The following is a 56,011-nucleotide window of genomic DNA, read 5'->3' on the forward strand; positions in this document are numbered from 1 at the left end:
GCCGCACCATCGCGCTGCTCGCCGACGGCGACCACCGGATCTTCTCCCTCGGCCGCCGCGAGCGGGCCGCCGGCGAGTGGACGGTGCTGTGGCAGAGCATCCCGGAGAGCCGCCGGCAGGCCAGGGAACGCCTGGTCCGGAGGCTGCGGTTCCTCGGGTTCGGGCCCTACTCCGACGGCACCTGGATCGCCCCGCACGACCGCGAGGCCGAGGTCGTCGCCCTGCTCGGCGAGCTGGCCGTCACCGAGCACGCCGGGTTGCTGCTCGGCAGGCCGTCGGCCGCGCTGGACGTCCGCCGGTTCGCCGGCCGGGCTTGGGACCTCGACGACCTGGCCGCCCGGTACACCGCGTTCGTCGACCAGTTCGGCGGGTACGCGGGGAAGGACCTGTCCGACGCCGAAGCGTTCGACGTCCGGACGCGCCTGGTGCACACGTTCCGGGCGTTCCCGTCGCTCGACCCGGAGCTGCCCGCCGACCTGGTGCCCGCCCCGGACCGCCGGGCGGCGGCGGTCGAGCTGTTCCACGACCTGTACACCGCGCTCGCGGACTCCGCTCAGCGCCATTTCGACGAGGTGACCAAGGGATGACCGAACACAGCCAAGCCACACAGGAAGCCTTGAGCTACACCTCGTACCTCGCGCTGGACGAGGTGCTGAACGCGCAGCGCATGCGGTCCGACGAGCACGACGAGCTGCTGTTCATCGTGATCCACCAGGTGTACGAGCTGTGGTTCAAGCAGATCCTGCACGAATTGACATTCCTGCAGGAAAACCTCGAAGCGGGCAATACCGCCCACTCGATCCGCACGCTGCGCCGGATCCTCACGATCCTCAAGGTCGCCGTCGCGCAGATCGACGTGCTGGAAACCATGACGCCCAGCCAGTTCACCAGTTTCCGCACCCGTTTGGACGCTTCGAGCGGCTTCCAGTCGGCCCAGTTCCGCGAGCTGGAAGCCGTGCTGGGGCGGCGTGACGAGCGCGTGTTCGCGCACTACCCCGAAGGCGGCGAGCAGCGGAAACGCATTGCCGAAGCGATGGCGCGGCCGTCGTTGTTCGACTCTTTTCTCGCGTATCTCAAGGCTTCTGGCTATTCCGTCGAATGTGACCGAGACGTCACTCGACCGGTGGAGCCGTCCCCGGCCCTGCAGGCGATATTGCTGGACGTGTACAGCGACGACGGCGGACCGTCGGTCGTCGCGGAATGTCTGGTCGATCTCGACGAAGGGATGCAGGAGTGGCGCTACCGGCACGTGAAGATGGTCGAACGCACCATCGGCGACAAGACCGGGACGGGAGGATCATCCGGCGCGACCTACCTGCGTACCACGCTTTTCCAGCCGATGTTCCCGGATCTCTGGGCCGTACGGAGCCGACTGTGACCACTTTGGACGACCTGCGCGGCGACGACAACGCGCTCGCCCCGCACTACTCCCGGTTCGGGGTGGCCGAGCGACTGCTGCTGTCCGGGCACTCGCACCAGGCGTGGCCGGACGTCGCGGAGGAGGGGCTCCTGGAGTCCTTCGCGGACGCCGCCCGCGACGTCGACGAGAAATGGGAGCGCGCGTTCGCCAAGGCCGACCGGCTGCGCGCGGGGTTCCGGCTGCTGCTGGGCGATCCGCACGGCGAGTACGCGCTCGGCGCCAGCACGCACGACCTGGTGCTGCGGTTCCTTTCGGCGGTGGAGCTGCCGCGAAGACCGCGCCTGGTCACCACCGACGGCGAGTTCCACACGCTGCGCCGCCAGCTCGCCCGGCTCGAGGAAGAAGGTGTCGAGGTCGTCCGGGTGCCGCTGGACCCGGTGACCACGCTGGCCGAGCGGGTCGCCGCGGAGGTGACCGACGGCACCGCGGCGGTGCTCGTGTCGGCCGTGCTCTTCGAGACGTCGAGGCTGGTGCCGGGGCTCGCGCACCTGGCCGACGTCTGCCGCGGCCGCTCGATCGAGCTGGTCGTCGACGCCTACCACGCGCTCGGCGTGGTGCCGTTCCCGCTGCACGACCTCGGGCTCACCAACGCCTGGGTGCTCGGCGGCGGCTACAAGTACCTGCAGCTCGGCGAGGGCAACTGCTTCCTGCGGCTGCCTGCGCACGCGCAGGAGCTGCGGCCGGTGATCACCGGCTGGTACGCCGAGTTCGGCGCGCTCGCCGACGAGCGCCACCCCGGGGCTGTCCCGTACGCGATCGGCGGCGACCGGTTCGCCGGCGCGACCTACGACCCGGCGAGCCACTACCGCGGCGTCCGGGTCCAGCGGTTCTTCGCCGAGCAGGGCCTCACGCCGGAGTTCCTGCGCGAGGTGTCCCAGCACCAGGTGGGCTTGCTGGCGTCGGTGTTCGACTCGCTGGGGCTGCCCGACGACGTCGTCACGCGGGACCGCTCGATCCCGCTGGAGCGGCTCGGCGGGTTCCTCTCGCTGCGCTGCGCCGACGCCGCCGGGCTGCGGGCCGCGCTGGCCGCCGAAGGCGTGAGCACCGACAGCCGCGGGCCGTACCTGCGCTTCGGCCCGGCGCCGTACCTGTCGGACACGCAGCTCGAGACGGCGATGACCACCCTGGGCAAGGTGGTCAGGGGCTGATCCCGCCGGTTACCGGCCCGTATCGCGGGACCTCCACTGGTCCGGCGGGCGGAAGGGATCTAGGTTGGTGCCGGGCACCCGGGCGGACGACCTCCGCGGCGGGTTCCCGCAAACCCCGTGAAGCGCGTCCCGGCCACGAAACCGGGCGCGGGAGACAAAGGAGTCACCACCGTGACCGAAGGAGTGTTCGCCCGGGGCACCGGGCACGAACAGGTCGTGTACTGCCACGACGAGGCCAGTGGCCTGAAGGCCATCATCGGCATCTACTCCACCGCGCTCGGGCCCGCCTTGGGCGGGACGCGCTTCCACCCGTACGCCACCGAAGCGGACGCGCTCGACGACGTGCTCGCGCTGTCCAAGGGCATGGCGTACAAGAACGCGCTGGCCGGGCTCGACCTCGGCGGCGGCAAGGCCGTGATCATCGGCGACCCGAAGACGCTCAAGTCCGAAGCGCTGCTGCGCGCGTACGGGCGTTTCGTGCAGTCCCTGGGCGGCCGCTACATCACGGCGTGCGACGTGGGCACGTACGTGCAGGACATGGACGTCGTGGCCCGCGAGTGCCAGTACGTCACCGGCCGCTCGCCCGAGGACGGCGGGGCCGGCGACTCGTCCGTGCTCACCGCGTACGGCGTCTTCCAGGGCATGCGCGCGTCGGCCGAGCACGTGTTCGGCAGCCCGGACCTGGCCGGCAAGCGCGTCGGCGTGGCCGGCGTCGGCAAGGTCGGGCACATCCTCGTCGGCCACCTCGTGGAGGCGGGCGCGCAGGTGACCATCACCGACGTCTACGCCCCGGCCATCGAGCGGACCCGCTCGGTGTACCCGCACGTCCAGGTGGCGTCCGATGTGGACACCCTGCTGCGATCCGAACTGGACGTGTTCGCGCCGTGCGCGCTGGGTGGTGTGCTGAACGACGAGACCGTGCCGGTGCTCGGCGCCCGGATCGTCTGCGGCGCGGCGAACAACCAGCTCGCGCACGCGGGCGTCGACAAGCAGCTCGCCGACCGCGGCATCCTGTACGCGCCGGACTACCTGGTCAACGCCGGCGGCGTGATCCAGGTCGACGACGAGCGGCACGGGTTCGACTTCGAGCGCGCGAAGCGCAAGACGACGGCCATCTTCGACACGACGAAGGCGGTGTTCGCGCTGGCGGACACCGAGGGTGTGCCCCCGGCGACGGCGGCCGACCGGCTCGCGGAGCGGCGGATGGCGGAGATCGGGCGGCTGCGGTCCATCATGACGGTGTGAGTCCGTCTCCCGAAGAAATCTTCGCGGCGGCGGGCGTGCGGGGTTTCCTGCACGCCCGCCGTCTCGGTTCCGAGGCGTCGGTGGAGGTCGGCGCCGACACGCCGGTCGTGCTGGCGTCGGTGGTGAAGGTGCCGCTGGCGCTGGAGTTCGCCCGGCAGGTGGCGGCGGGCCTGCTCGACCCCGCGGACCGGGTGCACGCCACGGCGGCGGATCGCCTGGGCGGCACCGGTTCGGCGGGCTTCGCGGACGACGTCTCGTACAGCCTGCGCGACGCGGCGCTGCTGGCCCTGTCGGTCTCGGACAACACGGCGGCGGACCTGCTGTTCGACCGGGTGGGCGTGGAGAACGTCCGGTCGTTGCTGGCGGAGCTGGGCCTGTCGCGGACGTCGATCATCGGCGCACCACGCGACGTGCTGCGCACGATCATGGCGGACAAGGCGGCGGGACGGCCGTTGCGGGCACTGGACCCGTCACGGACTTCGTCGACGACCCCGCGCGACATGACGCGTCTGCTGGCGGCGATCTGGGCGGACCCCGGCCCGGGCGCCCGGGTCCGCGGCTGGATGGCGGCGCAGGTCAGCTGGCACCGCCTGACGGCGGGCTTCCCGCCGGAGGTGGCGGTGGCGGGCAAGACGGGCACGATGCCCGGAATCCGCAACGAGATCGGCATAGCGACGTACCCGGACGGCGCGGCGTACGCGGTCGCGGTGTTCACGGTGGGCGGAGCGGAAACGCTGCGACGCCCGGACATCGACCGGGCGATCGGCGACGCCGCCCGCGCGGCGGTGGATCAGCTGCGTTCGTAGAACACGTCCCACGGCCGGGTCTCCTTCGGCTCCGGCACGATCCTCGAGACACCGTCGTCCTTCAGGACGTCGGCCGCGATCCCGGCCAGGGTCGCCGCCTGCGGGTGCGGGCTCGTCGACGGCCACGCGAACGCCGTGCGCGCCCGCAGCACGTCGCCCGCCAGCGGCCGCCACACCACCCGGGGCTCCTTGCGCGCGGCCGGCTCGAACGCCACGCCGTGCCCCGCCAGCACGAGGCCCAGCACGAACTCGGGATTGCGCGCGTGCCGGATCGAGGCCGGGCGGAAGCCGTGGTCCCAGCACGTGCGCAGCAGGGCGTCGTAACTGCCGGGCGCCGCCGCGCGCGGCGAGTGGACCAGCCCTTCGCCGGCCAGGTCCTCGAGCCGCAGCGACGCGCGCCGGGCCAGCGGCGAGTCGCGGGGCAGGAGCACGCCCAGCGGCGTGTCGATCGCGGGTCCGAGGTCGAGCCCGACCACGTCCGCCGGCAGCTGCAGCAGCCCGGCGTCGAGCGCGCGGTCGGCGAGCAGCCGGGCCTGTTCCGCGGTCGTCAGCTCCTGCAGGTCCAGCCGGACGGCGGGGCACTCCTCGGCGAACCGCGTCAGGATCGCGGCCAGCATCCGGCCGGGCAGCTCCGGCGGGACCCCCGCGCGCAGGGCGTCCATCTCGCCGCGTTCGGCCTTCGCGACGAGCGCCGTCATGCGGTCCCAGCGCGAGAGCAGATCCCGCGCTTCGGCGCGTAGCACCTCGCCTGCTTCGGTGAGCGTGACGCGGCGGCCGCGGTCGAACAGCTTCGCGCCCAGCTCGGCTTCGAGCCGCTTCACGCGCTGGCTCAGCGGTGGCTGCGCGATGCCGAGCCGGTCGGCAGCGCGGCCGAAGTGCAGTTCTTCGGCGACGACCAGGAAGTACCGCAGCGAACGGAGATGGTCCACGCTGCGACGATAGCCGGTCACCTATCGACATGCCGCCGTGCCGATCTTGGACAGCGCGGCCCGGTTCGTGGTCTCGTGCCCGGCATGGACACAGGACTCAGCAGACGCGGGCTGTTCGGCGTCGGCGCGGTGGCGGCTTCGGTTCTCGCCGGGGTCACCCCCGCTTCGGCGGCGACGGGCACTTCGCGGATGACGTTGCGGTGGTGGGGGAACAACAGCTGGGAGATCGTCCTGCCGGGCGTGACGATCCTCATCGACCCGTGGCTGACGCGCTTCAAGACGGGCACGTACACGCCGGCGGGCGCGGACCCGCGCACGCCGTTGACGGTCAACCGCGCGCTGATCGACGGTTACCTCGATCGCGGATTCCTGCGGGCGAAGCACATCCTCGTCACCCACGGCCATTACGACCACCTGACGGACGTCCCTTACCTGGCAAAACGCACGGGCGCGACGGTCATCGGTACTGAGACGCATTTGAGTCTCATGGCCGCGCTGGGCACCCCGGAGGACCAGCTGGCGATCGCGAGCGGCGGCGAGGACCTGACGTTCGACGGCTACGCGGTCCGGGTGCTGCGCTCGTTGCACTCGGCGGTGGGCGCCCGGGCACAGGTGCCGTTCCCGGGTTCGCGGCCACTGTCCCGCCGAGACCGCCCGCGCGTGATCGCGGACCTGGTGGAGGGCGGCACGCTGGCGTACGCGGTGTCGGGCGGCGGCGCGAGCGTGCTGAACTTCGGCGGCTCGAACTACGTCGAGTCCGAGCTGGCGGGCTTGCGCCCGGACGTGCTGCTGCTGCCCGTGGGCGGCGCGAAGGTGACGCAGTACGTGCCGAGGCTGCTGCGCGTGCTGGGCAACCCCCGCTACGTCGCGGCGACCCATTGGGATGATTTCGATCTGCCGCTGGGCCAGGCGCACGATCCCAACGGCGGGCTGGAGGTGCTGCGCAAAGCCGTGGCGGCGGCGAGCCCGGCAAGCGAGTTCGTGGTCCTGGACCACCTGGGTTCGTTCACGCCGTAGCGGGTCGTCGTGATGAAGAGACGCGAAACCGCCCGGAGCCTTCCGGGCGGTTTCGCCGGGGCCGGCGGCGGACGGAACCGGCTCAGCCGCTCTTGCGGCGGAACGTGCGCTTGTTGGCCGCCGGGCCGTGGGCGTGCTGGTTCTTGCCGCCGCCGTTCTCGTGGGTCGCTCCCGAGCGCGCGTGGGCCTGCTTGCGCTCCAGCGCTTCCCGGAACTTGCGCTTGACGTCGTCCTCCTCGCCGGCCGGCGACGGGTTGGGTTCACTCATGCTTACCTCCGGAACAGACGACGTGTACCGCCCCAGCCTGGCAGCCGGGACCGTGCTTGGCGAGCCAATTCAGCGTTTGGGGGACCGCACCCCGCCGGAGCGCACCGGCCGGCCGGCGACCTGCCGCGCGAAACTCCCTCCGGCCGCGTGTCGATCCGCCGCTTCCCCGTTCGACGCGTGGGCATGAGCGAACCCACCAGCACCAAGAACCTCGACCGGTCCGGATCCGCGGAGCTGCCGTGGAGCCGGGCGCGCGACCTGCTCGCCACCCAGACACCGAAGGAGAACCTGACGTTCTTCGTCGGCACCGTCCGGCCCGACGGGCGGCCGCACGCCGCGGGCGTCGGTGCCATCTGGGTGGACGGCGTCCTGTACTTCAAGAGCGGACCCGGCACGCGCCGGGCCCGCAACCTGGCGGCCAACCCGGCGTGCACCGTTTCGGTCCGCCTGAACGGCATCGACCTCACCATGGAGGGCGAGGCCCGGCGCGTCACCGATCCCGCGATCCTGGAACGGGTGGCGGCCGTCTACCGCGACGGCGGCTGGCCCGCGACCGTGGACGGCGACGCGCTGACGGCCCCGTACAGCGCGCCGAGCGCCGGGCCGCCGCCCTGGCCGCTGTACCGGCTCGTGCTCGAGCGGGCCATCGGGGTCGCCTCCGCCGAGCCGTACGGCGCCACCCGCTGGGACTTCACCCCCTGACCGCCGCCGCGACGGCCGCGCCGATGCCGCGCATGCCGTCGGCGTTCGGGTGCATCGGCGCCGCGACCGACGTCGGCACCACGCTCTCGAACCATTTGACGCCGGGCAGCTTGCACACGTCGTGCCCGATCGACGCCGTCCGGATGTCGACGTAACGGGCGTTGTGCGCGGCCGCCTGCCGGGCCAGCGCGGCGTTCGTCTTGTCGATGCTGCCCTGGATGTAGTCGGCGTCCCGCGGGGTGAGCGGCGCGATCGGCCAGCACCCGCCGGGCGGCAGGTAGGTGCCGTAGCCGGCGACGAACACGGCCGCGTTCGGCGCGTGCGCGTGGATGGCGTCCAGCAGCGCGCCCCACGTCGGCTCGAACGCGGCGATCTTCTCGGCCAGCTGGTCGTGCCCGCCCGCGGTGTAGCGGTCGACGCAGTCCGGGTTGATGCCGGGCAGCAGGTTGATGCAGCTGGTCGCGGCCCCGACCAGGCCGACGTCGTTGCCGCCGATGGTCACGGTGACCGTCCGCGTGCTCGCGTCGAGCGCGTCCAGCTGCGGGGGCACCGCGCCGGCCTGCGTCTGCTGCGGCGCGTACATGTCCGCGGTCGTCGCGCCGGAGCACGTGACGTCGTCGAGCGGCACGCCGAGGCTCTTCGCGGCGACGTGCGGGTAGTCGGCCAGTGACCGGAGACAGCCGGGGGAGGAGAGGTCCGGGGGCAGGATCAGCGGCCCGGCCGCCGCGGAATCGCCCAGTGCCACGTATTCGCCGCTGTCCGCGGCCGCGGTGCCCGCGGTCGTGACGGCCAGCGCGCTGACCATGATCGCGATGAACGCCGTCGTCCTCACTCGCACGCCGTCCTCCTTGACGTTGTGCTGATGGTTGGCTTCCGTGACACCATCGGCACCGGAGGGCGCCGGATTGACTGGGAATCCGGGCAGAGAACGGGGGCATCGGTTGTGACGGAGCACAAATCCGGCGCCGACCTGGCCCTCGGCGGGCAGCGCGTGCACGAGCGGCTGGCGCTGCGGGAGCCCGAGCTGGTCACCCGCGTGCTGACCCGCATCCAGGCCGAGGTCGCGGACTACCGGCGGCTGCCGGTGGAGGAGCTGGCCGGCGACATCGCGCGGATCACCCGGCAGGCGGTGCGCGCGTTCGCACGCAGCCTGCGTGAGGATCGCCTGCTCAACGAGGCCGAGCTGCGGCAGATCGGCGCGTCCGCGGTGCGCCGCGCCGAGGAGGGGTTTCCGCTGGAGGCCGTGCTGACGGCGTACCACGTCGGCGCGCGGGAGATCCTCGCCGTCGGCTCGGCCGACGCGGGCCGTGCGGACGTCGCCGACCTGCTCGACGTCGCCGACCGCGTGCTCGGGTTCGTCGGCACGGTCACCGGCGCGGTCACGCGGGCGTACCTGGAAGAGCTGCGCACCAAGGTCGGGCAGGAGCACACCGCGCGCCGGACGCTGCTGTCGGTGCTCGTCGACGGCGGTCCCGTCGACGTCGTCGCCCGCAGCGCCGGGATCACGCTGCCGACGCGGTACCTGGTGCTCAGCGTCGAGCTCGGCCCGCACGCCGACGAGGCGTCGCCGGGTGTCGACACCGAGATCGCGGTCCGCCGCAAGCTGCGCCGGTTCCTCGCCGCGTTCGAGCGGTGCTGCGGCGACGGCGTCCTGGCTTCCCTGGACGGCACGGGCGGGCTGGTGCTGCTGCCGCTGACCGGGCGGCTGTCGGCGGTTCCGGAGTGGCACGCGCTGGCCGAAGCGGCCGGGCGCGCGGCGGGCGTGGACGTGCTGGCGGCGGCCGAACCCGCGGAGCCGCCGGAGGTCCGCGAGGTGGCCGCGCGGACCGGCGAGGTGCTCGACGTGCTGCGGTGGTTCGGCAGGCCGCCGGGCCTGTACCGCCTCGACGACGTCCTGGTCGAGTACCAGCTGACCCGCCCGGGCGCGGCCCGCGACCGGCTCGCGGCGGTGCTCGCGCCGCTGGACGCGCACCCCGAGCTGACCGAGACGCTCTCGACGTACCTGGAACTGGACACGAACCGCCGCCGGACGGCGGCCACGCTGCACGTCCACCCGAACACCGTCGACTACCGGCTGCGCCGGGTCCGGGACCTGACGGGCATCGACCCGCTCCACCCGGCCGGCCTGCCGCGCATCGTCGCGGCCCTGGCGGCCCGGCGCGCGAACGTCCCGCGCGGCTGAAGGCCCTCAGCCGGCCGTGCCCACCGCGTGCCGGGCCGGGACCTCCGCGGGGCGGCGCGGGGCCGGGATGCGGACCGGACGCACCACCCGGCTGAGCGCGGCGGCGAGCACGCCCACCAGCAGGGCCGAGGCCAGCACCGAAGCCGCGATCGCCGAAGCCGTGTCGAACCGCAGCTGCCCGGCGCGGCCCAGGACGAACCCGGAGTCGAGCGCCCACGCCACCACCGCGACCCCGAGCGCGGCCGGGACGGACGTCCGGAACGCCGTCACGGCGACCACCGGACCGAGCGCGACCAGCGCGTACCACGGCCGGCCCGTCGCCCCGGCCAGATCCGCCACGATCACCGCGCCGACCGCGCTCACGCAGCCGACCGGGAACCCGAAGCCACCACTCATGCGTCCAGCAGAACCCGCCGGCTGCTCTCGGCGGTGAGCCAGGACACGTTCCCTACGCCCGGCGCCGGGGTCTTGACGCGCTATTGACCCGTCACGCGCTCGATCGCGTCGGCCAGCTCCGGCCAGACCGCGCGCGGCAGGTTGTGGCCCATCCCCGGGATGACCAGCAGCTCGGCGCCGGGGATCGCCTCCGCCGTCGCCTTGCCGCCGCTGACGTTGATCAGCGGGTCGGCGTCGCCGTGCACGACCAGAGCCGGCAGCCGGACCGACCGCAGGGCCGCCGTCCGGTCGCCGGAGGCCACCACCGCCGCCGCGTGGCGCAGCGTGCCGGCCGGGTGGCGGGCGCGGTCGTAGTGCAGTTCCGCCTTGGCCAGCAGGAACGCTTCGTCGTCCGGGTAGCCGGGGGAGCCCAGCCGCCGGTAGCCCTCGACGCTGTCGGCGATGGCCTGCTCGCGCGTGTTCGCCGGCGGCCGCGTCAGCAGCGCCAGCGCCCACGGCTCGGCCCGGCCGACCGCCGGGTCGCCGGTGGTCGACATGATCGACGTGACCGACAGCAGCCGGTCCGGGTGGTCGATCGCCAGCTGCTGCACGATCATCCCGCCCATCGACGCGCCGACGACGTGCGCCTTGGCGATGCCGAGCGCGTCGAACAGCCCGACGGCGTCGTCGGCCAGGTCCGACAGCAGGTACGGCGCCGTCGCCAGGTCCCCGGCGGCCAGTGCGGCCAGGTCCGGCGCGGGCAGGTCGTCCAGCCACGTCGAGAGCCCGACGTCCCGGTTGTCGTAGCGCACGACGAAGAACCCGCGGCCGGCGAGCAGCGCGCAGAAGTCCTCCTCCCAGGTGATCATCTGGGCGCCGAGGCCCATCACCAGCACCAGCGGCGGGTCGCCCGGGTCGCCGAAGGTGTCGTATTCGAGCTCGAGACCGTTGGCCTGTGCACGTGCCATACCCCGATCCTGCCGCACCCGTGCGGACCTGGCACCGGCACGGCCCGTGCCGTTACCGTTACGCCCCATGCCGACCTCATCCTCGGGCACCGGGCAGCGTCCCCGGTCGCGGGCCGCGGCGGGACTGCCGGCGCTCACGGCCGACCGGATCATCGGCGCCGCGACGGCGCTGACCGGCGAGCGCGGCCTCGACAACTGGACGCTGCGGGAGCTGGCCCGCGCGGTCGAGGCCTACCCGGCGGTGATCTACCACCACGTCGGCGACCGGGACGCGGTGGTCAACGCCGTCGTCGACCGCGTGGTCGGCCTGCTGGAGCTGCCCGGCCAGGACCTGCCGTGGCAGGAGTGGTTCACCGAGCTGCTCGCGGGGCTGCGCGCGCTGCTGCGGTCCTACCCGGGCTGCGCCCGGCGGCTCGCGCTGTTCGGCCCGTCCGTCCAAGCCGCCTCGCGCAGCATCGACGCGGGCATCGGTGTCCTGCTCCGCGCCGGTTTCGGCCGCGAGAGCGTGCTGGCCTACAACCTGCTGCTGATGACGGCGTGCCAGTTCGTCGCGATGGAGGACGACCGCGACGGCGCGCTCGCCCGGCGCCTGGACAACACCGAGGAGTACGCGAGTTACCGCGAGCGGGCCGACCTGCCGGGGATGGCCGAGCTGGGCGCGGCGATGCACGACCTGATGGGCGATCCCGACCTCGCGGCGGGCTACTACGCGCAGCTGTACGACTACGCCGTCCAACGCTGTCTCGACGGGCTCGCCCACCGGCTGGACGAGCTTCGCGAGCCGGGCGACGTGGGCTGACAGCGACTTGACAGCGCCGCGGCGTACCGTGGGCGTGCGTCGGTGGTCCGTCCACCGGCCCGGAGCCCCTGGCGCCCTCCTCCCCCTCGTGGCGCCAGGGGCTTCGGTCTGCCCGGGAGCTACTCGCGATCGCCGTGGCGCGGTTCCGGTGGCTCGGCGCGCGGCGGTTCCGCCTGGATGGCCGGGAAGATCTCCCCGACGAGCGTGACGAGCGACTTGGACAGCAGCAGGTGCACCTGGGCGCGGGTCAGCGAACCGCGCACGAGCCATTCCCGGCCGGCGGACTTCACCATCCCGCCGAACGCGCGCACGAGCGCGTTGAGCTCGGGGCCGTGCTCGCTGTCGCTCGACAGCCCGACGGCTTCCAGGACGCGGTCGGCGGATTCGCGGTCGGCCTCCTCGAGGATGCGCTCCACCTCGAGGTCACGCCCGATGCCCTCGGGCGCGATCGCGGCCAGCCACATCCGCTCTTGGCTGGTGACCATGTCGAGGAACCATTCGATGGCGACGTCGGCCCGTAGTTCCAGCGGCCCGTCCGGGAGGATCTCGACGGCCAGCCGCGGCACGGTCAGCGCCCGGCGGATGATTTCCAGGTACAGCTCGCGTTTCGTGCCGAAGTAGTGGTTGATCAGCCCCCGCGCGACACCGGCCGCCGCGGCGATGTCCGAAGTGGACACTTCGGAGTAGGGACGTTCACCGAACAGCCGCGCCGCGCAAGCGTAGATCTGTTCCTTCCGCTCGTCCGGTTCCAGTCTTCGCCATCTCGGCGCCGGCTCGGTGTTCATGGCCCCATCGTCGCATGACCGGTGGCGCCGGGCAGCCGGAGTGCGCACGGTGCCGGACGCGTGCCACGATCGGGGCACGCCCGGTCCGCCGGCGTGATCGGCACGCGGTCCGTGGTGGCTCGCTTGCGCGACAGCCGCCACGACGCCGGGTGAACGTGCGGACCACCGCGGGTTCAGTCCGGCAGCGCGATCGGCGCGATGTCGTCGAAGAGGTCGCCGGGTCCCGGGTTGCCCGGATCGGTCTGCCCGCCGAAGTGGTGCAGCACGCCCCACACCGCGTTCAACGCGGTCTGGACCGCGCCTTCGGCCCAGCCCGCCGTCCACGACACGTCGTCGCCCGCCAGGAAGAGGCCGCGGTAGCGCTCCGGCAGCCGGTCCTGCATGAAGTGGGTGAACAGCCGGTGCTGGTAGCGGTAGTGGCCGGGCAGGTTCGCCTTGAACGCGCCCATGAAATGCGGCTCCGCCTCCCACGACACCGTCACCGGGTCGCCGATGATGTGCCGGCGCACGTCCACGCCCGGGTAGATTTCGCGCAGCGAGCCCAGCATCACCTCCACCCGCTCGCCCACGGTCAGCGGCAGCCACTTCAGCGAGTCGTCGGCCCACGTGTAGGACAGGCAGATCACCGCCGGCGACGCCGGGTCCGAGCCCAGCAGGTACGTCCCGCGCGGCATGCGGTCGGTGAGGGTCATGCTCATCGTGTCGCGGCCAGTCACCGGGTCGCGGTCCAGCCAGAACGGCCGGTCGACCGGCACGAACACCTTCGAGGACTCCATGTAGTGCGTGCGCTCGATCGCCGTCCAGTGGTCGATCGGGAACAGCGCCTCGTCGCATTCGATCTTCGACAGCAGCAGCCAGCTCTGCGCGGTGAACACCGCCGCTCCGAACGTGCGGATGTGCCCCGACGCGTCGGTCACCGTGATGTTGTGCGGTGCCGTCCGGTGCAGCCTGGTCACGCCGGGGCGGGGCGCGCCACCGTGCAGCGCGGCCAGTGTCGTTCCGGCGGGCCAGAAAGCGAGGTCCGACGGCGCGTGCTCCCACAGCCGCAGCGGCAGCTGCCTGCTGCCGCCGACGATGCTGCGGTGCTCGTCGTCGGCGCCGGTGTAGACGACGCGCAGGATTTCGAGGATGGAGTTGGGGAAGTCGGTGTCCCAGCCGCCGGTGCCGAAGCCGACCTGGCCGAAGATCTCGCGGTGGCGGAAGGAGGCGAAGGCGGGTGAGTCGCAGAGGAACCCGTAGAACGTCTGGTTGTCCAGCCGCGGCACCAGCTCGTTCCACAGCCGCTTGATCGTCTTCGCGTCGCGGTCGCGGATGGCGGTCTGCATCTCGGCGAAGGCCGCGTGCTCGGCGAGCGTGCGGTCCCAGGCCGCCGCGACGTCGCGGAAGACCGGCGGCAGGTCCTCCGGCGTGCGCGCGTAGTGGCTCTCCCCCTTGAGGTCGACGACCGTGCTCCGGGTCGCCGGCGCCAGCGGGTTGGGGAACGGCGTGGTTTCCAGGCCGACCTTGCCGATGTAGTGGTAGAGCGCGGTCGACGCGGGCGGGAAGCGCATCGCGCCCATCTCGGCGACGACGTCGTCCGGGCAGCCGGGGAACCGCACGGTGCGCAGCCGCCCGCCGATCTCGGCGATCTCGTAGACGACCGGCCGCAGGCCCAGCTTCATCAGCTCGTACGCGGTGACGATGCCGGAGAGGCCGCCGCCGATCACCGCGACTTCGGTGCCGTGCCACGCGGCGGGGATCGCGCCGAGGCCGGCCGGGTGCGCGAGGTAGTCGTCGTAGGCGAACGGGAAGTCGGGGCCGAACATCGTGATCGGGCGGTCCGCGGGCTCGTCGTGGTGGATCGCGGTCGGGACAGCGGAGGTCATGCGGTGGTTCCTCGGTACAGTTCGGGCCGCCGGTCGGCCAGGTGGGTGTTCTCCAGCCGGGAGGCGACGAGCGCGTCCCGGGTGACGTCGGCGGTGACCAGCGCGGGCCCGGCGCCCGCCCGGGCGAGTACCTCGCCGGTCGGGGCGGCCACGCACGACCGCCCGCAGTAGGTCAGCTCCTGTTCGACGTCGCAACGGTTGGCGTAGGCAACGAACAGCTGGCTTTCGTAGGCCCGTGCGGGCACGAGCGTGTCGGCGACCAGCTCGTACGGGCTCATCAGCGCGGTCGGCACGACGAGCAGCTCGGTGCCGGCCAGCGCGTGCGCCCGCACCAGCTCGGGGAACTCGACGTCGTAGCAGATCAGCAGCCCGACCCGGATACCCGCGACGGCGGCCTGCACCACCGGCTCGTCGCCCGGGGTGAACCACGCCTTGTCGAGGTCGCCGAACAGGTGCGTCTTGCGGTAGTTGGCGAGCCGCCGGCCGGCCGCGTCGACGAGCTGGACGCTGTTGTAGACGCTTCGGCCGTCGGTCTCGGGGTAGCCGTAGGCGAGCGCGACGCCGGTTTCCCGGGCCAGCGCGGACATCCGCCGCGCGGTCGGGCCGTCGGCGGGCTCGGCCAGCTCGTGCGTGCGCGCGCCGATGTGGTAGCCGGTGGTGCTCATCTCGGCCGTGGCGACGAGGTCGGCGCCGGACGCGGCGACCGCGTCCGGCAGCTCGGCGAACGGGCCCTGGTGGATCGCGACCTTCATGCCAGCCTCGACCTCCGGATCCCGTAGCCGAAGTAGATCAGCAGGCCCAGCAGCATCCAGGCGCCGAAGACCACCCAGGTGGCGCCGTCGAGGCTGAACATCATGTACGCGCAGCAGAGCACGCCCAGGATCGGCGTCACCGGGGAGAACGGCACGCGGAACGAGCGCGGCCGCTCGGGCTGGCGCCGCCGCAGCAGCAGGACGGCGATGTTGACCAGCAGGAACGCGAACAGCGTCCCGATGCTGGTGGCGTCGGCGAGCTTGCCGAGCGGGATGAACGCGGCGAGCACGGCGACGAAGCCGGAGACCACCAGCGTGTTGATCCGCGGCGAGCCGGTCTTCGCGTCCACCCGGGACAGCGCCTTCGGCACGAGCCCGTCGCGGGACATCGCGAACAGGATGCGCGTCTGTCCGTAAAGGACGGTCAGCACGACGCTGGAGATGGCCACGATGGCACCGACGGCGAGCAGCCCGGCCCAGAACGGGTTGCCCGAGACGACGCTGAGGACGTGCGACAGCGCGGCTTCCTGGCCGTCGAACCGCTGCCACGGCAGCGCGCCGACCGCGGCCACGGCCACCAGGCAGTAGAGCACGGTGACGATGCCGAGCGAGAGCAGGATGGCCCGCGGCAGGTCGCGCTGCGGGTTCTTCGCCTCCTCGCCGGCGGTCGACGCGGCGTCGAACCCGATGTAGGAGAAGAACAGCTTGGCGCCGCCCGCGCTCATCCCGGCCAGCCCGAGCGGCAGGAACGGCGTGAAGTTCCGCGCCCGCACGGCCGTGAAGGCGATCGCGCAGAACAGCACCAGCGTCCCGATCTTGACGGCGACCATGACGGCGTTGGCGCGGGCGCTCTCCTTGGCCCCGGCGAGCAGGAGGAGCATCGCGAGGACCACGACGACGATGGCGGGCACGTTGACGACCCCGCCGGAGCCGGGCGGCTGGCTGAGCGCGTCCGGGATGGTGAAACCGAAGGCGAGCCGCAGCAGCTCGTTGAGGTACTGCCCCCACCCGACGGCGACCGATGCCACCGAGACGCCGTACTCGAGCACCAGGCACCAGCCGCAGACCCACGCCACCAGCTCACCAAGCGTGGCGTAGGCGTAGGAGTAGGACGAACCGGACAGCGGGATCATCCCGGCGAGTTCGGCGTAGGACAGGGCCGAGAACAGCGCGGTGACCCCGGCGAGCACGAACGAGAGGACGACGGCGGGACCGGCGACGGGGACGGCTTCCCCGAGCACGACGAAGATCCCGCTGCCGAGCGTCGCGCCGATGCTGAGGGTGGTCAGCTGCCCGAGGCCGAGCGACCGCTTCAACGTGCCGTGCTCGGTTTCGGCGATCAGGTCGGCGACCGGTTTCCGCCGCCCCGTCGCGGCTCGCAGATTCATGCCGACGACGGTATCGGCCGTCTCCGGCTTCCAAAACAGGGCAACGTTGCGCGTACAGATGAATCACAGGTGATTCATTGCACATGGCTTGCGAACTATGGCGAATCGTTCCGTTGCGTAAAGACGTCTCAGGCCGATGCGGGCGGTTCGGCCGCCGGGAGCAGGAGCGTGAACGTCGGCGGGGCGGGACGGCTCAGCCGGAGCCGTCCGCCTTCCGCTTCGGCGAGGCCGCGCGCGAGCCGCAGGCCGATCCCGTGCCCGCTCGGCGCCGTCGCGAACGGGTCGGTTTCGCCGAGGTCCGGGCCCTCGTCTTCGACGTCGATGGCCAGCGCGTCGCCGGCGTCGCGGGCGGTGACCGTGACCGTGCCGCGGCCGTGCGTCGCCGCGTTGTCCAGCAGCACCCCGAGCACCTGCCGGACCGCCGCGGCCGCCACCCGCGCCGGTGGCGGGTCCTCGCGGATGATCCGCAGCGCCCGGCCCTGCGGTGCCAGCAGCGCCTCACCGGCCTGCCGCATCTCCTCCAGCAGGGCGCCGAGATCCAGCTCCGCTCGCGGCGCCCGGCGTTCGCGGCCCAGCGCGAGGAGGTCTTCGATGGTGCGTTCCAGCCGGTCGGCCGACGCGATGCCGGCGCGGATCGCCGCGTACGGGTCCGCGTCGGGGGTCTCCAATGCCGCCTCGAGCTGCAGCCGGAGCCCGGTCAGCGGGTTGCGCAGCTGGTGCGACGCCTCGGCGGAGAACGCGCGCTCGCGCTCCAGCGTCGCGCCGATCCGGGCCGCGGTCGCCTCCAGCGCCTCGCCGACGCGGTCGATCTCGGGGATCCCGGCGCGCGGGCCGCGGGCGGTGAAGTCGCCGTCGCCGAGCCGCCCGGCCGCGGCGGCCAGCTCCTCCAGCGGCCGGACCAGCCGGGTCGTGAACCGGCGGGCCAGCAGCCAGCTCACCCCGATCGCCGCGACCGCGAGCCCGGCCATGCCGAGCCAGGTCAGCCACACCCGCAGCCGCAGCTGCGCCATCGGGACCGCGGCGCGGACCACGCCGGTCACCTTCGACCCGCTGATCACCGGCACGGCCAGCGCCACCTCGTCGCCTTCGCGGCCGAGGACGACGTCCACCGTCGCGCGCGCCGCCTCCCGCTCGACCGAGCCGGCGACGGCGGGGCCCTGCCCGGCCAGCAGCCTGCCGTCCGGGCTGTAGATCGCCACCACGCCTTCGACGTCGTCGTCGGCTTCGAGCGGCGGCACGAGCGGTGTCCGGCCGGCGCTCAGCTCGTCCGACACGGCGAGCGCGGCGGCGTCGGCAGCGCGTTCCAGGTCCGCTTTCGTGTCATCGCGGTAGTACTGCATGACCGCGATGAACAGCGGCAGCGCGAACAGCACGGTCGCGACCAGCGCGGCCAGCACCGTGAGGGCGATGATCCGGCGGCGCACGGCTACCCTTCGGCGACCGTGCGGGCGGGGTCCTCCAGCCGGTAGCCGTGCCCGCGCAGGGTGGCGATCCGCGGGACCTCGTCACCCGGCCCGGCCGCCGCCGCGAGCTTGCGGCGCACCGCGGCGATGTGCACGTCGAGTGTCTTCGTCGAGCCGTACCAGTGGGCGTCCCAGACCTCGGCCATCAGCGTCTCGCGGCTGACCGCGACGCCGGGCTGCTCGGCCAGCCGCGCCAGCAGGTCGAACTCCTTGGCGCGCAGCACCACCTCGCGGCCGTGCAGCGTGGCGCGGCGGCCGGCGATGTCGACGGTCAGCCCGCCGACGGTCACCGGTGGCCGGGCGCCGGCCGGCGCCCCGCGCCGCAGGTGCGCCCGCACCCTGGCCAGCAGCTCGCCCAGCCGGATCGGCTTGGTGAGGTAGTCGTCGGCACCGGCGTCGAGGCCGACGACGACGTCCATCTCCTCCTGCCGCGCGGTGAGGATCACCAGCACCGACGCGGGCAGCGCGGTCCGCAGCCGGCGGCACACCTCGACGCCGTCCAGGTCGGGCAGGCCGAGGTCGAGCAGCACGAGGTCGAATTCGCCGGTCTCCGCGGCCTGCAGGGCGGTGCGGCCGTCACGCCGCCAGCACACCTGGTGACCGTGCAGCCGCAGGGTCGATTCGAGCACGCTGCCGATCGCCGCGTCGTCTTCCACCACCAGCAGGTTCGGCATGCGGAGGAGCCTACGTTCTACTCCGGCCGCGCACCGAAACCGATCCGGGAAACGCGGTGTGAGGCTTCCGTCACGGCGACCCGGAACCCGGTCACGGCCTCGGCGGTGAAGCGCGTGGTCGGCCCGGTGATGGCCAGCGCGGCCAGCAGCCGCCCGTCCGCGTCGAGCACCGGCGCGGCGACGCTCGAGGCGCCCGGCTCCGGTTCGCCGTGGCTGACCGCGACGCCCTCGCCCGCGAGCACCCGCCCGGCGGCTCCGCACCGCAGCGGCAGCTCGTCACCCACGCGGCCGACGTGCCGGATGTTCTGCGGCCCTTCCTGCTGGGCGACGCACACGAGCACGGTGGTGCTGCGCACGTAGAGGCTGACTGTTTCGCCGCAGGCCCGCGCGAGCTCGCGCAGCACCTGGCGGACCGCCTCGGGCAGCTGCCACGCGGTGTTCGCGAGCTGGGCCCAGCGCAGCATCCCGGGCCCGACGGTGATCCGCCCGTCCGGGCGCGTCCAGAGCAGGCCGCGTTGCTCGCAGGTGGCGATGAGCCGCAGCACGGTCGTCTTCGCGAGGCCGCTGGCCGCGACGAGGTCCTTGACCGCCCACGTCCGGCGGTGTTCGGTGAAGAGGGCGAGCAGGTCGAACGCGCGCAGCACGCTCCGGACCGCCCCGTCGTCGTCCGTCTTCATCGAGCGACTCCCGTCCGCGTGGTGGACCCAGCGTACCGCCAGGCGGACAGCTCACGCCACGTGCCGCTCGAACGCCGCGACGGATTCCGCGAGCACTTCCGCGCCCGGCCGCGACCACAGGTCCGCGTTGAACACCTCGACCTCGATCGGCCCGGTGTAGCCCGCGGCTTCGACGGCGGCGCGCAGCCGCCGGTGGTCGATCGGCCCGTCGCCCGGCAGCGCACGGCCGAGCAGCGGGTCGGGCAGCGGCACGAGCACGTCGCAGACGTGGAACCCGGCGATCCGGCCGGCGGCCGCGGCGATCGACTCCTCGATCCGCGGATCCCACCAGACGTGGAACTCGTCGACGATCACCCCGACCTGCTCGGCCGGGTACCCGGCGGCGATGGCCAGCGCCTGGTCCAGCGTCGACAGCACGGACCGCTCCGCGCACTGCATCGGGTGCAGCGGCTCCAGCCCGAGCCGCACCCCGCGCTCCCCGGCGTAGGGCGCGAGCTGGCCCACGGCGTCGGCGACACGTTGCCGGGAACCGGCCAGGTCGTTGCCCGCGATCCCGCCCACGACCAGCACGAGCACCCCGGCGCCCAGCGCGGCGGCTTCGTCGATCGCCTCCCGGGTCCGCGCCACACCGTCCACAGGGGACCCATCGGGCGTCACGCCGGTGAAGAACCCGCCGCGGCACAACGACGACACCCGCACGCCGTGCTGCTTGAGCAGCCGTGCGGTCTCTTCGACGCCGGTTTCGGCGACCTTGTCCCGCCAGAGCCCGATCCAGCCGACCCCGGCCGCGGCGCAGCCGGCCACCGCCTCGGGCAGCGACCAGGCCTTCGTGGTGATCTGGTTGAGGCTGAACCGCGGGTCCATCAGGCCACCTCGGCGGCGTGGAGCGGCGGCTGCATCCGGGCGGTGGCGGGGTGGGTGAGGGTGCGGGCCGGTTCCTGGCCTGCGGTGGTCGTGTGGCTGGATCGCGGGTCCATCAGGCGGCCCGCCGCGGTTTGTGGCAGCGGCTGAATCCGGGCGGTGGCGGGGTGGGTGGGTGTGTGCGCCGGTTCCTGGGGCGCGGTGGTCGTGAGGCTGGATCGCGGGTCCATCAGGCCACCCCCGCGGCCTGCAGCAGCGGCCGCATCCGGGCGGCGGCGAGGTCGGGGTCGGCGAGCACGCCGGCCGCGTCGGCGAGCCGCAGCAGGGTGGCCAGGTGGGTGATCGTGCGCGCCGACTCCTGGCCCGCGATCATCCGGAAGTGCCGCTGGTGGCCGTTGAGGTAGGCGAGGAAGACGACACCCGTCTTGTAGTGCCGCGTCGGGGCGCGGAAGATCTCGCGGGCCAGCGGCACGGTCGGGTCCAGCAGCGCGTGGAACCCGGCGCGGTCGCCCTCGTCGAGCCGCGCCAGCGCCGCCGCGGCGACCGGGGCGATCGGGTCGAAGATGCCGAGCAGGGCTTCGCTGTGGCCTTCGCCGTCCCCGGCGATGAGGTCCGGGTAGTGGAAGTCGTCGCCGGTGTAGCAGGCGACGCCGTCCGGCAGCGCTCGCCGGAATTCCGTCTCCACCTGCGCGTCCAGCACCGAGACCTTGACCCCGGCGATGGTGCCCGCGTGTTCGGCACAGAGCGCCGCCACCTCCCGGGCCGCGGCCCGGACGTCGTGGTGGCCCCAGTAACCGGCCAGCGCCGGGTCGAACTGCTCGCCCAGCCAGTGCAGCAGAACCGGGCCGGTCGCCTCGGACAGCAGCTTCCCGTAGGCCGCGTGGTAGTCGTCCGGGCGCTGCGCGGCCGCCGCCAGCGCCCGGCTCGCCATGACGACCGGGACCGCGCCCGCGCCTGCCACCAGGTCGAGCTGCGCGCGCCAGGCGTCCACAATGGACGCCGGGGTGGCCGGGCCCGCGGGCAGCTGGTCGGTGCCGACACCGGCGCACCACCGCCGTCCGGCGGCGACGGCACCCGTACGGGTGACGAGTTCCTGCGTCGTGGCCCAGTCGAGGCCCATGCCCCGCTGCGCGGTGTCCATCGCCTCCGCGACGCCGAGCCCGCACGCCCAGAGGTGCTCGCGGAAGGCCAGCGTGGTGTCCCAGTCGACGGCACCGGGCTCGTCGGCCAGCGGGTCCGCCACGACGTGCGCGGCGGCGTAGGCGATCCGCGACCTCGGCGGCGTGCCGGGTGGCTCCGGCCGCGGCGGCCCGGACGGTGTCCAGTTCACGAGCTCGCCGCCGGGAACCGGGAGCACGACCATCGGGGGACCTCCGCAGGAGCTAGAAAGCGCTTTCTCAACCCACGGTAGGGCCTGTGCCGTGGCACGACAAGGCCCGTCCGGGTCAGCGCTTCGGGCGTCCGGTGCTCTCCCGCAGGACGACTTCGCCGGCCAGCCGGACCGTCCGCGGCCGGGTGCCCGCGGAGCCCTTGATCGCCAGGTCCATCGCCCGCTCGCCGAGCTCCTCCAGCGGCAGGCGCACGGTGGTCAGCGCCGGGGCGAGGTCCCGGACCACCGGGATGTCGTCGAAACCGGCCACCGAGACGTCGCCGGGCACGGACAGGCCTTCCTCGCGCAACGCCGTCATCGCGCCGATCGCCATCACGTCGGTGACGGCGAAGACGCACGTGGGCAGCTTGCGCTTGCGGCCGGCGAGCAGCCGCTTCGTCGCCTCGTAGCCGCCGTCGCGGGTGAAGGCGGTCTCGACGACGTCGTCTTCGTGCAGGGTGATCCCCAGGTCGGCGAGCGCGTCGGTGAACCCGGCCAGCCGGTCGACGACCGTGCTGAGCCGCCGCGGCCCGGCGAGCACGGCGAACCGCTTGTGCCCGAGGCCGGCCAGCTCCTTCGCCAGCGCGGCGGCGCCGCCCTTGTTGTCCGGCTGCACGGTGTCGATCTTCAGGCCGCGGTGCCTGCTGACCGCCGCGACCTGCCCGCCGCCGCGGCGGTAGGGCTCCAGCTCGGCGGCCATCGCGCGTTCCCACGCCCGGTCCTCGAACGCCGACCCGATCAGGAGGATCGCCGCCGCCCGCTGCGCGCGCAGCGTCGAGACGTAGGCGACTTCGCGGTCGGGGTCGCGGAACGTGCCGGCCAGCATCACGAGCAGCCCGTTGTCGGTGGCCACCCGCATCACGCCGCCGGCGATCGCGGCGAAGTACGGGTCGCTGACGTCGTGGCAGATCACGCCGACCGTGCGGTGCGTGCCGCCGGCGAGGGCCTGCGCGTGCGCGTTCGGGGCGTAGGCCAGCTCGGCCGCGGCGGCGGACACCCGCTCCCGCAGGTCGGCGCGGACGGACGCGGTGCCGTTGAGCACCCGCGACGCCGTCGCGAGCGAGACGTTCGCGCTGCGTGCCACGTCTTCGAGTGTCACGTGCGGCCGGGCCTTCATGGCTGGCTCCTCCAAGGGTTCGGTCTCGGGGTCGGGCGCGTGCTCGGTCGGTGCAATCTACTGGGCGGAGGGTGGGCGCGGAGAAGCCGCTGGCCGGGGGACCTGCCCCGGTCGAGTGAAACCGCGCCGGGAAGATCCGCGCCGGCGCGGGTGTTCCCGCCAGGGGAAACGGGTACGTGGTGAACCGGCCACGCTCGAGATCGGGAAAGGAACTTCACATGCTGTTCGGTGACGAGCACGTCCGCCGCTACGAGGAGACCGACGGCGAGGTCGGCCACGACTGGAAGGACGGCGTGCCGACGCTCGTGCTGACCACGAAGGGCCGCAAGACCGGGCAGGACCGCAAGTTCGCCCTGATCTACCAGGAGGTCGACGGCAACCCGGTGGTCGTGGCCTCCAAGGGCGGCGCGCCGAACCACCCCGGCTGGTACCTCAATCTCCTCGAGCACCCCGAGGTCGGCGTGCAGATCAAGGCGGACAAGTTCACCGCCCGCGCCCGCACCACCTCCGGCGAGGAGCGCGCGAAGCTGTGGGAAAAGCTCGCCGCCGTCTGGCCGGACTACAACGAGTACGCCAAGAAGACCGACCGCGAGATCCCCGTGGTGGTGCTGGAGCGCGTGTGATCTGCGCCGCCTTCGGCGTGCGCGGGCACCGCTCCGGCCGGTCGTCGGCTACGAATGACGGTCATGGACCGCTGGACCGCGCTGGACCACGAAGGTGAGCTGCTCACCCGACGCCAGATGATCGCCTACGGCCGGCGCTTCGCCCGCGCCGGCCGTGGTGCCTGGTACAGCGTCGCGATCGAGGTCGTCTGGCAGTTCCTCGCGCAGGCGACGCGGTTCCGCGTGCGCGGCTCGCACCACATCCCGAAGACCGGCGGGGTGCTCGTGGCGTCGAACCACCTGTCCTTCGCCGACCCGACGACCTTGACGGCGTTCTGCCTGGCCGCCGGCCGCGTGCCGCGGTACCTGGCGAAGGCGTCCCTGTGGAAGCTGCCCGTGGTGGGCTCGGTGATGCGTTCGGGGCGGCACATCCCGGTCCACCGCGGCGCCGCGACGGCGGCCGAGGCCTACCGCGACCTGGTCGCCTCCGTGCGGGCGGGTGAATGCGTCGCCGTCTTCCCGGAAGGCACGTTCTCGAACGACCCGGACGGCTGGCCGATGCGCGGCAAGTCCGGTGTCGTGCGCGCCGCGCTGGAGACCGGGGCCCCGGTGGTCCCGGTGGCCAACTGGGGGACGCACCACCTGCTGCCGGCCACGGCGTGGTTTCCCCGTGCGATCCCGCGCAAGACCGTCGAGCTGGTCGCCGGGCCGCCGGTCGACCTCTCCGACCTCGCCGGCCGCGAGCTGACCCGCCCGGTGCTGGACGAGGCGACGGCCCGGATCATGGCCGCGATCACCGACCTGCTGGCGTCGATCCGCGGCGAGCGCCCGCCACTGGCCGCCTGAAAATGTCGGTGGTGGGTGAGAGCCTGCCGGCATGACCGTTTCCGGGTTCGAGTACCGGCGGATCGCCGCCGGGGACGTCCGCCTCGGCGTCGCGGTGGGCGGCGAGGGGCCACCGGTCGTGCTGCTGCACGGCTTCCCGCAGACGCACCTGGCGTGGCGCCACGTCGCGGCCGCGCTGGCCCGCGACCACCGGGTGATCTGCCCCGACCTGCGCGGCTACGGCGGCAGCGACAAGCCACCGGGGGACTACGCGAAACGCCGGATGGCCGCCGACGTCGTGGCGCTGGCCCGCGCCCTCGGTCACGACCGGTTCGCGCTCGCGGGGCACGACCGGGGCGCGCTGGTGGCCTTCCGCGCCGCGCTCGACCACCCGGAGGCCGTCACCCACCTGGCGGTGCTCGACGTCATCCCGGCCGTGGACCTCTGGGCGTCGCTCACCGGGACGGCCGGGGTGTTCGCCTTCCACCTCTTCCTGCTCGCGTACCCGCCACCGCTGCCGGAGCGGCTGCTCGGCGCGGCGCCGGCGGAGTTCTTCGGCCACTTCCTGGACGTCTGGACCCGTGACCCGGCCGCGATCCCGCCGCGGGTGCGGGCCGGGTACCTGGCCGCGGCCTCGACGCCGGAGTCGATCGCGGCGATCTGCGCGGACTACCGGGCGAGCGCGACGGTGGACGCGGAGCACGACGCGGCCGACCGGGCGGCCGGGCGGCGGCTGGCGATGCCCGTCGCGGCGCTGTGGCAACGGCCCGCACCGGGTGTCGAGCTGCCGTTCGACCCCGCTGCGGTGTGGGCGTCGTGGGCGCCTGACCTGCGGACGCACGTGCTGGACTGCGGGCATTTCCTGCCCGAGGAGCAGCCGGACGCGGTCGTCGCGGCCTTGCGCGAGCTGATGGCGGCGGACGCGAGCACCGGCACCCCGCGGAGCCCCGCGGGAAGGGGCACGCCGCCTTCCTCCCCAGCGCCGCCCTCAGCGGAGGCGCCCCGCGCCGCTGTAGATTCTCAGCATGAGTGCACAACACTTTGATGTCGTCGTGCTGGGGGCCGGAGTGGGCGGCTACGTCGCGGCGATCCGCGCGTCCCAGCTGGGCCTGAGCACCGCGGTGGTCGAGGAGAAGTACTGGGGCGGCGTGTGCCTGAACGTCGGGTGCATCCCGTCGAAGGCCCTGCTGCGCAACGCCGAGCTGGCGCACGTGGTCACGCAGGAGGCGAAGGCGTTCGGCATCTCGTCCGACAGCCCGATCCGCGTCGACTACACGGCCGCCTACGAGCGGAGCCGGAAGGTCGCCGACGGGCGCGTCAAGGGCGTGCACTTCCTGATGAAGAAGAACAAGATCACCGAGATCGACGGGCACGGCACGTTCCTGGACGACCACACCCTCGACGTCGGCGGGTCGCAGATCACGTTCGACCACTGCATCATCGCGACGGGCGCGACCACGCGGCTGCTGCCCGGGACTTCGCGCAGTGAGCGCGTGGTCACCTACGAAGAGCAGATCCTGTCGAGCGAGCTGCCGTCGAGCATCGTGATCGCCGGCGCGGGCGCGATCGGCGTCGAGTTCGCCTACGTGCTGAAGAACTACGGCGTGGACGTCACGATCGTCGAGTTCCTCGACCGGCTGGTGCCGCTGGAGGACGCCGAGGTGTCGGCGGAGCTGGCGCGCCGGTACCGCAAGCTGGGCATCAAGGTGCTGACGTCGACGCGGGTGGAGTCGATCGACGACTCGGGCCCGTCGGTGCGCGTGACCGTGTCCTCGGAGAAGGACGGGCAGCAGGTCCTGGAGGCGGACAAGGTCCTCCAGGCGATCGGCTTCCAGCCGCGGGTCGAGGGGTACGGCCTGGAGAAGACCGGCGTCGCCCTGACCGAGCGTGGCGCGATCGCGGTCGACGGCCGGGGCCGCACGAACGTCGAGCACATCTTCGCGATCGGCGACGTCACGGCGAAGCTGATGCTGGCGCACGCGTCGGAGTCGATGGGCGTGGTCGCGGCGGAGACGATCGCGGGCGCGGAGACGATGGAGCTCGACTTCCCGATGATCCCGCGCGCGACGTACTGCCAGCCGCAGATCGCGAGCTTCGGCTGGACCGAGGAGCAGGCCCGCGAGAAGGGCTTCGACGTCAAGGTGGCGAAGTTCCCGTTCACGGCCAACGGCAAGGCCCAGGGCCTCGGCGACGCGGGCGGCTTCGTGAAGCTGATCAGCGACGCGAAGTACGGCGAGCTGATCGGCGGTCACCTCATCGGCCCGGACGTCACGGAGCTGCTGCCGGAGCTGACGCTGGCCCAGCAGTGGGACCTGACGGTGCACGAGGTCTCGCGGAACGTCCACGCCCACCCGACGCTGGGCGAAGCGGTGAAGGAGGCGATCCACGGCCTCGCGGGTCACATGATCAACATGTAGGCACGTCGAAGCGCAGTTCCGGGCGGTCCCAGGCGATTTTCGGCGGTCTCGCCGGGACCGTGCCGGTGCGCCGGGCGCCCATGCGGAGGTAGAACGCGAGTGCGGGCGGATGCGAGACCACGCGGACGCCGCGCATTCCCCGCGCGCGGGCCTCGCCGAGCATGTGCGCGATCAGCCGCGTGCCGATACCGAGCCCTTGCGCGGCGTCCGCCACGAAGAGGAGATCGAGTTCCGGCGGGTCCTCCAGCAGCGCGTAGAAGCCGAGAAGCTCGCCGTCCGCCATGGCGGCGAAGGCCGGGTTCGCTTCGAGGTACCCGGGCGTGACCGCATAGCCGTCCAAAATGGACGCGTATTCGCCTTGGTACGCCGAGGAAGCGTGCAGCAGTGCGGTGAGGGCGCCGGCCTGGGCGGGATGCGCGCGAACGATGTCGACCACACGGGCAGCATACGGGGACCATGCCGGATTCCGAACGGCTCCGCGAAACGCTGGAGCGCAACGAGGTCCTCGTCGGACTGCTGCGGCGGGCACGGGACCTCGGCCTCCCGCACTGGTACCTGACGGCGGGCTGCGTCGCGCAGACCGTGTGGAACGTCCTGACCGGGCGCCCGCCGGCGGACGGCATCAAGGACTACGACCTCTTCTACCACGATCCGGCCGACCTCGGCTGGGCGGCGGAAGACAGCGTGATCCGCGCCGTCGCCGCCGTCTGCGCGGATCTCCCCGCCGAGGTCGAAGTCCGCAACGAGGCTCGCGTGCACCTCTGGTACGAAGCGAAGTTCGGCACGCCGTGCCGTCCCTTCGCGACGACGGAGGAAGCGATCGACGCCTTCCCGGCGGTGTGCTCGTGCGTCGGCGTCCGCCTCCGCCACGACGGCTCCTGGCACGTGCACGCACCGCACGGCCTCGGTGACCTGTTCGCCATGATCGTCCGGCCGAACCCGGTGCTCGCGCCGCGCGAAGTCTACGAAAGCAAAGCGGCCCGGTGGCGGAGCCGGTGGCCGGAGCTCACCGTGCTGCCGTGGTCTTGACTTCAACCTCACTTGAAGTATCAGGCTGAACCCGGACGAACCTGGAGGAAAGCCATGAAAGCCGTAGCGTTCACCGAATCCGGCGGGCCGGAAGTGCTCCGCGTCCTCGACCTACCGGAGCCGCACGCCGGGCCCGGGCAGGTGCGGGTCCGCGTCAAGGCCGCCGGGGTGCAGCCCTACGACGCCGCCGTGCGGGCCGGGTGGGAGCCGCCCGGTCTGACCCTGGGCTGGCCGCGGGTGCCGGGCAACGAGTTCGCCGGCGTCGTCGACGAAGGCGAACTCGAGCCGGGTACCGAAGTTCTCGGCTTCACCGCCGTGCAGGCCGCCGCCGAATACATCGTCGTGCCCGCCACCGACGTCACGCCGAAGCCGCCGGAAATGCCGTGGGAGGTCGCCGGCGGGTTCACCGCGGGCACGCAGACCGCGTCGATCGCGCTGGAAGTGCTGAAACTGCGCGAAGGCGAGACGCTGCTGGTGCACGGCGCCGCCGGGTCGGTCGGCACCGCCGCGGTGCAGCTCGCGAAACTCAAGGGTGCCACCGTGATCGGCACCGCGAGCGAAGCCAACCAGGACTACCTGCGCGAGCTGGGCGCGACCCCGCTCGTCTACGGCGAAGGGCTGAAGGAGCGCGTCGAAGCCGCTGCGCCGCAAGGTGTCGACGTCGTGCTCGACGGCGCGGGCGGGTCGGCCCTCGACCTCTCACTCGAACTGGTGAAGCAGCGCGACCGGATCCTCACGCTCGTCGATCACCACCGGGCCGCGGAGCTCGGGGTGCTCGTCTCGAAGTCCGGACGCTCCGCCGCGCGTCTCGCCGAGCTGGCCGCGCTCTACGTCAAGGGCGACTTGCGCTTCCACCTTCGCCGGGTCTACCCGTACACCGAGGCAGCCGCGGCGCATCGGGAGATCGAGACGGGACACGGGCGCGGGAAAATCGTTCTCACGTTTCCCTGATCTTTCCACGATGTGGACGCGCGGACGTTCCCGACTTTGGTCGGTGGACCCCCGGCTGGTCACTCTTTAGATTCTCCCCATTACACCCGGTTGGGTGTCATACGGCCGAGTGCCTCAGGGAGTAATCGATGGTGAGATTCAGCCGGGTCGCCGCGCACGCGGTTCCGCTGACGGTCGGCGCGCTGCTGCTGACGACGGGAGTTTCGGTGGCGCAGCCGTCCATGGTGGACGCCGCGACGGCGCGCACCGAGGCGGGCATCACCGCGCTGCAGAGCATCAAGAAGAGCCTGACCCCCGCCGAGCGCAAGCAATCGAGCCAGCTGGTCGTCGAGAAGCGGTTGCGGGCCGACCGGTCGCTGGCCGCGAAGCTGCCTGACTACCGTTCGGGCGTCGGGGTCAGCGGCGCCGGCACGGTCTCCGTCGACATCGCCGCCCGGGGCCAGGCGGTCGCGGCCGCGGTCAAGGCCGCGGGCGGCACCGTCCGGTACGCCTCGCCGGACGGGGCCGTCCGCGCCGACCTGCCGCTGTCCGCCGTGGACGCGATCGCCGGCCGCGCCGACGTCACCGAAGTCCAGCCGGCCGCGCAGGCGACCACCTGGACCGAACGCGCCAACGCGCGTCAGGCCGCGGCCGCGCAGGTCGCCGCCGCGACCCAGGTGTCCGAAGGGGACCGGGCGCACGGCGCCGACACCGCCCGGACCACCTACGGCGTCAGCGGTTCCGGCGTCAAGGTCTGCGTGCTGTCCGACGGCGTCGACTCGCTGGCGAAGTCGCAGAGCGCCGGCGAGCTGCCCGCGGTCGACGTCCTCTCCGGCCAGCAGGGCAGCGGCGACGAAGGCACCGCGATGCTGGAGATCGTCCACGACCTCGCGCCGGACGCGACCCTCGGCTTCGCCACCGCGTTCACCAGCGAGGCCGGTTTCGCCGCGAACATCCGCGCGCTGCGCACCACCGGCCACTGCCAGATCATCGTCGACGACGTCGCGTACTTCGACGAGTCGCCGTTCCAGGACACGCAGGTGGCGCAGGCGGTCAACGACGTCACGGCCGCGGGCGTCCTGTACTTCTCTTCGGCGGGCAACTCGGGCAACGCGACCGACGGCACGAGCGGCTACTACGAAGGCGACTTCCGCGCGTCGCCGTCGCGGATCAGCGGCATCACGGGCACCCCGCACGACTTCGACCCGAGCAGCACCACGCAGAACTTCGACGCGCTTTCGGCCGGTTCGCTGGGCCGTCCGGTGACGTTGTTCTGGTCCGACCCGTGGGGCCGGTCCGCCAACGACTACGACCTGTTCATCCTGAACTCGTCGGGCAGCGTGGTGGCCTCCAGCGAGAACGCGCAGACCGGATCGCAGAACCCGTACGAGATCGCGAACGTGCCGAGCAGCGGCTCGGGCTACAAGGTGGCGGTGGTCAAGTACAGCGGCGCCGACCGGTTCATCGCGCTGAACGTGATCCGCGGCCGGTTCGTGGCTTCGGGCTCGCTGAAGGCGTTCAGCACCAACGGCGTCACGAACGGCCACTCGGCGGCGGCGAACGCGTTCAGCGTGGCGGCGGCCCCGGCGGCGGCGGCGTTCGGCCGCCCGCTGGAGACGGGCGACCCGGCCAACCCGGCCGGCCCCTACCCGGGCCAGTTCACCGCGACGAGCAAGTGGGAGCGCTTCACCTCCGACGGCAAGCGGCACCTGTTCTACAACGCGGACGGCACGGCGATCACGCCGGGCAACGTGTCGTCGACGGGCGGAGCGACGCGCAACAAGCCGGACATCACGGCGGCGGACGGAGTGGCCACGTCGGTGACGGGGTTCCAGCCGTTCTTCGGAACCTCGGCGGCGGCCCCCCACGCGGCGGCGATCGCGGCACTGCTGCTGTCGGGCAAGCCGACGGCGACCCCGGCCCAGATCCGCTCGGCGCTGGTGTCCTCGGCGATCGACCTGGGCACCCCGGGCTTCGACACGGTGACGGGCAACGGCGTGATCATGGCCGGGCCCGCGCTGGCGGCACTGGGCGTGCAGCCGAAGTAACTCCGCGAGCGGGGACCCGGTTCGCCGGGTCCCCGTTCCGTCAGTTCCGCCCGCAGATCAGCAGGTGGAAGCCCAGGCCACGCTGCGAGAGGCGCTCGTGGCCGGTCACCGGCAGCCCCGCCGTCGCCAAGGCCGTCTCGAGCTGCGGTACCGGCCGGAGGCGGAACCCGTTGTCCGCCAGCATGCGGGACTTCGCCATCAGCTCCGGGTCGCCGATGCCCAGCACGAACCGGCCGCCCGGCGCCAGCACCCGTGCCACCTCCGCGAACGCCGCGGCCAGGTCTTCGACGAAATACACCGTGTTCGTCGAGACGATCGCGTCCACCGAAGCGTCCTCCAGCGGCAACGCCGTCATCGAGCCTTCGTGCAGCACCAGCCGGCCCGCCGCCAGCTCCCGGTGGAACGTCCCGCGCGCCCGGTCGAGCATCGTCGTCGAGATGTCCACGCCGTGCACCACCGACGCTTCGCGCAGCAGCAGCGTCAGGCCCAGGCCACCGCCGAAGCCGATGTCCGCCGCTCGTTCGCCGCCCGTCAGGCCCAGTGCCGCGACCGCTCGCACCACCGCTTCCCGGTTGCGGCGGTTGAGCATCGCTCCGACCACCCGGCCGCGCAGGCCGCTAGGGTGGCCGAGTTGCCGGGCCAGCCCGGCCTGAAACCTCTCGCGAAGACCCATGCGGGCAGTCTAGGAGGCGTGATGGCGAAAATCGCGGTGGTCACCGGGGCCGGTTCCGGCATCGGGCGGGCCGTGGCCAGGGCCCTGCTCGACGACGGCTACCACGTCGCCCTCGCCGGACGCCGCGAGAACGCCCTCGCCGAGACCGCCGGCGGCCACGAAAACGCCATCGCCGTGCCCACCGACGTCAGCGACGAAGAGTCCGTCGGGACGCTCTTCGCCACCGTCCGCGAGCGGTGGGGACGGCTCGACCTGCTGTTCAACAACGCCGGGATCTCGGCAGGCGGCACTGTCGCCGATCTGTCCGCCGAGGACTGGAAACGGACCGTCGACGTCAACCTGACCGGGATGTTCCTCTGCGCGCAGCAGGCCGTCCGGCTCATGCAGGACCAGGACCCGCGCGGCGGCCGGATCGTCAACAACGGCTCCATCTCCGCGCACGTGCCGCGGCCGGCGAGCGTCGCCTACACCGCGACCAAGCACGCCGTCACCGGCCTGACCCGGTCGATCTCCCTCGACGGGCGCGCCTGGAACGTCGCCTGCGGGCAGATCGACATCGGCAACGCCGCCACCGAGATGACGGAGCGGATGGCCGCCGGCATCCCGCAGGCCGACGGCCGGATCCTCGCCGAGCCGACGTTCGACGTGCGGCACGTCGCCGATGCCGTGCGCTACATGGCCGCGCTGCCGCTCGACGCCAACGTCCAGTTCCTGACGATCACCGCGACCACCATGCCGTTCATCGGCCGCGGCTAGGGGATCACCCGCGCCTTCCGGAACTCGTCGAAGAGCCGGTAGAACATCTGCTCCGTCTCGACGTAGCCGTGGAAACCCGCGCGGCGCGCCTTCGACGTGTCGGCGAACACGTCGTAGTCCCAGCCGAACACGAAGTCACCGAACGCCCACGAGGACGAGACGTCCGCATAGGACACCGACAGCCCGTGCCGGTCGGCCATCGACGTCCACAGCGGGCCCTTGTCGGCCATGACGTCCACAAGCGACATCCGTAGTGGCGACGCGGCCTCCAGCCCGAAGTACGCCGCCAGCTTCGGCCACAGCTCGCGCCACCGGAACAGGTCGCCGTTCGCGATGTTGAACGCTCCCCGCTGCCCGGTCGCCCACACGGTGGCCGAAGCCAGCAGGCCCGCGTCGGTCATCTCCAGCAGGCTGTCGTACGCACCGGGCTTGCCCGGGAACCGCAGCGGCAGGCCGAGCTCCTTCGAGATCGACGCGTAGACCGCGATCACGAGCGCCAGGTTCATCGGGTTGCCCAGCGCGGTGCCGCCGACCACCGACGGCCGGATCGCCGACCACGTCCACGAGCCCGCGCGGCGTTCCAGGAACCGCTGCTGGTCGACGTTGAACTCCGGCGGCATGTGCCCGGCGTCGGTCTCGCGGGCCGGCGTCTTGAACGGGCCGAGGTGCGCGCCGTAGACCTTGTACCCCTGCATGAGACTGACGTGCTCCAGCCCGGGGGCGGCCGCTTCGGCCGCGTCGACGAGGTTCGTCAGCATGGCCAGGTTCGGTGGGACCAGCTCGGCCCAGGTCGGCCGGTCCTGGTAGGCGGCGTAGAAGAGGTGCGTCGTGGTGGCCAGCTCGCTGAGTTTCGCCCGCGTGCCGGCGGGATCGAGCAGGTCGACGGCGATCGTGCCGGGCCCGCCGCGGCGGGAGAGGCCGACGACGTCCCAGCGGCCGTCCGCCCGCAGGTGCTCGACGAGGGTGCGGCCGATGATCCCGTTCGCCCCGGCGACCAGGGCTGTCTTGCGTTCCATGCCTTCGATGCTGGTCAGGCGCCGCCGATAAGTCCAAGGCTTAGTTCTCACGGTGGCGATAAACTATGCTCATGACAAGCCTGCGCCAGCTGGAGTACCTGGTCACGGTGGTCGACACCGGCTCGTTCACCCGGGCGGCCGAGCAGCTGCACGTGACGCAGCCCGCGTTGTCACACCAGATGCGCGCCCTCGAACAGAGCCTCGGCGGGCCGCTGCTGGAACGGCTGCCCCGCACGGTGCGGCTGACCCCGATGGGGCGCGCGATGCTGCCGCACGCGCGGGCGGCGCTGGCCGACGCGGAACGCGCGCGCTGCGCCGCCCGGCTGGCCTCCGGCACGACGGCGGGGGAGCTGCAGGTCGCGACGGTGTACTCGATGAGCCTCGGCGTGCTGCCGCCCGCGTTGCGCGTGTGGCGGCGCGACCGGCCCGAGGTCGACGTCCGGCTGATCGAGTTCCGGCACGCCGACGAGCTGCGCGACGCGATGGCGGCGGGCGAGGCCGACGTCGCGCTGGGCCCGCGGCCCGGCGACTGGGCGGGCCCGGTCCGGGAGCTGGGGGTCGAGGAGTTCGTGGTGGTGCTGCCGTCCGACGGCGCCTCGGAAGACGACGCTTCGGGCGAGGTGGATCTGGCCACGCTCGCGGGCTGCGCGTGGGTGCACTACGCACCGGGCAACGGCCTGGCGGAGCTGGTGGACGCGACGTGCGCGGCGGCGGGGTTCCGCCCGCGGGCGGCGGTCCGCACGGAGCAGACGGCGGCGGCCCCGATCCTGGCGGCGGCGGGCCTGGGCCCGGCACTGGTCCCGGCGAACGTCCTGCCACCCCGCTTCGACGGCCGCGTGCTGCGGCCGAAGGTGCCGGTACGCCGTCGGCTGGCGGCCTACACGCGCGCGGCGGCGGATCCGCTGACGAGCGCGTTCATCGAGACGCTGGTGAAGCACGCGACGGTCTAGCGGCGGCCTGCTCGGAAACGTCCGCGTGGCAGGCGAGCCGGGGACGGCTCACGACACGCCGACCCCGGCCAGTACCGGGCCGGTGAACGGTGTCGTCGTGACGCCGTGGACGCGCGATCCCCACACCGCGTGGCCGTGGCCCGACCACAGCGGGGCCGCCGGGAGGTCGCGCAGCAGCTGGTTCTCCGCCAGCCGGTACAGCTCTCCCGCCTCTTCGGGGGTTGCCGCCGCGTCCGCCAGTGTCAGGTTCTGCTGGAACACCTCGTCGGTGTAGCCCGACTCCGCCGCCAACCGGGACAGCAGCTCGTACGGGCTCGCCGTCGCCAGCCGGACGTCCACCGTGGACGGACCGTCCGGTGTGCCCGCCGGTTTCGCCTGTGCCGTCACCGAAACATCCAGTGCCTTGTGGAGCCCGACGACCAGCGCGCGCGTCCACGCCTCCGTACCCGGTCCGAAATAGACGGTCGCGCCACCCGGGAAGGCCGCCTGCTTCAGCAAAGCCTTGCCCGCTGCCGCGTCGAAGCTGCACGGCCGGCACGTGCCCGTCCGCTCGCCCGGCGCGTCCGGTGGCGGCAGGAGCGCCTTCGCCGGGTCGGCCTGGTTGTCCAGTGGCCCCGCCTCGAGGGCCGCGCGGTCGACGCCGAGGGCGAACCCGTGGCGGACCGTCGCGTCGGCGAACCGGGGATTCGTCACCGGGAACACCAGGTAGCCGGCCTCCGGCAGGGCCCAGGTCGCGTGGCGGTCGCCGAAGTCGCCGTGCATGGCCTCGTGCTTGGCGCCCGGGACCTCGGTGACGAGGTCGAGCGTGCCCGCCTTCACCGCGTCGTACTGGGCCGCCGGGTCGCCCACCCGCAGCTCGATCTCGGCGGCGCCGCCCGTGCCGACCCGCTTGAGCGTGCCACCCGAGCCCGGCCGCCACGGCCCGTCGAGCCGGTACGGGCCGTTGCCGACCGGCGCCTTCGCGAAACCGGCCCAGTCCCGGGACGTGAGCACCGACGCGGGCAGCGGGACCAGGCCCGGTGCCGAGAGCAGTGCCGGCACCTGGCCGGACGGCCGGTCGAGGGTCACGGCGATCGTGTCCGGGGCCGCCGCGGTGATCTCGCGGGCGCGCAACAGCTTCGTCAGCACCGGCGCGGAAACCCACTGCGACGCGGCGATCGCCCGCCACGTGTCCACATAGGACTGGGCGGTGACCGGGGTGCCGTCGTGGAACTTCGCGGGCCGCAGCTTGACCGTCCAGTGGACCCGATCGGTGCTCGAGATCGACTCGGCCGCGCGCGGGGTGAGCTTCCCGGACGCCGCGTCGTAGTCGGCGAGCGGCGTCCACAGCGCGCCGGTCACGAGCCGGCCCGCCTGGTCGGCGACGTCGGCGGGCAGCAGGGTCGCGGGCTCCCGGATGCCGGCGGTCAGGACACCGGGGCGGGCCGGGTCCGGGCCGGAGCACCCGGTGACGGCGAGGGCCAGGACGGCGAGCAGGGCGAGCAGGCGCATGCGCCAGTCCTACCAGTCAGCCGCCGACCAAAGACGGTTGTGTCCGGTTGATCTCCGACGTACCGTTCGGTGGGTCACGCTCGTAGCGTTCTGGGAGGTTTCGCGTGCGCACCTGGTTACGGTCGTGCTTCGCCGCCGTCACCGTCAGCGCCACGCTGGTCGCGACCGGGCTGCCGGCCGCCGCCTGCGGCGAGGACGACAAGCCCGCGGTCCCGGCCGCCCGCACGCTGGGCGATCCGGGAGCGATCAAGAACGTCAAGGCGGTCGGCAACGTGCCCGACGCCGCCGGCGCCATCTCGATCAACTTCCTCGACTACGGCCGCCGCGACGTCATGGTCGTCTCCGGCGAGTTCGGGCTGAAGGTCTACGACCTGACGAAGGACCCGGCCGCGCCGAAGCTGGTCGGGCAGGTCAGCCTGCCGGGCCTGTGGGAGACCGAGGACACCGAGGTCGACCAGGCCCGCAAGCTGGTGTTCCTCTCCCGCGACCCGCGCGCGTTCGGCGGCACCACGCACACCGGCGAGTCCGGCATCTACGTCGTCGACGTCTCGAAGCCCGAAGCGCCGCAGATCCTCAGCTACACGAAGGTGCCGGCCGGGCACACCACCAGCTGCGTCGACGGCTGCCGCTACCTGTGGACCGGCGGCCCGGCGAAGGCCGACGACCAGCCGGCCGACTGGGGCGGCCGGCCGGTCTGGGTCACCGACGTCCGCGACCCGCGGCACCCGAAGGTGAACCCGCAGCCGATCGAGCTGGCCCGCAACGACGGCAAGACCGACTACGTGCACGACGTGCAGGTGGACGACGACGGCGTGGCCTGGGTGTCGGGCCGCGGCGGGGTGCGCGGCTACTGGACGTCCGGGGTGCACCGCGACCCGCTGACGGGCAAGCTCCGCCGCGCGACCGCGCACGAGCCGGTGCCGTACGCCGGCGGCGGCATCGCCGAGACGGCCGCGCCGTCGCGGTTCATGCACAACAGCTTCCACCCGGCCGGGCACCGCATCGGTGACGGCGCCTGGCGCGGCCAGGACCTGATCTACGCGACGGAGGAGAACTTCGTCGACGGCTGCGCGGGCGACGGCGTCCTGACCATCTCGTCGCTGGCGGGCTCCTACCACGGCGAAGGCTGGCGTTCGACGCCGGACAAGCCGTTCCGCCTGCAGAGCGTCGGCACGTGGAGCGTCAACGGCCAGGAGGGCAGCGACCCGGCGTCGGACGACTGCTCCGCGCACTACTTCGACGTCCGCGGCAAGATCCTGGTCCAGTCGTTCTACGCGCAGGGCACGCGGTTCCTCGACGTCAGCGACCCGACGAACCCGCGGCAGATCGCCTACTACCGGCCGGGCGACGCGAGCGCGTGGGCGCCGTACTGGCACGGGAAGTACGTCTACGTGGCCGACAACACCCGCGGCGTGGACATCCTCCAGCTGACGAAGTAGCGAGCCCGTGGATGCCACGTCGAGGGACACCCGGTCCCGCGACGTGGCATCCACGGCTTTCAGGACCGCAGCCAGACCGCCGTGTCGGTCGGCAGCGCGCGCCCGACCGGCCCGCTGGCCAGCAGGATTTCGCCGTCCGGCAGCGGCACCGGCGCGTCCGAGAAGTTCAGCGCGAACGTGAAGTCCGGCCCGGTGCGGAACGCCAGCACCTCTTCACCCAGGGACAGCCACTCGAGCGGGCCGGCCGGCAGTTCCCGCCGGATCCGCAGGCCGTCGCGGTACAGCGACAGCATCGACTCCGGGTCCGCCGCCTCCGCTTCCGCGGTGTACGCCTTCCACTCGGCCGGCTGCGGCAGCCAGGTGCCCCCGCTGCCGAAGCCGAACGGCGGTTCTTCGCCCGACCACGGGATCGGGACGCGGCAGCCGTCGCGGCCGGGGTCGGCGCCGTTCGTGCGCGCCCACACCGGGTCCTGGCGCAGCTCGTCCGGGATGTCCAGGACCTCCCACAGTCCCAGCTCCTCGCCCTGGTAGACGTACAGCCCGCCGGGCAGGGCCAGCGTCAGCAGCGCCGCCGCCCGCGCCCGGCGCGTGCCCAGCTCCCGGTCGACCGGCAGCTCGTGCAGCCGGTTCGCGAAGCTGAACCCCGTGTCGCCCTGCCGCCCGTAGCGCGTGACGTGCCGCGTGACGTCGTGGTTCGACAGCACCCACGCCGCCGGGGCGCCGACCTCGTCGTGCGCGCGCAGCGTGCGCGTGACGACGTCCCGGAAGCGCGCGCAGTCCCACGGGCAGACCAGGAAGTCGAAGTTGAACGCCGAGTGCAGCTCGTCGCGGCGCAGGTAGCGCGCCGCGCGGGACATGTCCGGCAGCCACATTTCGCCGACCAGCACGCGCTCGCCCGGGTAGCTGTCGGCGATCTTGCGCCACGACCGGTAGATCTCGTGCAGGCCCTCCTGGTCGGAGAACGGCGTCTCGTCGCCGTCGTCGACGTCGGGCAGCCGCGGGTCCTTGACCAGCCCGTCGGCGACGTCGATGCGGAAGCCGTCGACGCCGCGGTCGAACCAGAACCGCAGCACGTCCTCGAACTCCGCCCGGATCTCCGGGTTGTCCCAGTTGAAGTCGGGCTGGCGCGAGCTGTAGAGGTGCAGGTACCACTCGCCGTCCGGCACGCGCGTCCACGCGGACCCGCCGAAGCGCGACTTCCAGTTGTTCGGCGGCTCGGACCCGTCCGAGCCGCGGCCGGGCCGGAACCAGAACCGCTGCCGCTCCGGCGATCCCGGGCCCGCGTCGAGGGCGGCCCGGAACCAGTGGTGCTCGTCGGAGCAGTGGTTGGGCACGATGTCGATGATCACGCGGATGCCGCGGGCGTGTGCTTCGGCGATGAGCTCCTCGGCCTCGGCGAGCGTGCCGAACAGCGGCTCGATGTCGCGGAAGTCGGCGACGTCGTAGCCGCCGTCGTCCATCGGGGACGGGTACCACGGGGTGAACCAGATCGCGTCGATCCCCAGGTCGGCCAGGTGGTCCAGCCGCGCGCGGACGCCGGCGAGGTCGCCGACGCCGTCGCCGTTGCCGTCCGCGAAGCTGCGGATGTACACCTGGTAGATCGCCGCGCTCCGCCACCAGCCGGTCTTGTCGGTCACGAAAGTGCCCCTCCTAGTCGTTGGTCGAAGCTCAGCCCTTGATGGAGCCGGCGGTCAGCCCGGCGAGGATCTGCCGCTGGAACACGAGGAACAGCGCCACCATCGGCAGGCTGGCCAGCACCATCCCGGCGACGAGCACGTTGAGCGGCATGTCGATCGCCACCCGCTGCAGCATCACCGAGAGCGTCTGCTTTCCGGTGTCCGGGAACACCAGCAGCGGCCAGATGAAGTCCTTCCACGCGGTGACCACCGCGAGGATCGACACCACGGCCAGGATCGGCCGCGAAATCGGCAGGATGATCCGCCAGAGCGTGCGCACCGGCCCGGCGCCGTCGAGGCGCGCGGCCTCGATCAGCTCGTCCGGGATCTGGTCGAAGAACCGCTTCAGCAGATAGATGTTGAACGCGTTCGCCGCCGCGGGCAGCCAGACCGCCGTCGGCGAGTTGATCAGGTTGAGGTGCAGCAACGGCAGGTCGGTCACCGTCACGTAGGTCGGGACGAGCAGCGCCGTGGCCGGCAGCATGAGCGTGGCCAGCATCAGGCCGAGCACGACGTTGCCGAACTTCGGCCTCAGCTTCGACAGCGCGAACGCGGCCGGGACGTCGACGGCCAGCTGCGCCAGCCACGCCCCGCCCGCCACGATGATCGTGTTGAGGAAGTACTTGCCCAGGCTGAGCTGGTCCCAGGCGTCGGCGAAGGTCTCCGGGTGCCACTCGTGCGGGACGAGCGTCGCCGGGGTCTGGGCCAGTTCCTGCGGGGATTTCATCGCGCCCGTCACCGCCCAGTACAGCGGGAACAGGAAGGCGAGCACGAAGATCGCCAACGTGCACGCGAAGACGACGCCGTAGACCAGCTTGCCGCGTGGGCTGCGCAGTGCGCCCGGCGATACGAGTGTTCTCATGACTGGTCCGCCTTCCGCGTCAGCCGGACGTACCACGCCGAGAACACGCCGAGCGCCACGAACAGCAGCAGGCTCATCGCGCTGGCCGAGCCGAAGTCGTTGTAGACGAAGGCGTAGCGGTAAAGCAGCAGCAACACGGTGACCGTCGAGTCGTCCGGCCCGCCGCCGGTCATCACGTACGGCTCGGTGAACACCTGCATGGTCGCGACGATCTGCAGCAGCAGGAGCACGAGCAGGACGAACCGGGTCTGCGGGAACGTCACGTGCCGCAGCCGCTTCCACAGCCCGGCGCCGTCCAGCTCCGCGGCTTCGTACAGCTCGCCGGGGATCGTGCCGAGCGCGGCCAGGTAGATGAGCGTGGTGCTGCCCATGTTGGCCCACGTCGAGACGAAGACCAGCGACAGCATGGCCGTGCCGGACGAATCCAGCCACTGGCCGCCGGGCAGGCCGACCGCGCCGAGCGCGGAGTTGAACAGGCCCGGACCCGGGTCGTAGAACCACTTCCACATCAGCGCCGTCACGACCGGGGGCAGCATCACCGGCAGGTAGACGGCGAGCCGGAAGAACGCTTTCGCGTGTCTCAGTTCGTTCAGCAGCACGGCGGTGAAGAACGGCACGGCGAAGCCGAAGACCAGCGCGAGCCCGGTGAACAGCAGCGTGTTCCGCCACGCGACGCCGAACAGCGGGTCTTCGAACAGCTTCGTGAAGTTGCCGAACCCGACCCACGTCGGCGCGTTGACGAAGTCGACCTGCTGGAAGCTCAGCAGCACGCCGCGCACGATCGGGTACCAGGAGAACAGCGCGAACACCACGAGCGCGGCGCAGAGCAGGCCGTACGCGGAGACGTTCTCCTTGAGCTTGCGGCGGATCTTCGTGCGGTTGACCCGCGTGGCGGCCGGGCGCCCGGCCCGCGACGGCTTCGCCGCGGGCCAGGCGAGCAGGCTACTTGACCTGGGCGAGGACACTGTTGACCTTCGACGCGGCCGACGAAAGCTGCTGGTCGATGTTCGCGTTCTGGTCCGTGAGGACGGCCTGCATCACGCTGTCGAGCGCGGCGTAGATCTGCTGCGCGTTCGGCGGCTCGATGCTGCCCTTGATCTTGCTCGTCGTGTCCACATAGGACTGAAAGTTCTTCGCGGGAACGTTGGCGTACTTGGCCTTCAGTGCCAGCTGCTGGTCGCGCACCGCGCCCTGCCAGACGTCCGGGGTGGGCTCGGCGGGCAGCCCGACCGGCTGCTTGCCCTCGACGTACTGCTGGATGTGCTTCTCGAAGCGGTCCGGGTTGAGGTACTTCCACTGGATCCATTCGAGACCGGCCTTGACCTTCTCCGGCGACGCCTTCGGGTTGATCATGTAGCCTTCGCCGCCGAGCAGGGTGCCCTGGCCACCGGGCATGCCCGCGATGCCGTAGTCCTCGTACTTGCCGTTGAACTGCTTGACCAGCACCGGGACGTTGTCCGGGGCGGCCATGTACATGCCGAGCTGGCCGGCGCCCATCATGCGCTGGACGTCCTGGGCTTCGAGGAGCTGCTTGGCGCCCATGGAGTTGTCGGTCCAGCGCATGTCGTGCAGGTACTGCAGGGCTTTGCGGCCCTTGTCGTTGTCGAAGTCGGCGACCCACTTGTCGCCGTCCTTGCGGGCGATGTCGCCGCCCATCGAGTAGAGCCAGCCGGTCAGGTGCCAGCCGCCCTGGTTGTTCTTGCTGTAGTCGGCGTACCCGACGATCCCGTTGCCCAGCGCGGCGATCTTCTTCGCGGCTTCGCGGACCTCGTCCCAGGTCTGCGGCGGCTTGTCCGGGTCGAGCCCGGCCTTCTGGAACAGCGGGCGGCTGTAGAGCAGGCCCATGGTGTAGTTCATGGTCGGCAGGCCGTAGAGCTTGCCGCCCGGGCCCCGGAAGTTGTCGAGCAGTTCCGGCTTGATGTCGTTGACGTGCGGGACGTTCTGCACGGCTTCCGTGATGTCGGCGGCCTGGTGCCGCGCGATGATCTGCGCCGGGTCGGTGAAGTAGACGTAGTAGACGTCCTCGAGCTGCCCGCCGGCGAGCTTAGCGGAGAACGTCTTCGGATCCATGAACCCTTCGTGCGGCTCGATGTGGATGTTCGGGTGGGTGGCCTCGAACTCCTTGACGTCGGCGTCGAAGACGCCCCGCTCGAACGGCTGGCTGGTCGGCGGCTGGCCGGTGACCGTGATCGTCACCTTCCCGCCGGGCTGGGTGGCGTTGTCCCCGTCGCCGCAGGCGGCGACGGTGAGGGCGAGCCCACCGGCGGCGAGCAGGCACAACGTGCGGCGGGACACGGATCGGGACCAGGGACTGCTCATCTCAAGCCTCTTCTCGGGGTCGCGACGGCTGTCACGTGATTGCGGTCACTCTAAAGTGGCAGACCGGATCAGCGCAATAAGACGACGAGAAGTTGAAAGTTACGAACAGGCCGCGACAGCCCCAAGCGCCCCAATGTGGCCTTCGGTGCGTGAGACGCAACCAAGGCGGCCTTCGGTGCGTGAGACGCAACCAAGGCGGCCTTCGGTGCGTGGGACGCACCGAAGGCCGCCTTGGGGCGCTTGGCGAAGTGAGAGGTCAGGCAGTCCGGCGGGCCGTGGACCCCCGCACCACCAGTTCCGGCGCGAAAAGCAGCTCCTCGGCCGCCACTTCACCGCCGTTGATGCGCTTCACCAGCAGCTCCACGACCGCGCGGCCCATGGCCTCGATCGGCTGCCGGGTAGTTGTCAGCGGCGGGTCCGTGCAGTTCATCAACGCCGAGTCGTCGTAGCCGACCACCGAGATGTCCTCCGGCACGGACAGCCCCTGCCGCCGGGCCGCGCGGATCGCGCCCAGTGCCAGCAGGTCGCTCGCGCACAGCACCGCCGTCGCCCCTCGGGGGTACAAACGTGCCGCCGCCGCGTGGCCGCCCTCGATCGAGAACATCCCGTGTTCGACCAGCTCGTCCAGCACCGGCAGCCCGAGCTTCGCGGCATACGAGCGGAAAGCCGCCAGCTTCCGCTGCGACGGCACGTGGTCCGACGGCCCGAGCACCAGCCCGATCTTCTCGTGCCCCAAGGAGCTCAGGTGCCCGACGACCTGCTCGACCGCCACGGCGTCGTCGCACGAGACCTGCGGGAGGCCCAGGTGCTCGACCGCCGCGTTGATGAGGACCGTCGGCAGCCGCCGCTCGACGAGGTGGTGGTAGTGCGAGTGCACCGCGTCCGCCTGCGCGTACAGCCCGCCGGCGAACACCACGCCCGACACCTGCTGCTGCAGGAGCAGCTCGACGTACTCCGCCTCCGACACCCCGCCCGCGGTCCGCGTGCAGAGCACCGGCGTGAACCCCTGCTGCGCCAGCCCGTTGCCCATGATCTCGGCCAGCGCCGGGAAGATCGGGTTCTGCAGCTCCGGCAGCACCAGCCCGACCAGGCGGGCCCGCTCGCCCCGCAGCTGGGTCGGGCGTTCGTACCCCATCACGTCCAGCGCGGTGAGCACGGCGGCCCGAGTGCTGGCGGAGACCCCGGACCGGCCGTTGAGCACCCGGCTGACCGTGGCTTCGGAGACCCCGACCTGGCGGGCGACTTCGGCAAGGCGACGCGTCATGGGTGAAACTTTACAGCAACCGGACGCAAAAGTAAGACAAGCCCGTACCGGTGCGCGCACCGGTACGGGCCTGCGGACGCCGGACGCTACGCGGCCGCCACCTCCAGCTCGGACACCTGGCCGGCGGGCCAGCCGGTGTTGCCGGTGAACGTCAGCCGCACGAAGCGCTCAGACGTCGCCGCGAAAGACACCGACGCCGTGTTGCCGGAAGCCGGGTCGAACGCGTAGCCGCGCGAGCCCACCAACGTCGTGTACGCACCGCCGTCGGTGCTGCCCGAGATCGTCACCGTCTGGGTGCGCGGGCCCCACGCCGGCGACGGCGGCAGGCGCAGCGTGACCTTGTTGATCGACGACGCCGTGCCGAGGTCGACCGTCAGCGTCTGCGGGAACGCGTTGTTCGTGCTCTCCCAGTACGAGTTCGCGTCCCCGTCCACGGCGTTCGACGGCGGGAAGCCGCCCTGGGAGCCCGATGCCGTGATCGCCTTCCCGCGGGCGAGGTTGGTCCCGGGCTGCGGCGGCTGCGGCGGGCCGGAGTTCGGCGCGGGCCACGTCGAGCAGTCGCTCCAGGTCCCGGTCCAGCCGCTGTTGCCGGACCCGCTGAAGGTCATCTTCGGGATCGACGGCGGGTAGGGGCAGTTGTACGTCCCGGTCACGCCCACGCCGGACGCGGTCAGGTTGCTGATCGACACCGCCCCCTGCGTCTGCGCCTGCGCCACGAACGTGCCGGTGCCCTGCACCGAGACGCCGTCGATCGTGATGCCCTGGATCGGCTTGCCCGCGCCGTTGCCGTCGATGAACTGGATCGCCTCGTACGGGCTCTGGATCGCGGTGAACCCGGTGACCCGGACGGTGACGCCGGTGATCGCCTGGTCGCGCGCGTCGAACCACAACGCGCCGACGCCGAACTGCCAGTTCGGGTCGAGCGCGCCGGCCCGCAGCGCGGTGTTGTTCGCCAGCGTCACCGTGCCGGACAGCGGCACCGAGTTGAACCGGTTCGCCACCAGGTAGCCGCCGCCGAGAGCGTTGGTGTCCTGGACGAGGTTGCCGCTCACCGTGTTGTCCGAGCCGCCGTACAGGGCGATGCCGTTGGCGAGGTTCGGCTGCACGACGGTGTTGTTCGCGATGGTGTTGCCCGAGTCGGCCTGGCCGTTGGACCACAGCGCGAGCCCGTCGTCGCCGTTGTTGCGCAGGTAGTTGTCGCGCAACGTCGAATTCGTCACCGCGCCGTCGAAGTTCACGCCGTCGGCCTGCGTGTCGAGGATGCGGTTGTGCTCGATGGTGAGGTTCGACGACGCACCGTTCATCAGCCACAGCCCGCACTTCGTGTCCTGGATCCACAGGCCGGACACGACCGAACCGGTGCCGAGGACGCCGTGGAACGCGTTGTCCGGGCTGCCGTCGTTGCGCTCGGTGACGTCACCGAAGACGGCGAAGTCGTAGAGCTTGATGTTCCCGGACGCGCTGCCGTTGTTGAAGATGTTGTTGCCGTGCAGCACGGTGTACCACGATCCGGCGCCGCGGACGGTCGTCTGGTCGATCTGCAGCGCCGAGCCGATGTCGAACCGGCCTTCCGGCACCCAGACCTCGCGCCCCTGCGAGCGGGCGGCCGCGAGCGCGTTCCGGAACGCCTGCGAATCGTCGGAACCGTCGTTCGCGGTGGCGCCGTAGTCGGTCACCGACAGCGCGGTGGCGGGCTTGGTGCCCGCGGCGCCGACCTGCTCGAAGTCCGCCAGGTCGATGGTCGCCTGGCCGACGTCACCGGCGTCGGCCTGCACGCGTACCTTCGCCCCGGCTGCGGCGTTCTGGCCGAACAGCAGCCGGGCGTCGTCGAAGAAGTGGTGCGTCTTCGCGCCCGGGATCCATCCGGTGTCCACATAGGAATAGCGGGACGTCACCGCGAGACCGCTGCCGAGCTTGGTTCCGTTGACGTACACCGAAAGCCGCCCGGAGGTGCCGTCGGGGAGGTTGTAGTGGACGTTGATCGAGTTGGCCGCGGCCGGCAGCGTGAACTCGACGTACTGGCCGGTGGTGATCCGCACCGCCTGCCGTCCGGAGGCTTCCGAGGCGACGGTGGCCTGGGTGTAGTCGGGTCCGACGGGTGAGCCGTTCGTGGCCGAGCACTCGGCTTCGACGGTCCGGAACGGCACGCTGGCACCGCCGGACGCCGTCGAGGGGCAGGTCGCCGCGGCGGCGGGGGTGGCCGCGCCGGCCAGCACGGTCAGGCCGGCCGCGGCGAGCGCCGCGGCCAGCAAGGCCGCGGAGCACCGGGGAGTGGGGGACATCGTCGTCACCTTTCTCGCGGGGATCGGGAGGGACAGGCCGTCGACGTGACCGGGATCATACGAATCATGAACAAGAAATCGCAATAGTTCGACTAACTTACGCAAATTTGCGACAGAAACTGACGAACCGGTGCTTCTTGCTACGTTGTCGCCATGAGCCAGCGACGGGCCGACGGCAGCGCGGGGGACGCCGACTACGGCGCGATCGGCGGGGTCTACACCGACTACCGCAAGCCGGATCCCCGCATCGGCCGCTACATCCTCGACGCGCTGGGCGACGCCCGGACCGTGCTCAACGTCGGCGCGGGCGCCGGCGCGTACGAGCCCGAAGACCGGGAGGTGACGGCGGTCGAGCCGTCGGCCTCGATGCGCGCGCAGCGCCCGGCCGGCCTGCCGCCCGCGATCGACGCGGTGGCCGAAAAGCTGCCGTTCCCGGACCGGGCGTTCGAGGGCGCGATGAGCACGTTCAGCGTCCACCAGTGGAACGACCTGTGGGCCGGGCTGCGGGAGATGCGCCGGGTCACCCGCGGCCCGATCGCCATCCTGACCTGCGACCCGGCGCTGCTGCGGCGCTTCTGGCTGCTCGACTACGCGCCCGAGGTGATCGAGACGGAGGCGCGGCGCTACCCGCCGGTCGACGACATCGCCGACGCGCTCGGCGGCGACACGTCGATCATCGGCGTGCCCATCCCGATCGACTGCACGGACGGCTTCAACGAGGCGTACTACGCCCGCCCGGAGCGCCTGCTCGACCCGGGCGCGCGGCTGTCGTGCTCGGCGTGGAGCTTCGTCGACGACCGCGTGCACCACCGGTTCGCCGCCGAGCTGCGCCACGACCTCGACGACGGCACGTGGGACCGCCGCTACGGACGCCTGCGCGAGCAGCCGGCGTTCGACGGGTCCCTGGTCCTGGTGGTCTCGGTCCCGGCGTCGTGACGCCGGGCGCGTCGCCCGCCCTCACCCCGTCGGCAGCCCGGCGTTCCGCTGCTCCAGCGCCTGGCGAAGCGCGGCGAACACCGGCACGAGCGCACCGGCCTGCTCCTCGGTGATCGCCGGCGCGAGCAGCGTCTCCAGCTGTTCGCGGAACGTCCGCTCCGCCGCGGTGACCAGGTTCCGGCCCGCGGACGTCAGTTCGATCAGCGACGAGCGCCGGTCCGCCGGGTGGGGCACCCGCCGCACCCAGCCGCGGGCTTCCAGGCGGTCGATGCCCTTGCTCGTCGCGCCGATGCCGATCGCGAAGGTGGTCGCGATGTCGGCGACCCGGCACCGCGGGTGCCGCTCGACGTAGCTCAGGAACTCGAACTGCGAGGCGACGATGCCGTGCTCGGCCTTGAGCCGTTCCCCGAGCGCGTTGTAGAGCCGGGTCTCGCACCGCACCAGGTGGTCGAAGAGCTGCTCGGTTGCCGAAGTACATGCCACGGCATATAGACTAGCAGTGCATGCCTAGGCATGGACTTTTCGCGAACGAACCGAGGGGACACCCGATGAGCAGGGAACAACGCCGCGCCGTGGACGAGATGCTGCGGCGGGCACCGCAGGGCTTCGAGCCGCTGCCGGTCGAGCGGATGCGCGCGGGCTTCGCCGCGATGATGAGCGCCTTCCCCGTCCCGGACGCGGTCGTGCAGACCCCGGCCGAGCTCGGCGGCCGCCCGGCGATCCTCGTCGGACCCGCACCGGACGCGCCCGCGCGGCCGGGCACGATCCTGTACTTCCACGGCGGCTCCTTCGCCCTCGGCTCGCCGCGGACCGCGATGGCGCTCACCGCGAACCTCGTGGTGCGCACCGGCGTCCGGGCCGTGTCCCTGGACTACCGGCTCGCGCCGGAACACCCCTTCCCGGCCGCGATCGAGGACGGCGTGGCCGCCTACCGGAACCTGCTGGACGACGGCGAAGACCCGGCCGGGATCGTCTTCGCCGGTGACTCCGCCGGCGGCGGCCTGAGCGTGACGACCTGCCTGGCCGCCCGCGACGCGGGACTGCCGGTGCCCGCGGGGATCGTGGCGTTCTCACCGGGCCTGGACCACACCCGCTCGGGAGCCACGATGGTGACGAAGGAAGGCATCGACCCGTTCTTCACCCGCGAGAGCATGGGCCACACCGGCGCCATGTACCTGGCCGGGCAGGACCCCGCTCAGCCGCTGCTCGCCCCCGCGGTGCACGCGGACCTGACCGGATTCCCGCCCATCCTGCTCCAGGTGGGCACGAACGAGGTCCTCCTCGACGACGCCGTCCGGCTCGCGCGACGCGCCCGCGACGCGGAGGTCGACGTGATCCTGGACGTCACCGCCGGCGTGCCGCACGTCTTCCAGGCCTTCACCGGCACTCTCGACGAAGCCGGTCAGGCCCTCGACCGGGCCGCGCTGTTCGTCACCCAGCGCCTGGCCGTCACCGAGCCAGCAGCTCCTGCAGTTCGGTGACGGCCTTCGCCAGCTCGCCGGCGAAGCGGTACATCTCCGCGGCGACGTGCTTGGGCGTGCTGAGGTAGATGTTCCAGCGGTCCGGCAGCAGCACGTACGCGACGCCGATGCACTGCGGGCTCGTGGAGCCGAAGCCGAAGTACCGGATGTTGACCGACGGCGCCGAGCTGGTGCTCAGGTAGTCGTCCCGCATCTTCAGCCAGCCGGGTGACGTGTACAGCGACGGCGTTCCGGTGTCGCCCCGCCGTTTCCCGATCAGCTGCAGCTCCCACAGGTGCTGCTCCGGCGCGTCACCGGCCTGGCACTCCTTCGCGCGGGCGACGTGCTTCGCGGCGGCCGCGCGGAACGCTTCGCGCTTTTCCTCGCGCGAAGCAGCCGGGTCGGTCATCACGTCGGCGAAGCGCACTACCTCGGGCGTGACGACGCGCATGGCCTCCGTGCGGCCGTTCTGGAACTGCCGAGTGGCGATCGATTCGTACGTCGCGCCGGTCAGGCCCTTCGCCCGGCGGTGCGCGAGCTGGTACGCCATCTGCGCGAAGGCGTCCGGGGACATGCCCAGCTCCTTCGCCCGGTCGGCGCCGAAGTCGAACGACACGGTCTGCGTCGCGGTCGCGTCCGCGTACGCCTTGAAGGCGGCTCCGGCTGCTTGGGCGTCTTCGCGGAGCGTGTCGGTCAGCGTGAACTCGACGCGCTCGAAACCCGGCACCCCCGAAGCCGTCTCGCGCTCTTCGCGCGAGCCGCTGAGCAGCGCGTCCGTGAAGCCGAGGATCGTGGTCCCGTCGAGCTCGCAGTGCTCGACGTTGATCCCCGCGGTGCCGTCCTCGAACACGACCAGCGACACGGCCTTGTCGTACCAGCGGTTGTCGCCGTACAGCAGCTGGTCACCGGCCTCCAGGGCGCTCGACGGCGTGAAGTCGTCCAGGCACAGGCAGAACAGCGCCGTTTCGATGGTCTCGAGCGCGGCGGCGTTGCCCGCTTCGAGCAGCGCCGCCCGCGAAGCCGCCCATTCCGCGCGGGCCTTCGTCGTGAAGTGCCCGGCGGAGACGTCGGTGACGCGGTCGTCCTTGAGGATCGCGCGCAGTCCTTCGGCCAGCTGCGCCGGCGAGTACGGGCGGCCATCGGCGGCGATGACGTCCATCCGGAACGGCGTGCCCCGGCGGAACACGACGATGTGCCGTTCCCGCGACGGGCCTTCCCAGCCTTCGCGGTACGGCGTGCGCGCGGTGTCCAGCACCTCGCCCGGGATCCGCGTGGCCGAGAACAGGAACTTGTGCTGCACCATCGACTGCGGCGCGCCGCGCAGGAACACCGGCGGCACCCGCTCGTCGTCGAGCCGCAGCTTGTAGTCCACGGCGGACGCGGTCAAATCGGCCGCACGCTCCACCTGGCCGAGCGGGGAGTCCTGGAACAGGAAGAAGAAGTTGGCGTTGAGCGCGATCCGGTCGCGGCGGCCGAGGTAGCGGTACGGCCAGAAGGTGTCGAGCCAGCTGCGCACGCCCGGCGAGCGGTCGTACTCCTCGAGCACGGCCTGCAGTTCCGGCCCGGGACCCGCCACGAACTCCGCCACCGCGGCTTCGGTCTCCGCCAGCTCGTCCGGCGTCAGCAGCGGAGCGCACCACTCGAGGAAGCGGCGGCCGCTGTCCTCGAGCGTGGGGACGGGGACGCGGGGGAGGCGGTCCTCGTTGCCGAAGGTGCGGGTGGACCATTCCGGACTGCTCACGATCATCCTTCTGCGTCGGGGAGTTCGAGTTCGGGCAAGCCTGCAGGACGGGAAACATACAGCCGGGCGTAGAGCCATCCGCCGGACTCCAGCCCGGTGGGGTCGACACCGGCGGCTTCCAGCGTGTCCAGGATCTGCGCCTGCTCTTCGCCGGAAGCGAACTGCCGCTGCGGGAACACACCCGGCACGCTCACTGTGTCGTAGCCCAGCTCGGCCAGGCTCTCGGCGATGGGCTCGTAGGAGAACATCCGCAGCACGAAGTGGGCCATCCACGGCCGTGCGCCGCGCGCGACCGTGGCGAGGGTCTTCTCGGTGACGTACCCGACGCAGCCGGTCGAGATCACGAGGTCGACGTCGTCGAGGAGCTTGCGCTGGGTGCTGTCCGGGTCGTCGCGTTCGAGGTCGGCGTGGATGGCCTCGTCGAGGAACCCGGCCGACAGCGCGTACTCCAGCGCCGGCGCGGACGCGTCGAGACCGTAGAACCGCGCGCCGCCGGTACCGGTGACGCGCGCCCGGTCGGCCTCGACCAGCTGCGTGTGGTTCAGCGCGCGCACGTCGGCTGCCGTGTAGTGCGCGTAGAGGTCGTCCATCGTCGCGTCGCACCGCTGCAAAGCCGCGTTGACGCCGTAGGAGCAGCCGACGTCGAGCACGGTCGGGCGCTCGGCCGGGTGCTCGCGGATCAGCTTCGTGAAGTACGGCTTCGCCAGCTGGGGAATGCCGTAGTCCACCCGGCGCAGCGTGCCGAAGAACGGGCGCGGGTCCGGTGCGGTGTAGATGTGGTCGAACGAGATCTTGCCGGTCGAGTCGAAAGGCACGGGCCAGCTCCTGATTCAGTCGAGCAGCTCGTCGCCGCGCACGGTGCGCTCCGCGAGGTGGACGGGCAGGACGCGGCCGAACAGCTGCCGCGTCCGCTCCGCGCTGCCGACGACCCCGGGACGCTCGCTGTAGGCGAAGATCGCCGAGTGCCGGGCGATCGTTCCGGCCACGGTATTGACCCGATGCAGGGCGAAGCGGCCTTTGAACAGCTGAAGGTCACCGGGCCGCAGGGTCAGCTGCCGGACCGGCCGCGTGTCGCCGGCGAGCACGGCCCGGACGGCCGGGAAGTTCTCGTCCGCGGCGGACCGGATGCCGGGGCAGTACTCGAAGGTCCCGCCGGCTTCCGCGGCCTGGGTCAGCATGCTGACGGTGTACTCGTTGGTGTCGAAGTGCCACGGGTGCGAGCGGCCGGGCGCGATGACGTTGAGGGTCAGCCCGGACAGCGGGTCGGCGAGCTCGTGCAGCCGCGGCAGGCCGAAGCAGTCGGCGACGAACCGCTGGAACAGCGGGCTCGTGTAGAGCCGGCTGATGATGGCCGAAGCCGGGACGCGGTCGCGGGCGACGAAGGCGTTGCCGCGTTCCATGACCGTCCGGCCCGGGTGGTCTTCGGGCAGCGGGGTGTCCAGGGCGATGTTGTAGGCGTTGACCCGTTCGATCTCGGCGTGGGCGAACGGCTCGAGGGCGGCGCACTCGGCCCGCAGGACTTCACGCAGCTCGGGACGGACGAAGTCGGCGAGCACACTGCAGCCGGCGTCGGCGAGGTCCGCGCGGGTGCGCTCGACGGCCGCCCGCCACGCGGCGCTGTCCGGATCGGTGAGCGGGTAGCGGTCGGTGTCGACCATTTCCAGTGGCGCTACGGAGGTGCTCATCGAAGTCCCTTCCGGCGGTGAAGGAACAGAGGTAGCACAGATCTCGCCGGGTCAACCGTCGGTTTGTGAGCGGTGACACACGGTGGTCGCGGAGGATCGCCTCCGCGACCACCGGTCCGTCACGGCGTGAGCAGCGGCAGGAGCGGTTTGCGCACCTGCGTCGCGACGCCGTCCGAAGCGGCCGCCGCGGCGAGCCGTTCCGCCGACGGCCGTCCGTAGTCCGTCGTGCGCTGGACCAGCGGGCGGCCCAGCGGCTCGACCATCGCGCGCATGTCGCTGATCGTCTTGTACGACCCGTTCGACGCGCCCGCCATCCGGCTGATCGTCTCCTCCATCAGCGTCCCGCCGATGTCGTTGACCCCGCCCTGCAGCACCGCGCGGCTGCCTTCTTCGCCGAGCTTCACCCACGAGCTCTGGATGTTGTCGATCATGCCGTGCAGCAGCAGCCGCGCCAGCGCGTGCACCGCGCGGTTCTCGCGCAGCGTCGTGCCCGGGCGGGCGAGCCCGGCCAGGTAGATCGGCGCGCTCTGGTGGATGAACGGCAGCAGCACGAACTCGGTGAACCCGCGCCGGCCGTGCTTCTCCAGGCCTTCGCGCTGCAGCCGCGCGAGCAGCTTCAGGTGCGCGACCCAGTGCGCCGGCGTGTCGACGTGGCCGTACATCATCGTCGACGTCGTCGGCAGCCCGACCTCGTGCGCCGTCGTGACAACCTTGATCCACTCCGACGTCGGCAGCTTGCCCTTCGTGAGGACCCAGCGGACGTCGTCGTCGAGGATCTCCGCCGCCGTGCCCGGCAGCGAGTCCACGCCCGACTCCTTCGCCTTGATCAGCCAGTCGCGCAGCGACAGGTTGGTCCGCGAAGCGCCGTTCACGACCTCCATCGGGCTGTAGGAATGCAGGTGGATCCCCGGCTGACGGCGCTTGACCTCGGCCGCCAGGTCGAAGTACGCGGTGCCGGGCAGGTCCGGGTGGATGCCGCCCTGCATGCAGATCTCGGTCGCGCCCGCGGCCCACGCCTCGTCGACGCGGTCGCCGACCTGCTCCAGCGAGAGCGTGTACGCGTCGGCGTCGGTGCGACGCTGAGCGAAGGCGCAGAAGCGGCAACCCGTGTAGCAGACGTTGGTGAAGTTGATGTTCCGCGTGACGACGAACGTGATGTCGTCGCCGACGGTCTCGCGGCGCAGGTCGTCGGCGATCCGGGTGAACGCGTCCAGCTCCTTGCCGTCGGCGTGCAGCAGCGCCAGCGCGGCGTCGTCGGAGAGCCCGGCCGGGTTCTTTTCCGCACTGCGCAACGCTTCCAGGATGTCGGTGTCGAACCGCTGCGGCCCGGTCTTGATCCGGTCGCCGATCTCCTTCCAGTCGCCGTAGACGGAGTCGAAGTCGCTGCGGCGGTCCTCGGTGCGGCCCGTGGTGTCGATCTCGGTGTGCAGGTCGGTGCGCCCGGACTCCTGCCAGCCGCCGTCCGGCTCCTGCCACGGGATGCCGACCGGCATGGCGCCTTCGCGGGCCATCCCGGTCTTCGCGTCGACGAGGGCCGCGACGTGCCGCGTGATCCGCGGGTCCAGCCACGGCTCGCCGGCCTTGACGTACTCCGGGTAGATCGTCAGCCGCTCCTTGAGCTGGAACCCGGCCTTCTCGGTGCGGCGGGCCAGCTCGTCGATCTGCGGCCACGCGCGTTCCGGGTTGACGTGGTCCGGGGTCAGCGGCGAAACGCCACCCCAGTCGTCGATGCCGGCGCGGATCATCAGGTCGTACTGGTTGCCGATGAGGTTCGGCGGCGCCTGGATGCGCATCTTCGGGCCGAGCACCAGCCGCGCGACGGCGATGTTCGCGGCCAGCTCTTCGAGGTCGGCGTCCGGCGTCGCGCGCATCTTGGTGTCCGGCTTGGCCCGGAAGTTCTGCACGATCACTTCCTGGATGCCGCCGTAGGTCTTGGCGACCTTGCGGATCTCGAACAGCGCGTCCGCGCGCTCCTCGAACGTCTCGCCGATCCCGATGAGGACGCCGGTGGTGAACGGGACGCTGCTGCGCCCGGCGTCTTCGAGCACCCGCAGCCGGACCGCGGGGTCCTTGTCCGGCGAGCCGTAGTGCGGCCCGCCCTTCTCGCTCCACAGGCGGGTCGCCGTGGTCTCCAGCATCATGCCCATCGACGGCGCGACCGGCTTGAGCCGCTGGAAGTCCTGCCAGGTCAGCACGCCCGGGTTGAGGTGCGGCAGCAGGCCGGTCTCCTCCAGCACGCGGATCGCCATCGCGCGCACGTAGGACAGCGTGTCGTCGTAGCCGTGCGCGTCCAGCCACTCGCGGGCGGCCTTCCAGCGGTCCTCCGGCCGGTCGCCGAGCGTGAAGAGGGCCTCCTTGCAGCCCATCTCGGCACCCTTGCGGGCGATATCCAGGACTTCGTCCGGGGACAGGAACGGCGATTCGAGCCGGCCCGGCACGGTGACGAACGTGCAGTAGCCGCAGCGGTCGCGGCACAGCCGGGTCAGCGGGATGAACACCTTGCGGCTATAGGTGATGACGCCCGCGCGGCCGGCTTCGGCCAGGCCCGCGTCGCGGATGCGCGAGGCGTATTCGGAAAGCTTCCCCAGGTCTTCGCCGCGGGCGTGCAGCAGGACGGTCGCTTCGGCTACGTCCAGTGTCTTCCCGTCACGCGCCCGGGCGAGCGCGCGGCGCATCGCGGAGGCGGTCGGGGTGCTGGCGTCGGGTTCGGGTCCCATTCCGCCCACGCTAGGACCGGCGTCGCGCGAGCAGCCAGTGTGTGTTCCGCACCCGGCTCACCCGATCGGTTCGCGTGATCGTCGTCGCAGGTCAGCGCGCTTCCGTGGTTGTCGATCAGCGGCTGGACGTGTATTACCTAAAGAGTGGCAGCTGTGGTCGGCAAGAAGATCGGCGGGCGGACGTACTACTACCTGGCGGAGTCCGGCCGGGTCGACGGCAAGCCACGGGTGGTGACCCAGCGTTACCTTGGCACGGCCGAGGAGATCGCCCGCGCCGTCCCGGGCGGCGAACCGGCATCGGTGTCGTATCGGACATACGGTGCCGTCGCCGCCGTGTGGGCGACGCTGACCCGGCTGGACTTCGTCCGGCGCGTCGACGACGTCGTCGGCCCGCAGCGCGCGAAACCCGGCCTCGGCCTGACCCTCGCGATCGCCGTGCTGCACCGGGCGACCGCGCCGGCGACGCCGATCGGCGAGTGGTGGGAATCCTGTGCCATCGCGGACGTCGTGCGCCCCCGGGTGTCCACAGCAGACGGATTCTGGCGGGCCCTCGAACGGCTCACGCCGGAGCGCGTCGCCCGCATCGAGGACGCGGTCGCTGCTGCCGTGCTGGAGACGCTCGACGACCACGCGGCGCTCGCCGTCGACGTCCCGCAGTTCGCCGTGTTCGCGCCCGCGGACTGCACCCTGCCCTCGGCCTGCCGGGAGGTGCTGGCCGGCGTCGGCCTGCGCGTGACCCGCGACGGCGCCATCCCGCTGGCCTCGCGGCTGTACCGGCGCGACGAGGCCCCGACGTTCGCTTCGCTGACGTCCGGGCTGGGCCCGGCGACGCTCGTCTTCCACGCCGGCCAGGCCGCCCAGCTGGACCTCGGCTCGCGCAGCGGCTTCGTCGGCTCACTGCCGCTGACCGACCATCCCGAGCTGCTGACCCAGCCGGCGTCCGCCCGCAAGCGCGTCGATCCCGAACGCTTCGCCGGCCTCACGGCGCTGGACACGCACGCGGTCGTCGACGGCGTCCGGCGGCGGGTGATCCTCACGCACTCGGCGACGCTGCACGCGGCGCAGTCGCGCGCGTTCGCCGACGAGCTGGCCACCGCGACCCGCGAGCTCGACGGCCTGGCCGAGGCACTGGCCGCGGGCACCCACCGCGGCGACCGTGCCCAGGTGCACGCCGAGATCGGCCGGGTCACCCGCGGCCGGCGCATCGAGCGAGTGCTCACCGCCGTGCTGAGCGGGACCCGGCCCGGCGAGATCCGCCTGGAACGGAAGGTCGACGCCGCCGCGCTGGCCCGGCTGGACGAGGAGTTCTTCGGCAAGCAGGTGCTGGTCACCGACCGGGACTGGCCGATCGGGGACGTCGTGACGGCCTACCGGGCGCGCACCCACCTGGAGTCGACGTTCCGCTGGCTGACCGGGCCCGCCGTCACCGGGCCGACGCCGCGCTGGGAGTGGACGCGGCAGCGGATCGCCGCGCACGGCCTGGTCTCGGTGCTCGCGGCGACCGTCACCCACCTCATGCGGCGCGAGGCCGACCGGGCGGGCACGAACCTCTCGGTGCGGGAGCTGCTGGACCAGCTCGCGGGCATCGGCGAGCTGGTGCTGCGCTACCCGTCCACCGGCGGGCGGCCGCGCACCAAGCGCCTGCTGACCGAGCTGGACCCGGAACAGCAGGCGCTCGCCTCGCTGTTTCAGCTCTCGCGGTAGATCTGGAGGGCCGAGAAGCTCTGCACCACCGGCATCAGCTCGATGACGTTGATGTTGACGTGCTTCGGCTGGCTCGCCGCCCAGTAGACGGACTCGGCGACGTCCTCCGCGGTCAGCGGGGTGGTGCCTTCGTAGACCTTGTCCGCCTTGGCCGCGTCGCCGTCGAAGCGGACCTTGGAGAAGTCGGTGCCGCCGACCATGCCGGGCTCGATGTTCGTCACCCGGACGCCGGTGCCGTGCAGGTCGCTGCGCAGGTTGAGGCTGAACTGGTGGACGAACGCCTTGGTCGCGCCGTAGACGTTGCCGCCGGGGTAGGGGTAGGTGCCGGCGATCGAGCCGATGTTGATCACGTGGCCGCGGCCGCGCTCGACCATGCCCG

The 56,011-nt window shown here is 72.0% G+C and carries 54 protein-coding genes (2 of these 54 only partly in view); 22 read left to right on the top strand and 32 right to left on the bottom strand.

The genetic code is table 11. The annotated features are described in order from the left end of the window. The 5 genes from BT341_RS16465 to BT341_RS16485 form a co-directional block, all read left to right on the top strand. On the top strand, positions 1–587 hold the 3' portion of the coding sequence (locus tag BT341_RS16465; protein WP_072477147.1) for a PaaX family transcriptional regulator. The gene continues 229 nt to the left of window position 1, outside the view; 587 of the gene's 816 nt are visible here — the last part of the coding sequence; the start codon falls outside the window, past its left edge; the stop codon is at positions 585–587. Beyond that, entirely contained in the window at positions 584–1,378 is a 795-nt protein-coding gene (locus tag BT341_RS16470; RefSeq protein WP_072477148.1) for a tryptophan 2,3-dioxygenase, read from the top strand. The genes BT341_RS16465 and BT341_RS16470 overlap by 4 nt, the downstream gene beginning before the upstream one ends. Further along, positions 1,375–2,568, top strand: a complete 1,194-nt coding sequence (locus tag BT341_RS16475; RefSeq protein ID WP_072477149.1) for a kynureninase — start codon at positions 1,375–1,377, stop codon at positions 2,566–2,568. Before BT341_RS16470 ends, BT341_RS16475 begins: the two co-directional genes overlap by 4 nt. Before the next feature lie 171 nt (positions 2,569–2,739). Then, positions 2,740–3,813, top strand: coding sequence for a Glu/Leu/Phe/Val dehydrogenase dimerization domain-containing protein (locus tag BT341_RS16480; RefSeq protein WP_072477150.1), 1,074 nt, complete (start codon positions 2,740–2,742; stop codon positions 3,811–3,813). Further along, on the top strand, positions 3,810–4,619 hold the full coding sequence (locus BT341_RS16485; RefSeq protein ID WP_072477151.1) for a serine hydrolase: 810 nt from the start codon (positions 3,810–3,812) through the stop codon (positions 4,617–4,619). The genes BT341_RS16480 and BT341_RS16485 overlap by 4 nt, the downstream gene beginning before the upstream one ends. Here the strand turns inward: BT341_RS16485 and BT341_RS16490 are convergent. Continuing rightward, positions 4,604–5,548, bottom strand: a complete 945-nt coding sequence (locus BT341_RS16490; protein ID WP_072477152.1) for a LysR substrate-binding domain-containing protein — start codon at positions 5,546–5,548, stop codon at positions 4,604–4,606. The genes BT341_RS16485 and BT341_RS16490 overlap by 16 nt on opposite strands. Before the next feature lie 84 nt (positions 5,549–5,632). Between BT341_RS16490 and BT341_RS16495 the strand changes: the two genes are divergently transcribed. Continuing rightward, a complete protein-coding gene (locus BT341_RS16495) occupies positions 5,633–6,565 on the top strand; it encodes an MBL fold metallo-hydrolase (RefSeq protein ID WP_072477153.1) in 933 nt (310 codons plus the stop codon). 82 nt (positions 6,566–6,647) lie between these two features. Here the strand turns inward: BT341_RS16495 and BT341_RS16500 are convergent, their stop codons facing one another. Then, positions 6,648–6,833, bottom strand: coding sequence for a DUF5302 domain-containing protein (locus BT341_RS16500; protein ID WP_072477154.1), 186 nt, complete (start codon positions 6,831–6,833; stop codon positions 6,648–6,650). Positions 6,834–7,016: 183 nt separating this feature from the next. Between BT341_RS16500 and BT341_RS16505 the strand changes: the two genes are divergently transcribed. Then, positions 7,017–7,535, top strand: coding sequence for a pyridoxamine 5'-phosphate oxidase family protein (locus tag BT341_RS16505; protein WP_072477155.1), 519 nt, complete (start codon positions 7,017–7,019; stop codon positions 7,533–7,535). On the opposite strand, the gene BT341_RS16510 is transcribed toward BT341_RS16505, so the two are convergent. Beyond that, positions 7,525–8,367: an SGNH/GDSL hydrolase family protein gene (locus BT341_RS16510; RefSeq protein WP_072477156.1), complete on the bottom strand. Its 843-nt coding sequence runs from the start codon at positions 8,365–8,367 to the stop codon at positions 7,525–7,527. The genes BT341_RS16505 and BT341_RS16510 overlap by 11 nt on opposite strands. 111 nt (positions 8,368–8,478) lie before the next feature. Here BT341_RS16510 and BT341_RS16515 point away from each other — a divergent pair, with 111 nt between their 5' ends. Continuing rightward, the gene (locus BT341_RS16515) at positions 8,479–9,717 is read left to right on the top strand and encodes a PucR family transcriptional regulator (RefSeq protein ID WP_072477157.1); all 1,239 of its coding nucleotides are present in this window, start codon (positions 8,479–8,481) and stop codon (positions 9,715–9,717) included. Positions 9,718–9,723: 6 nt separating this feature from the next. Here the strand turns inward: BT341_RS16515 and BT341_RS16520 are convergent, their stop codons facing one another. Next, positions 9,724–10,113 (bottom strand): hypothetical protein, encoded by a 390-nt coding sequence (locus BT341_RS16520; protein WP_072477158.1) that lies wholly within the window; start codon positions 10,111–10,113, stop codon positions 9,724–9,726. A gap of 80 nt (positions 10,114–10,193) precedes the next feature. Further along, the gene (locus tag BT341_RS16525) at positions 10,194–11,060 is read right to left on the bottom strand and encodes an alpha/beta fold hydrolase (protein WP_072477159.1); all 867 of its coding nucleotides are present in this window, start codon (positions 11,058–11,060) and stop codon (positions 10,194–10,196) included. Positions 11,061–11,127: 67 nt separating this feature from the next. Between BT341_RS16525 and BT341_RS16530 the strand changes: the two genes are divergently transcribed. Beyond that, the gene (locus tag BT341_RS16530) at positions 11,128–11,859 is read left to right on the top strand and encodes a TetR/AcrR family transcriptional regulator (protein ID WP_072477160.1); all 732 of its coding nucleotides are present in this window, start codon (positions 11,128–11,130) and stop codon (positions 11,857–11,859) included. A gap of 119 nt (positions 11,860–11,978) precedes the next feature. On the opposite strand, the gene BT341_RS16535 is transcribed toward BT341_RS16530, so the two are convergent. The 11 genes from BT341_RS16535 to BT341_RS16585 form a co-directional block, all read right to left on the bottom strand. Next, positions 11,979–12,644, bottom strand: coding sequence for a TetR/AcrR family transcriptional regulator (locus tag BT341_RS16535; protein ID WP_072477161.1), 666 nt, complete (start codon positions 12,642–12,644; stop codon positions 11,979–11,981). A 173-nt stretch (positions 12,645–12,817) separates the two neighbouring features. Next, the gene (locus BT341_RS16540) at positions 12,818–14,509 is read right to left on the bottom strand and encodes a flavin monoamine oxidase family protein (RefSeq protein WP_072477162.1); all 1,692 of its coding nucleotides are present in this window, start codon (positions 14,507–14,509) and stop codon (positions 12,818–12,820) included. Next, complete coding sequence (locus tag BT341_RS16545) at positions 14,506–15,261, bottom strand: carbon-nitrogen hydrolase family protein (protein ID WP_072477163.1); 756 nt, start codon at positions 15,259–15,261, stop codon at positions 14,506–14,508. The genes BT341_RS16540 and BT341_RS16545 overlap by 4 nt, the downstream gene beginning before the upstream one ends. Beyond that, positions 15,258–16,649 (bottom strand): amino acid permease, encoded by a 1,392-nt coding sequence (locus BT341_RS16550; RefSeq protein ID WP_072477164.1) that lies wholly within the window; start codon positions 16,647–16,649, stop codon positions 15,258–15,260. Before BT341_RS16550 ends, BT341_RS16545 begins: the two co-directional genes overlap by 4 nt. 128 nt (positions 16,650–16,777) lie before the next feature. Then, positions 16,778–18,073 (bottom strand): sensor histidine kinase, encoded by a 1,296-nt coding sequence (locus BT341_RS16555; RefSeq protein WP_072477165.1) that lies wholly within the window; start codon positions 18,071–18,073, stop codon positions 16,778–16,780. A 2-nt stretch (positions 18,074–18,075) separates the two neighbouring features. Next, positions 18,076–18,786: a response regulator transcription factor gene (locus tag BT341_RS16560; protein ID WP_072477166.1), complete on the bottom strand. Its 711-nt coding sequence runs from the start codon at positions 18,784–18,786 to the stop codon at positions 18,076–18,078. Between the two features lie 17 nt (positions 18,787–18,803). Further along, positions 18,804–19,463, bottom strand: a complete 660-nt coding sequence (locus BT341_RS16565) for an IclR family transcriptional regulator (protein ID WP_072477167.1) — start codon at positions 19,461–19,463, stop codon at positions 18,804–18,806. Between the two features lie 51 nt (positions 19,464–19,514). Then, complete coding sequence (locus BT341_RS16570; protein ID WP_072477168.1) at positions 19,515–20,327, bottom strand: sugar phosphate isomerase/epimerase family protein; 813 nt, start codon at positions 20,325–20,327, stop codon at positions 19,515–19,517. Then, positions 20,327–20,554: a hypothetical protein gene (locus tag BT341_RS16575; RefSeq protein WP_072477169.1), complete on the bottom strand. Its 228-nt coding sequence runs from the start codon at positions 20,552–20,554 to the stop codon at positions 20,327–20,329. Before BT341_RS16575 ends, BT341_RS16570 begins: the two co-directional genes overlap by 1 nt. Next, entirely contained in the window at positions 20,554–21,687 is a 1,134-nt protein-coding gene (locus BT341_RS16580) for a DUF993 family protein (protein ID WP_072477170.1), read from the bottom strand. Before BT341_RS16580 ends, BT341_RS16575 begins: the two co-directional genes overlap by 1 nt. Before the next feature lie 82 nt (positions 21,688–21,769). After that, positions 21,770–22,810, bottom strand: a complete 1,041-nt coding sequence (locus BT341_RS16585; protein WP_072477171.1) for a LacI family DNA-binding transcriptional regulator — start codon at positions 22,808–22,810, stop codon at positions 21,770–21,772. A 218-nt stretch (positions 22,811–23,028) separates the two neighbouring features. On the opposite strand from BT341_RS16585, the gene BT341_RS16590 reads away from it, so the two are divergent. From BT341_RS16590 to lpdA, 4 genes are all read left to right on the top strand, one after another. Then, entirely contained in the window at positions 23,029–23,433 is a 405-nt protein-coding gene (locus BT341_RS16590; protein ID WP_072477172.1) for a nitroreductase family deazaflavin-dependent oxidoreductase, read from the top strand. 63 nt (positions 23,434–23,496) lie between these two features. Continuing rightward, positions 23,497–24,258: a lysophospholipid acyltransferase family protein gene (locus BT341_RS16595; RefSeq protein WP_425426367.1), complete on the top strand. Its 762-nt coding sequence runs from the start codon at positions 23,497–23,499 to the stop codon at positions 24,256–24,258. A 31-nt stretch (positions 24,259–24,289) separates the two neighbouring features. Beyond that, positions 24,290–25,282 (top strand): alpha/beta fold hydrolase, encoded by a 993-nt coding sequence (locus BT341_RS16600; RefSeq protein ID WP_072477174.1) that lies wholly within the window; start codon positions 24,290–24,292, stop codon positions 25,280–25,282. Beyond that, complete coding sequence (gene lpdA / locus BT341_RS16605; RefSeq protein WP_072477175.1) at positions 25,263–26,654, top strand: dihydrolipoyl dehydrogenase; 1,392 nt, start codon at positions 25,263–25,265, stop codon at positions 26,652–26,654. Before BT341_RS16600 ends, lpdA begins: the two co-directional genes overlap by 20 nt. Here lpdA and BT341_RS16610 read toward each other — a convergent pair. Beyond that, a complete protein-coding gene (locus tag BT341_RS16610) occupies positions 26,644–27,090 on the bottom strand; it encodes a GNAT family N-acetyltransferase (protein ID WP_072477176.1) in 447 nt (148 codons plus the stop codon). The genes lpdA and BT341_RS16610 overlap by 11 nt on opposite strands. A gap of 20 nt (positions 27,091–27,110) precedes the next feature. On the opposite strand from BT341_RS16610, the gene BT341_RS16615 reads away from it, so the two are divergent. From BT341_RS16615 to BT341_RS16625, 3 genes are all read left to right on the top strand, one after another. Next, entirely contained in the window at positions 27,111–27,683 is a 573-nt protein-coding gene (locus BT341_RS16615) for a nucleotidyltransferase family protein (protein WP_072477177.1), read from the top strand. Positions 27,684–27,737: 54 nt separating this feature from the next. Then, entirely contained in the window at positions 27,738–28,634 is an 897-nt protein-coding gene (locus tag BT341_RS16620; RefSeq protein WP_072477178.1) for an NADP-dependent oxidoreductase, read from the top strand. Between the two features lie 128 nt (positions 28,635–28,762). Beyond that, entirely contained in the window at positions 28,763–30,661 is a 1,899-nt protein-coding gene (locus tag BT341_RS16625) for a S8 family serine peptidase (RefSeq protein WP_072477179.1), read from the top strand. Positions 30,662–30,701: 40 nt separating this feature from the next. On the opposite strand, the gene BT341_RS16630 is transcribed toward BT341_RS16625, so the two are convergent. Then, positions 30,702–31,334, bottom strand: coding sequence for a class I SAM-dependent methyltransferase (locus BT341_RS16630; RefSeq protein ID WP_072477180.1), 633 nt, complete (start codon positions 31,332–31,334; stop codon positions 30,702–30,704). Positions 31,335–31,355: 21 nt separating this feature from the next. On the opposite strand from BT341_RS16630, the gene BT341_RS16635 reads away from it, so the two are divergent. Beyond that, a complete protein-coding gene (locus tag BT341_RS16635) occupies positions 31,356–32,090 on the top strand; it encodes an SDR family oxidoreductase (protein ID WP_072477181.1) in 735 nt (244 codons plus the stop codon). On the opposite strand, the gene BT341_RS16640 is transcribed toward BT341_RS16635, so the two are convergent. Beyond that, complete coding sequence (locus tag BT341_RS16640; protein WP_072477182.1) at positions 32,087–33,106, bottom strand: SDR family oxidoreductase; 1,020 nt, start codon at positions 33,104–33,106, stop codon at positions 32,087–32,089. The two genes, BT341_RS16635 and BT341_RS16640, sit on opposite strands and share 4 nt — an antisense overlap. A 71-nt stretch (positions 33,107–33,177) precedes the next feature. Between BT341_RS16640 and BT341_RS16645 the strand changes: the two genes are divergently transcribed. Next, complete coding sequence (locus tag BT341_RS16645) at positions 33,178–34,056, top strand: LysR family transcriptional regulator (protein WP_072481989.1); 879 nt, start codon at positions 33,178–33,180, stop codon at positions 34,054–34,056. Positions 34,057–34,104: 48 nt separating this feature from the next. Here BT341_RS16645 and BT341_RS16650 read toward each other — a convergent pair whose 3' ends face one another. Next, a complete protein-coding gene (locus tag BT341_RS16650; RefSeq protein ID WP_072477183.1) occupies positions 34,105–35,547 on the bottom strand; it encodes a peptide ABC transporter substrate-binding protein in 1,443 nt (480 codons plus the stop codon). A gap of 104 nt (positions 35,548–35,651) precedes the next feature. Between BT341_RS16650 and BT341_RS16655 the strand changes: the two genes are divergently transcribed. Continuing rightward, positions 35,652–36,986: an LVIVD repeat-containing protein gene (locus BT341_RS16655; RefSeq protein WP_072477184.1), complete on the top strand. Its 1,335-nt coding sequence runs from the start codon at positions 35,652–35,654 to the stop codon at positions 36,984–36,986. A 59-nt stretch (positions 36,987–37,045) separates the two neighbouring features. On the opposite strand, the gene BT341_RS16660 is transcribed toward BT341_RS16655, so the two are convergent. The 6 genes from BT341_RS16660 to BT341_RS16685 all read right to left on the bottom strand — a co-directional run bounded on the left by BT341_RS16660 (position 37,046) and on the right by BT341_RS16685 (position 45,389). After that, the gene (locus tag BT341_RS16660) at positions 37,046–38,623 is read right to left on the bottom strand and encodes a glycoside hydrolase family 13 protein (protein WP_072477185.1); all 1,578 of its coding nucleotides are present in this window, start codon (positions 38,621–38,623) and stop codon (positions 37,046–37,048) included. A gap of 31 nt (positions 38,624–38,654) precedes the next feature. Further along, positions 38,655–39,524 (bottom strand): carbohydrate ABC transporter permease, encoded by an 870-nt coding sequence (locus tag BT341_RS16665; RefSeq protein WP_072477186.1) that lies wholly within the window; start codon positions 39,522–39,524, stop codon positions 38,655–38,657. Continuing rightward, a complete protein-coding gene (locus BT341_RS16670) occupies positions 39,521–40,489 on the bottom strand; it encodes a carbohydrate ABC transporter permease (RefSeq protein WP_072477187.1) in 969 nt (322 codons plus the stop codon). Before BT341_RS16670 ends, BT341_RS16665 begins: the two co-directional genes overlap by 4 nt. Then, on the bottom strand, positions 40,467–41,843 hold the full coding sequence (locus tag BT341_RS16675; protein WP_072477188.1) for an ABC transporter substrate-binding protein: 1,377 nt from the start codon (positions 41,841–41,843) through the stop codon (positions 40,467–40,469). The genes BT341_RS16670 and BT341_RS16675 overlap by 23 nt, the downstream gene beginning before the upstream one ends. Positions 41,844–42,099: 256 nt before the next feature. Continuing rightward, complete coding sequence (locus BT341_RS16680) at positions 42,100–43,107, bottom strand: LacI family DNA-binding transcriptional regulator (RefSeq protein ID WP_072477189.1); 1,008 nt, start codon at positions 43,105–43,107, stop codon at positions 42,100–42,102. Between the two features lie 86 nt (positions 43,108–43,193). Beyond that, positions 43,194–45,389: a discoidin domain-containing protein gene (locus BT341_RS16685; protein WP_072477190.1), complete on the bottom strand. Its 2,196-nt coding sequence runs from the start codon at positions 45,387–45,389 to the stop codon at positions 43,194–43,196. A gap of 153 nt (positions 45,390–45,542) precedes the next feature. On the opposite strand from BT341_RS16685, the gene BT341_RS16690 reads away from it, so the two are divergent. Next, the gene (locus tag BT341_RS16690) at positions 45,543–46,325 is read left to right on the top strand and encodes a class I SAM-dependent methyltransferase (RefSeq protein ID WP_072477191.1); all 783 of its coding nucleotides are present in this window, start codon (positions 45,543–45,545) and stop codon (positions 46,323–46,325) included. Between the two features lie 21 nt (positions 46,326–46,346). Here BT341_RS16690 and BT341_RS16695 read toward each other — a convergent pair whose 3' ends face one another. Continuing rightward, on the bottom strand, positions 46,347–46,808 hold the full coding sequence (locus tag BT341_RS16695) for a MarR family winged helix-turn-helix transcriptional regulator (RefSeq protein ID WP_072477192.1): 462 nt from the start codon (positions 46,806–46,808) through the stop codon (positions 46,347–46,349). 65 nt (positions 46,809–46,873) lie between these two features. Here BT341_RS16695 and BT341_RS16700 point away from each other — a divergent pair, with 65 nt between their 5' ends. After that, positions 46,874–47,806, top strand: coding sequence for an alpha/beta hydrolase (locus tag BT341_RS16700; protein ID WP_072477193.1), 933 nt, complete (start codon positions 46,874–46,876; stop codon positions 47,804–47,806). Here the strand turns inward: BT341_RS16700 and BT341_RS16705 are convergent. The 4 genes from BT341_RS16705 to BT341_RS16720 all read right to left on the bottom strand — a co-directional run bounded on the left by BT341_RS16705 (position 47,775) and on the right by BT341_RS16720 (position 53,928). Further along, the gene (locus BT341_RS16705; protein ID WP_072477194.1) at positions 47,775–49,532 is read right to left on the bottom strand and encodes a choline/carnitine O-acyltransferase; all 1,758 of its coding nucleotides are present in this window, start codon (positions 49,530–49,532) and stop codon (positions 47,775–47,777) included. The genes BT341_RS16700 and BT341_RS16705 overlap by 32 nt on opposite strands. Then, entirely contained in the window at positions 49,529–50,341 is an 813-nt protein-coding gene (locus BT341_RS16710; protein WP_072477195.1) for a class I SAM-dependent methyltransferase, read from the bottom strand. Before BT341_RS16710 ends, BT341_RS16705 begins: the two co-directional genes overlap by 4 nt. 15 nt (positions 50,342–50,356) lie before the next feature. Further along, positions 50,357–51,211 (bottom strand): HalD/BesD family halogenase, encoded by an 855-nt coding sequence (locus tag BT341_RS16715; protein WP_072477196.1) that lies wholly within the window; start codon positions 51,209–51,211, stop codon positions 50,357–50,359. A gap of 119 nt (positions 51,212–51,330) precedes the next feature. Further along, positions 51,331–53,928 (bottom strand): bifunctional FO biosynthesis protein CofGH, encoded by a 2,598-nt coding sequence (locus BT341_RS16720; RefSeq protein ID WP_072477197.1) that lies wholly within the window; start codon positions 53,926–53,928, stop codon positions 51,331–51,333. A 144-nt stretch (positions 53,929–54,072) separates the two neighbouring features. On the opposite strand from BT341_RS16720, the gene BT341_RS16725 reads away from it, so the two are divergent. Next, positions 54,073–55,632 (top strand): IS1634 family transposase, encoded by a 1,560-nt coding sequence (locus tag BT341_RS16725; RefSeq protein ID WP_425426368.1) that lies wholly within the window; start codon positions 54,073–54,075, stop codon positions 55,630–55,632. Here BT341_RS16725 and BT341_RS16730 read toward each other — a convergent pair. Beyond that, positions 55,617–56,011: the 3' portion of an SDR family oxidoreductase gene (locus BT341_RS16730; protein ID WP_072477199.1), read on the bottom strand. 367 nt of this gene lie beyond the right edge of the window; only the last 395 of its 762 coding nucleotides appear in the window; its start codon lies off the right edge, out of view; it ends in the stop codon at positions 55,617–55,619. The genes BT341_RS16725 and BT341_RS16730 overlap by 16 nt on opposite strands.

Origin of the sequence: Amycolatopsis australiensis, assembly GCF_900119165.1 — a bacterium.
GTDB classification, from domain to species: domain Bacteria; phylum Actinomycetota; class Actinomycetes; order Mycobacteriales; family Pseudonocardiaceae; genus Amycolatopsis; species Amycolatopsis australiensis.

Bases quoted from the DNA above. Each gene is read 5' to 3' on its own strand.
- lpdA (WP_072477175.1), top strand. From the start codon at position 25,263: ATGAGTGCACAACACTTTGATGTCGTCGTGCTGGGGGCCGGAGTGGGC.
- BT341_RS16505 (WP_072477155.1), top strand. From the start codon at position 7,017: ATGAGCGAACCCACCAGCACCAAGAACCTCGACCGGTCCGGATCCGCG.
- BT341_RS16535 (WP_072477161.1), bottom strand. From the start codon at position 12,644: ATGAACACCGAGCCGGCGCCGAGATGGCGAAGACTGGAACCGGACGAG.
- BT341_RS16600 (WP_072477174.1), top strand. From the start codon at position 24,290: ATGACCGTTTCCGGGTTCGAGTACCGGCGGATCGCCGCCGGGGACGTC.
- BT341_RS16585 (WP_072477171.1), bottom strand. From the start codon at position 22,810: ATGAAGGCCCGGCCGCACGTGACACTCGAAGACGTGGCACGCAGCGCG.
- BT341_RS16560 (WP_072477166.1), bottom strand. From the start codon at position 18,786: ATGCCGAACCTGCTGGTGGTGGAAGACGACGCGGCGATCGGCAGCGTG.
- BT341_RS16645 (WP_072481989.1), top strand. From the start codon at position 33,178: ATGACAAGCCTGCGCCAGCTGGAGTACCTGGTCACGGTGGTCGACACC.
- BT341_RS16525 (WP_072477159.1), bottom strand. From the start codon at position 11,060: ATGGCACGTGCACAGGCCAACGGTCTCGAGCTCGAATACGACACCTTC.
- BT341_RS16500 (WP_072477154.1), bottom strand. From the start codon at position 6,833: ATGAGTGAACCCAACCCGTCGCCGGCCGGCGAGGAGGACGACGTCAAG.
- BT341_RS16690 (WP_072477191.1), top strand. From the start codon at position 45,543: ATGAGCCAGCGACGGGCCGACGGCAGCGCGGGGGACGCCGACTACGGC.
- BT341_RS16590 (WP_072477172.1), top strand. From the start codon at position 23,029: ATGCTGTTCGGTGACGAGCACGTCCGCCGCTACGAGGAGACCGACGGC.
- BT341_RS16640 (WP_072477182.1), bottom strand. From the start codon at position 33,106: ATGGAACGCAAGACAGCCCTGGTCGCCGGGGCGAACGGGATCATCGGC.
- BT341_RS16520 (WP_072477158.1), bottom strand. From the start codon at position 10,113: ATGAGTGGTGGCTTCGGGTTCCCGGTCGGCTGCGTGAGCGCGGTCGGC.
- BT341_RS16665 (WP_072477186.1), bottom strand. From the start codon at position 39,524: ATGAGAACACTCGTATCGCCGGGCGCACTGCGCAGCCCACGCGGCAAG.
- BT341_RS16570 (WP_072477168.1), bottom strand. From the start codon at position 20,327: ATGGACCCGCGGTTCAGCCTCAACCAGATCACCACGAAGGCCTGGTCG.
- BT341_RS16720 (WP_072477197.1), bottom strand. From the start codon at position 53,928: ATGGGACCCGAACCCGACGCCAGCACCCCGACCGCCTCCGCGATGCGC.
- BT341_RS16630 (WP_072477180.1), bottom strand. From the start codon at position 31,334: ATGGGTCTTCGCGAGAGGTTTCAGGCCGGGCTGGCCCGGCAACTCGGC.
- BT341_RS16540 (WP_072477162.1), bottom strand. From the start codon at position 14,509: ATGACCTCCGCTGTCCCGACCGCGATCCACCACGACGAGCCCGCGGAC.
- BT341_RS16625 (WP_072477179.1), top strand. From the start codon at position 28,763: ATGGTGAGATTCAGCCGGGTCGCCGCGCACGCGGTTCCGCTGACGGTC.
- BT341_RS16530 (WP_072477160.1), top strand. From the start codon at position 11,128: ATGCCGACCTCATCCTCGGGCACCGGGCAGCGTCCCCGGTCGCGGGCC.
- BT341_RS16495 (WP_072477153.1), top strand. From the start codon at position 5,633: ATGGACACAGGACTCAGCAGACGCGGGCTGTTCGGCGTCGGCGCGGTG.
- BT341_RS16615 (WP_072477177.1), top strand. From the start codon at position 27,111: ATGCCGGATTCCGAACGGCTCCGCGAAACGCTGGAGCGCAACGAGGTC.
- BT341_RS16565 (WP_072477167.1), bottom strand. From the start codon at position 19,463: ATGAAGACGGACGACGACGGGGCGGTCCGGAGCGTGCTGCGCGCGTTC.
- BT341_RS16470 (WP_072477148.1), top strand. From the start codon at position 584: ATGACCGAACACAGCCAAGCCACACAGGAAGCCTTGAGCTACACCTCG.
- BT341_RS16545 (WP_072477163.1), bottom strand. From the start codon at position 15,261: ATGAAGGTCGCGATCCACCAGGGCCCGTTCGCCGAGCTGCCGGACGCG.
- BT341_RS16635 (WP_072477181.1), top strand. From the start codon at position 31,356: ATGGCGAAAATCGCGGTGGTCACCGGGGCCGGTTCCGGCATCGGGCGG.
- BT341_RS16550 (WP_072477164.1), bottom strand. From the start codon at position 16,649: ATGAATCTGCGAGCCGCGACGGGGCGGCGGAAACCGGTCGCCGACCTG.
- BT341_RS16620 (WP_072477178.1), top strand. From the start codon at position 27,738: ATGAAAGCCGTAGCGTTCACCGAATCCGGCGGGCCGGAAGTGCTCCGC.
- BT341_RS16705 (WP_072477194.1), bottom strand. From the start codon at position 49,532: ATGATCGTGAGCAGTCCGGAATGGTCCACCCGCACCTTCGGCAACGAG.
- BT341_RS16685 (WP_072477190.1), bottom strand. From the start codon at position 45,389: ATGTCCCCCACTCCCCGGTGCTCCGCGGCCTTGCTGGCCGCGGCGCTC.
- BT341_RS16675 (WP_072477188.1), bottom strand. From the start codon at position 41,843: ATGAGCAGTCCCTGGTCCCGATCCGTGTCCCGCCGCACGTTGTGCCTG.
- BT341_RS16700 (WP_072477193.1), top strand. From the start codon at position 46,874: ATGAGCAGGGAACAACGCCGCGCCGTGGACGAGATGCTGCGGCGGGCA.
- BT341_RS16580 (WP_072477170.1), bottom strand. From the start codon at position 21,687: ATGGTCGTGCTCCCGGTTCCCGGCGGCGAGCTCGTGAACTGGACACCG.
- BT341_RS16595 (WP_425426367.1), top strand. From the start codon at position 23,497: ATGGACCGCTGGACCGCGCTGGACCACGAAGGTGAGCTGCTCACCCGA.
- BT341_RS16715 (WP_072477196.1), bottom strand. From the start codon at position 51,211: ATGAGCACCTCCGTAGCGCCACTGGAAATGGTCGACACCGACCGCTAC.
- BT341_RS16575 (WP_072477169.1), bottom strand. From the start codon at position 20,554: ATGGACCCGCGATCCAGCCTCACGACCACCGCGCCCCAGGAACCGGCG.
- BT341_RS16680 (WP_072477189.1), bottom strand. From the start codon at position 43,107: ATGACGCGTCGCCTTGCCGAAGTCGCCCGCCAGGTCGGGGTCTCCGAA.
- BT341_RS16650 (WP_072477183.1), bottom strand. From the start codon at position 35,547: ATGCGCCTGCTCGCCCTGCTCGCCGTCCTGGCCCTCGCCGTCACCGGG.